This is a genomic window from Flavobacterium cyclinae (genome assembly GCF_021172145.1).
GTDB classification, from domain to species: Bacteria; Bacteroidota; Bacteroidia; order Flavobacteriales; family Flavobacteriaceae; genus Flavobacterium; species Flavobacterium cyclinae.
The window spans coordinates 1,958,580-2,016,250 of sequence record NZ_CP089095.1 but is presented as its reverse complement, the minus strand read 5'-3'; the positions used below and the strand labels follow the sequence as shown (position 1 = coordinate 2,016,250).

General features: G+C 31.8%; 45 protein-coding genes (2 of these 45 cut by a window edge). 26 read left to right on the top strand and 19 right to left on the bottom strand.

The window, feature by feature from the left end; translation table 11 throughout:
• A protein-coding gene (locus LOS86_RS09405) for a M28 family metallopeptidase (protein ID WP_231841852.1) crosses the window boundary here: on the top strand, window positions 1–223 show its 3' end. It extends 1,133 nt beyond the left edge of the window; only the last 223 of its 1,356 coding nucleotides appear in the window; its start codon lies beyond the left edge, outside the window; the stop codon is at window positions 221–223.
• Window positions 224–327: 104 nt separating this feature from the next.
• On the opposite strand, the gene clpB is transcribed toward LOS86_RS09405, so the two are convergent.
• Together clpB and fahA are read right to left on the bottom strand one after the other, a co-directional pair.
• The gene (gene clpB / locus LOS86_RS09400) at window positions 328–2,943 is read right to left on the bottom strand and encodes an ATP-dependent chaperone ClpB (protein ID WP_231841851.1); all 2,616 of its coding nucleotides are present in this window, start codon (window positions 2,941–2,943) and stop codon (window positions 328–330) included.
• Between the two features lie 277 nt (window positions 2,944–3,220).
• A complete protein-coding gene (fahA, locus tag LOS86_RS09395; RefSeq protein ID WP_231841850.1) occupies window positions 3,221–4,507 on the bottom strand; it encodes a fumarylacetoacetase in 1,287 nt (428 codons plus the stop codon).
• 112 nt (window positions 4,508–4,619) lie between these two features.
• On the opposite strand from fahA, the gene glyA reads away from it, so the two are divergent.
• On the top strand, window positions 4,620–5,894 hold the full coding sequence (gene glyA / locus LOS86_RS09390; RefSeq protein ID WP_231841849.1) for a serine hydroxymethyltransferase: 1,275 nt from the start codon (window positions 4,620–4,622) through the stop codon (window positions 5,892–5,894).
• An 87-nt stretch (window positions 5,895–5,981) separates the two neighbouring features.
• Here glyA and LOS86_RS09385 read toward each other — a convergent pair whose 3' ends face one another.
• The 12 genes from LOS86_RS09385 to LOS86_RS09330 form a co-directional block, all read right to left on the bottom strand.
• Window positions 5,982–7,007, bottom strand: coding sequence for a M28 family metallopeptidase (locus LOS86_RS09385; RefSeq protein ID WP_231841848.1), 1,026 nt, complete (start codon window positions 7,005–7,007; stop codon window positions 5,982–5,984).
• Between the two features lie 143 nt (window positions 7,008–7,150).
• Window positions 7,151–8,671 (bottom strand): flotillin family protein, encoded by a 1,521-nt coding sequence (locus LOS86_RS09380; protein ID WP_231841847.1) that lies wholly within the window; start codon window positions 8,669–8,671, stop codon window positions 7,151–7,153.
• A 12-nt stretch (window positions 8,672–8,683) separates the two neighbouring features.
• On the bottom strand, window positions 8,684–9,241 hold the full coding sequence (locus LOS86_RS09375) for a serine protease (RefSeq protein ID WP_231841846.1): 558 nt from the start codon (window positions 9,239–9,241) through the stop codon (window positions 8,684–8,686).
• Between the two features lie 84 nt (window positions 9,242–9,325).
• On the bottom strand, window positions 9,326–10,087 hold the full coding sequence (gene trpA / locus LOS86_RS09370) for a tryptophan synthase subunit alpha (protein ID WP_231841845.1): 762 nt from the start codon (window positions 10,085–10,087) through the stop codon (window positions 9,326–9,328).
• Between the two features lie 33 nt (window positions 10,088–10,120).
• Window positions 10,121–11,311, bottom strand: coding sequence for a tryptophan synthase subunit beta (gene trpB, locus LOS86_RS09365; protein ID WP_231841844.1), 1,191 nt, complete (start codon window positions 11,309–11,311; stop codon window positions 10,121–10,123).
• Window positions 11,301–11,936 carry a phosphoribosylanthranilate isomerase gene (locus tag LOS86_RS09360; RefSeq protein WP_231841843.1) on the bottom strand — a complete coding sequence of 212 codons (636 nt, stop codon included), beginning with the start codon at window positions 11,934–11,936 and terminating at the stop codon, window positions 11,301–11,303. Before LOS86_RS09360 ends, trpB begins: the two co-directional genes overlap by 11 nt.
• The gene (gene trpC, locus LOS86_RS09355; protein ID WP_231841842.1) at window positions 11,933–12,718 is read right to left on the bottom strand and encodes an indole-3-glycerol phosphate synthase TrpC; all 786 of its coding nucleotides are present in this window, start codon (window positions 12,716–12,718) and stop codon (window positions 11,933–11,935) included. Before trpC ends, LOS86_RS09360 begins: the two co-directional genes overlap by 4 nt.
• Before the next feature lie 74 nt (window positions 12,719–12,792).
• Window positions 12,793–13,785 (bottom strand): anthranilate phosphoribosyltransferase, encoded by a 993-nt coding sequence (trpD, locus tag LOS86_RS09350; protein ID WP_231841841.1) that lies wholly within the window; start codon window positions 13,783–13,785, stop codon window positions 12,793–12,795.
• Between the two features lie 92 nt (window positions 13,786–13,877).
• Window positions 13,878–14,441: an anthranilate synthase component II gene (locus LOS86_RS09345; protein ID WP_231841840.1), complete on the bottom strand. Its 564-nt coding sequence runs from the start codon at window positions 14,439–14,441 to the stop codon at window positions 13,878–13,880.
• A 171-nt stretch (window positions 14,442–14,612) separates the two neighbouring features.
• Window positions 14,613–16,013 (bottom strand): anthranilate synthase component I family protein, encoded by a 1,401-nt coding sequence (locus LOS86_RS09340; protein WP_231841839.1) that lies wholly within the window; start codon window positions 16,011–16,013, stop codon window positions 14,613–14,615.
• Between the two features lie 206 nt (window positions 16,014–16,219).
• Window positions 16,220–18,622 (bottom strand): alpha-ketoacid dehydrogenase subunit alpha/beta, encoded by a 2,403-nt coding sequence (locus tag LOS86_RS09335; RefSeq protein ID WP_231841838.1) that lies wholly within the window; start codon window positions 18,620–18,622, stop codon window positions 16,220–16,222.
• A 183-nt stretch (window positions 18,623–18,805) separates the two neighbouring features.
• Complete coding sequence (locus LOS86_RS09330; RefSeq protein WP_231841837.1) at window positions 18,806–21,556, bottom strand: gluzincin family metallopeptidase; 2,751 nt, start codon at window positions 21,554–21,556, stop codon at window positions 18,806–18,808.
• A 241-nt stretch (window positions 21,557–21,797) separates the two neighbouring features.
• Between LOS86_RS09330 and LOS86_RS09325 the strand changes: the two genes are divergently transcribed.
• Window positions 21,798–23,786 carry an endonuclease gene (locus LOS86_RS09325; RefSeq protein WP_231841836.1) on the top strand — a complete coding sequence of 663 codons (1,989 nt, stop codon included), beginning with the start codon at window positions 21,798–21,800 and terminating at the stop codon, window positions 23,784–23,786.
• Window positions 23,787–23,820: 34 nt separating this feature from the next.
• Here the strand turns inward: LOS86_RS09325 and glmM are convergent, their stop codons facing one another.
• Entirely contained in the window at window positions 23,821–25,209 is a 1,389-nt protein-coding gene (gene glmM / locus LOS86_RS09320; RefSeq protein ID WP_231841835.1) for a phosphoglucosamine mutase, read from the bottom strand.
• 170 nt (window positions 25,210–25,379) lie between these two features.
• Here glmM and LOS86_RS09315 point away from each other — a divergent pair, with 170 nt between their 5' ends.
• The 5 genes from LOS86_RS09315 to LOS86_RS09295 all read left to right on the top strand — a co-directional run bounded on the left by LOS86_RS09315 (window position 25,380) and on the right by LOS86_RS09295 (window position 32,241).
• Window positions 25,380–25,976: an acyl carrier protein phosphodiesterase gene (locus tag LOS86_RS09315; protein WP_231841834.1), complete on the top strand. Its 597-nt coding sequence runs from the start codon at window positions 25,380–25,382 to the stop codon at window positions 25,974–25,976.
• Window positions 25,963–26,628, top strand: coding sequence for a DNA alkylation repair protein (locus LOS86_RS09310; RefSeq protein WP_231841833.1), 666 nt, complete (start codon window positions 25,963–25,965; stop codon window positions 26,626–26,628). Before LOS86_RS09315 ends, LOS86_RS09310 begins: the two co-directional genes overlap by 14 nt.
• Window positions 26,629–26,681: 53 nt before the next feature.
• Window positions 26,682–28,499, top strand: coding sequence for a chloride channel protein (locus tag LOS86_RS09305; protein ID WP_231841832.1), 1,818 nt, complete (start codon window positions 26,682–26,684; stop codon window positions 28,497–28,499).
• Window positions 28,500–28,595: 96 nt separating this feature from the next.
• Window positions 28,596–31,427, top strand: coding sequence for an excinuclease ABC subunit UvrA (gene uvrA, locus LOS86_RS09300; protein ID WP_231841831.1), 2,832 nt, complete (start codon window positions 28,596–28,598; stop codon window positions 31,425–31,427).
• A gap of 88 nt (window positions 31,428–31,515) precedes the next feature.
• Window positions 31,516–32,241, top strand: coding sequence for an LOG family protein (locus tag LOS86_RS09295; protein WP_231834784.1), 726 nt, complete (start codon window positions 31,516–31,518; stop codon window positions 32,239–32,241).
• Window positions 32,242–32,295: 54 nt separating this feature from the next.
• Here LOS86_RS09295 and LOS86_RS09290 read toward each other — a convergent pair whose 3' ends face one another.
• Both LOS86_RS09290 and LOS86_RS09285 read right to left on the bottom strand, forming a co-directional pair.
• Window positions 32,296–33,141, bottom strand: coding sequence for a M23 family metallopeptidase (locus LOS86_RS09290; RefSeq protein WP_231841830.1), 846 nt, complete (start codon window positions 33,139–33,141; stop codon window positions 32,296–32,298).
• 50 nt (window positions 33,142–33,191) lie between these two features.
• Window positions 33,192–34,058: an alpha/beta hydrolase gene (locus LOS86_RS09285; protein WP_231841829.1), complete on the bottom strand. Its 867-nt coding sequence runs from the start codon at window positions 34,056–34,058 to the stop codon at window positions 33,192–33,194.
• Window positions 34,059–34,212: 154 nt separating this feature from the next.
• Here LOS86_RS09285 and LOS86_RS09280 point away from each other — a divergent pair, with 154 nt between their 5' ends.
• The 6 genes from LOS86_RS09280 to LOS86_RS09255 all read left to right on the top strand — a co-directional run bounded on the left by LOS86_RS09280 (window position 34,213) and on the right by LOS86_RS09255 (window position 40,371).
• Window positions 34,213–35,031: a M48 family metallopeptidase gene (locus tag LOS86_RS09280; RefSeq protein WP_231841828.1), complete on the top strand. Its 819-nt coding sequence runs from the start codon at window positions 34,213–34,215 to the stop codon at window positions 35,029–35,031.
• Between the two features lie 65 nt (window positions 35,032–35,096).
• Window positions 35,097–36,392: an MFS transporter gene (locus LOS86_RS09275; RefSeq protein WP_231841827.1), complete on the top strand. Its 1,296-nt coding sequence runs from the start codon at window positions 35,097–35,099 to the stop codon at window positions 36,390–36,392.
• A gap of 38 nt (window positions 36,393–36,430) precedes the next feature.
• Window positions 36,431–37,147, top strand: a complete 717-nt coding sequence (locus tag LOS86_RS09270; RefSeq protein ID WP_231841826.1) for a hypothetical protein — start codon at window positions 36,431–36,433, stop codon at window positions 37,145–37,147.
• A 65-nt stretch (window positions 37,148–37,212) separates the two neighbouring features.
• Window positions 37,213–37,686, top strand: coding sequence for a DUF6495 family protein (locus LOS86_RS09265; protein ID WP_231841825.1), 474 nt, complete (start codon window positions 37,213–37,215; stop codon window positions 37,684–37,686).
• A gap of 2 nt (window positions 37,687–37,688) precedes the next feature.
• Window positions 37,689–39,680: an NAD-dependent DNA ligase LigA gene (ligA, locus tag LOS86_RS09260; protein WP_231841824.1), complete on the top strand. Its 1,992-nt coding sequence runs from the start codon at window positions 37,689–37,691 to the stop codon at window positions 39,678–39,680.
• Complete coding sequence (locus LOS86_RS09255; protein ID WP_231841823.1) at window positions 39,673–40,371, top strand: hypothetical protein; 699 nt, start codon at window positions 39,673–39,675, stop codon at window positions 40,369–40,371. Before ligA ends, LOS86_RS09255 begins: the two co-directional genes overlap by 8 nt.
• On the opposite strand, the gene LOS86_RS09250 is transcribed toward LOS86_RS09255, so the two are convergent.
• Both LOS86_RS09250 and LOS86_RS09245 read right to left on the bottom strand, forming a co-directional pair.
• Window positions 40,368–41,282, bottom strand: coding sequence for a metallophosphatase (locus LOS86_RS09250; protein ID WP_231841822.1), 915 nt, complete (start codon window positions 41,280–41,282; stop codon window positions 40,368–40,370). The genes LOS86_RS09255 and LOS86_RS09250 overlap by 4 nt on opposite strands.
• Window positions 41,283–41,295: 13 nt before the next feature.
• Window positions 41,296–42,084: a 5'-nucleotidase C-terminal domain-containing protein gene (locus LOS86_RS09245; protein ID WP_231841821.1), complete on the bottom strand. Its 789-nt coding sequence runs from the start codon at window positions 42,082–42,084 to the stop codon at window positions 41,296–41,298.
• 45 nt (window positions 42,085–42,129) lie between these two features.
• Between LOS86_RS09245 and LOS86_RS09240 the strand changes: the two genes are divergently transcribed.
• The 12 genes from LOS86_RS09240 to LOS86_RS09185 form a co-directional block, all read left to right on the top strand.
• Window positions 42,130–42,648: a DUF6913 domain-containing protein gene (locus LOS86_RS09240; RefSeq protein WP_231841820.1), complete on the top strand. Its 519-nt coding sequence runs from the start codon at window positions 42,130–42,132 to the stop codon at window positions 42,646–42,648.
• A 2-nt stretch (window positions 42,649–42,650) separates the two neighbouring features.
• A complete protein-coding gene (dapA, locus tag LOS86_RS09235; protein WP_231841819.1) occupies window positions 42,651–43,529 on the top strand; it encodes a 4-hydroxy-tetrahydrodipicolinate synthase in 879 nt (292 codons plus the stop codon).
• 101 nt (window positions 43,530–43,630) lie between these two features.
• Window positions 43,631–44,425, top strand: coding sequence for an outer membrane protein assembly factor BamD (locus tag LOS86_RS09230; RefSeq protein WP_231841818.1), 795 nt, complete (start codon window positions 43,631–43,633; stop codon window positions 44,423–44,425).
• A 10-nt stretch (window positions 44,426–44,435) separates the two neighbouring features.
• Window positions 44,436–44,750 carry a DNA-directed RNA polymerase subunit omega gene (locus LOS86_RS09225; protein WP_111565628.1) on the top strand — a complete coding sequence of 105 codons (315 nt, stop codon included), beginning with the start codon at window positions 44,436–44,438 and terminating at the stop codon, window positions 44,748–44,750.
• Window positions 44,751–44,755: 5 nt separating this feature from the next.
• Window positions 44,756–45,967, top strand: coding sequence for a bifunctional phosphopantothenoylcysteine decarboxylase/phosphopantothenate--cysteine ligase CoaBC (gene coaBC / locus LOS86_RS09220; protein ID WP_231841817.1), 1,212 nt, complete (start codon window positions 44,756–44,758; stop codon window positions 45,965–45,967).
• On the top strand, window positions 45,960–46,850 hold the full coding sequence (gene porD / locus LOS86_RS09215; protein ID WP_231841816.1) for a type IX secretion system protein PorD: 891 nt from the start codon (window positions 45,960–45,962) through the stop codon (window positions 46,848–46,850). Before coaBC ends, porD begins: the two co-directional genes overlap by 8 nt.
• 10 nt (window positions 46,851–46,860) lie before the next feature.
• Window positions 46,861–48,513, top strand: coding sequence for a DNA repair protein RecN (gene recN / locus LOS86_RS09210; protein WP_231841815.1), 1,653 nt, complete (start codon window positions 46,861–46,863; stop codon window positions 48,511–48,513).
• Between the two features lie 59 nt (window positions 48,514–48,572).
• Window positions 48,573–49,763, top strand: coding sequence for an enoyl-ACP reductase FabV (gene fabV, locus LOS86_RS09205; protein ID WP_231841814.1), 1,191 nt, complete (start codon window positions 48,573–48,575; stop codon window positions 49,761–49,763).
• A 236-nt stretch (window positions 49,764–49,999) separates the two neighbouring features.
• Window positions 50,000–54,460, top strand: a complete 4,461-nt coding sequence (locus tag LOS86_RS09200; RefSeq protein WP_231841813.1) for a T9SS-dependent choice-of-anchor J family protein — start codon at window positions 50,000–50,002, stop codon at window positions 54,458–54,460.
• Window positions 54,461–54,594: 134 nt separating this feature from the next.
• On the top strand, window positions 54,595–55,593 hold the full coding sequence (locus LOS86_RS09195; protein ID WP_231841812.1) for a glycosyltransferase family 2 protein: 999 nt from the start codon (window positions 54,595–54,597) through the stop codon (window positions 55,591–55,593).
• Between the two features lie 2 nt (window positions 55,594–55,595).
• Entirely contained in the window at window positions 55,596–56,183 is a 588-nt protein-coding gene (gene coaE, locus LOS86_RS09190) for a dephospho-CoA kinase (RefSeq protein ID WP_231841811.1), read from the top strand.
• A gap of 71 nt (window positions 56,184–56,254) precedes the next feature.
• Window positions 56,255–57,671, top strand: the 5' portion of a protein-coding gene (locus tag LOS86_RS09185) for a sensor histidine kinase (RefSeq protein WP_231841810.1). The gene runs 167 nt beyond the window's last position; only the first 1,417 of its 1,584 coding nucleotides appear in the window; the start codon lies at window positions 56,255–56,257; the stop codon falls past the right edge of the window.

Below are 57,671 nucleotides of genomic sequence, written 5' to 3'. Positions count from 1 at the left end.
ACCAAATGATGAAAATATCGTTGGATATAAAATTTATTGGCGATTAACTACTTCACCACAATGGGAATTTAGCCGTTTTGTGGGCGATGTTGATAATTTTGAATTGAAAGGGATTGTGATTGATAATTATTATTTTGGAGTAGCTTCAGTTTCAAAATCAGGTCATGAAAGTGTGGTTGTTTTTCCAAATGATATTATCCGAACTACTTTCAAGAGAAAATAATTACTAAAAAGAAACACCAATTCAATTTCGAATTGGTGTTTCCCAAACTAAAACAAACGTAACCCATTTTAGACCCTGGATTATGGTGTTATGGAGAATTGGACTTATTGAACCAATTCATTTTGATTTCTAAACACTAATTGATTATCAAAACTATCTAGTAATATAATACTATCTGTAGTTACTTTTCCAGCTAATATTTCTTTTGAAAGTTGATTCAATACTTCACGTTGAATAACACGTTTTACAGGTCTTGCTCCAAATTGAGGATCATATCCTTTTTCTGCTAAATACGCTACCGCTTCTGGAGTTGCATCCATGGTAATGTGTTGTTGTGCTAACATTTTAATCACACTTTTCAATTGTAAGCCTACGATTTCATTGATATTTTTATCAGTCAAAGGAGTGAACATTACAATTTCATCGATACGGTTGATAAACTCAGGTCTAACGGTTTGTTTCAATAAGCCTAAAACTTCAGTTTTTGCTGCTTCGGTTGCTGCTTCAATTCCGCCTTTTAATCCCGAAACTTCGGGATCGAATTTCTCTTGAATGATATGGCTTCCCATATTAGAAGTCATGATGATAATCGTATTTTTAAAATCCGCTACACGTCCTTTGTTGTCGGTTAATCGACCTTCATCTAATACTTGTAATAAGATATTAAATGTATCAGGATGTGCCTTTTCAATTTCGTCTAACAATACTACTGAATATGGCTTTCTTCGAACGGCTTCCGTTAATTGTCCGCCTTCATCATAACCAACATATCCTGGAGGCGCTCCAACCAATCTGCTTACCGCATGACGTTCTTGATATTCACTCATATCAATTCTGGTCATCGCATTTTCATCATCGAATAGATATTCGGCTAATGCTTTTGCAAGTTCAGTTTTACCAACACCAGTTGTTCCTAAGAATAAAAACGAACCAATAGGTTTTTTTGTATCTTGTAAACCTGCGCGACTTCTTCTAAGAGCATCACTTATTGCTTCAATTGCTTCTTCTTGGCCAACTACTCTTCGATGTAATTCATCTTCTAATTTGAGTAGTTTTTCTCTCTCACTTTGAAGCATTTTAGTAACTGGAATTCCTGTCCATTTGGCTACCACTTCTGCAATATCATCATGCGTAACTTCTTCTTTGATTAAAGAATTACCAGCTTGATTTTCTGCTAATTGTGTTTGTAAAGCATCTAATCGTTCTTGCGCTTCTTTAATTTTTCCGTAACGAATTTCAGCTACTTTACCATAATCTCCATCGCGTTCTGCTCGTTCCGCTTCTAATTTGAAATCTTCAATCTCAAGTTTTACTGCTTGAATATTATCTACAACGTCTTTTTCTGATTTCCACTTGGTGAAAATTTCGTTGCGTTCTTCTTTTAAGTTCGCTAAATCTAATCCAAGAGATTTCAATTTGGTTTCGTCATTCTCACGTTTAATTGCCTCAATTTCAATTTCTAATTGCATTATTTTTCTATCCAAAACGTCTAATTCTTCTGGTTTTGAATTGATTTCCATACGCAATTTTGAAGCCGCTTCGTCCATCAAGTCGATAGCTTTATCTGGTAAGAAACGATTCGTAATGTAACGTTGCGAAAGTTCCACGGCAGCAATAATTGCATCGTCTTTGATACGCACTTTATGATGTGTTTCATATTTTTCCTTGATACCACGTAAAATTGAAATCGCACTTTCTGTGTCAGGTTCGTCTATCATTACCTTTTGGAAACGTCTTTCTAAAGCTTTGTCTTTTTCGAAATACTTTTGATATTCGTCTAAAGTGGTTGCACCAATCGCACGTAATTCGCCTCGTGCTAGGGCTGGTTTTAAAATATTGGCAGCATCCATTGCGCCTTCGCCACCACCAGCACCCACTAAAGTGTGAATCTCATCGATGAATAATACGATATCACCTTCAGCAGAAGTTACTTCTTTCACTATGGCTTTCAAACGTTCTTCAAATTCCCCTTTATATTTCGCACCCGCAATTAGTGCACCCATATCTAAGGAGTAAACAATTTTATCTTTAAGATTTTCGGGAACATCGCCATCTACAATTCGATGTGCTAGACCTTCAGCAATAGCTGTTTTACCAACGCCTGGTTCTCCAATTAACATTGGATTATTTTTGGTTCTACGAGTTAGGATTTGTAGCACTCTACGAATTTCCTCATCGCGACCAATAACTGGGTCTAATTTTCCATTTCTTGCTAAATCATTTAGATTTTTAGCGTATTTGTTTAGTGAATTATAGGTTTCCTCTGCAGAAGCTGAAGTTACTCGTTCTCCTTTTCTAATTTCCGCAATAGCTGTTTCTAAACCTTTTTCGGTTACACTTTGATCTTTTAATATTTGGGCTACCTTACTTTTAGATTTGAAAATGGCTAAAATCAAATGTTCGATAGAAACGTATTCATCGTTCATTTTTTTAGCAATGATTTCAGCTTCAGTAAGTGAAGAAACTGCATCACGAGAGAACATTAAATCGCTACCTGTAACTTTTGGAAAACTCTGAATGGTACTATCCAATACTTTTTTGAAAATATCTACATTGACATTCAATTTTTTCAAAATAAAAGGAGTTACGTTCTCATCGACTTCTAAAATTCCTTTGAATATATGTTCGTTTTCAAGCTGTTGGTGCCCAAAACTTTGTGCAATTTGCTGTGCTTGATGCAAAGCTTCTTGCGATTTAATAGTAAAATTTTTTAAGTTCATTTTTTTAGTTGTTATCGAGTTGGGGATTCGTTTTTATTTCAATTTAATGATTTTGAAAGGAGTATTGCAATTGGTATTCCAATGCTTAAATCAAGACAAAATGACTGATAAAGTTCCGAAAACCATATAAATTTACGACATAATGTCTTAAAATGTAACTAAATTCAATTTTTTTGATAAAATGTCGTGAATAATCGATGATTGAAAACAGGATAGTTTTGAGCAAAAAAACTCCGAAAATAACTTTCGGAGTTTCTATTATTTTAGGATTTAATTTTTAAAATTTCAAATCAACAGCTGGTAAAAGTTTACTAGAAACTTCACCAAATCCAATTCTTAATTTATCTTTTTGACAGAAACCTCTAATAATCACGGTGTCATTATCGTTAATGAATTTTCGCTCAGAGCCATCTTTCATTTGAATTGGTTTTTGACCACCCCAAGTCAATTCTAACATTGAACCGAAAGAATCTTCTGTTGGTCCAGAAATGGTTCCACTACCCATCATATCACCTGAGTTTACTCTACATCCATTTATTGTATGATGCGCTAATTGTTGCGCCATTGACCAATACATATATTTGAAGTTTGAACGAGAAACAACAGTTTCTTCCGAATTTTCAGGTTTGATTATAACTTCTAAATTAATATCAAATGCTTTTTCTCCTTTTTGTTGCAAATAAGGTAATGGTTTTGGTGATTGCTCAGGACCTTTAACTCTAAATGGTTCTAAGGCATCCATGGTTACAATCCATGGTGAAATTGATGAAGCGAAGTTTTTTGCTAAGAAAGGACCAAGAGGCACATATTCCCATTTTTGAATATCACGTGCGCTCCAGTCGTTGAATAAAACCATTCCAAAGATATGATCTTCTGCTTCTTCAACCGGAATAGGTTCTCCCATTAAATTAGCGTCAGTTGTAATAAAAGCAGTTTCTAATTCAAAATCCACTAATCTTGATGGTCCAAACACGGGTGTTGTTTCTCCGTTTGGCAACGTTTGTCCGTATGGTCTGTGCACTGGAATTCCAGATGGAACTATTGTAGAGCTTCTTCCGTGATAGCCTACTGGAATGTGTAACCAGTTTGGTAATAATGCGTTTTCTGGATCACGGAACATTTTTCCAACGTTAGTAGCATGTTCTTTAGAACTGTAAAAATCAGTATAATCACCAATTTGAACTGGCAAAAGCATTTCGATATCTTCTACATTAAAGATTACAACCTCTCTATGATCTTTATTATCTCTAAGTTTAGGGTTATTTTCGTCAAAAAGTTCGGCTAAACGATTTCTAACTAACCTCCATGTCTTTTTTCCATCAGAAATAAAATCATTTAGAGTATCTTGCATGAACATATCGTCAGTAAGTTCTATTCCATCAAAATACCCTAATTGTTGTAAAGCTCCCATGTCTATTGCACAATTTCCTATTCTTGTACCAATAGTAATAACATCTTCTTTTGTAATAAAAACACCAAAAGGAATGTTTTGGATAGGGAAATCACTATTTTCAGGAACATTTATCCATGATTTTCTATTTGGGTCGTTTGCTGTGTTAGGCATATTTATATTGTTAGTTTGTTGTTGAAAAATTATGAATCAAATATAAAATTATCTATTAATGTAACAAACCTTTTTTGTAATTTTGACCTAATTTTAACGAATATTTATTGCAATGCAACGCGACGAACAAATTTTTGACCTAATTCTTGATGAACAAGATAGACAAATTCACGGAATTGAATTAATTGCTTCTGAAAACTTTGTAAGCGACCAAGTAATGGAAGCTGCAGGTTCATGTTTAACTAACAAATATGCCGAAGGGTATCCTGGTAAAAGATATTACGGAGGATGTGAAGTGGTAGATATTGTAGAACAAATAGCAATTGACAGAGCCAAAGCTTTGTTTGGTGCTGAGTATGTAAACGTGCAACCTCACTCAGGTTCTCAAGCAAATACTGCGGTTTTTGCAGCTTGTTTGCAACCAGGTGATACCATTTTAGGATTTGATTTATCTCATGGTGGGCACTTAACTCATGGTTCTCCAGTTAATTTCTCAGGAAAATTATATCGTCCTGTATTTTATGGAGTAGAAGAAGAGACAGGAGTATTGAATTATGATAAAATTCAAGAAATTGCTTTAAGAGAAAAACCAAAAATGATTATTGCTGGAGCTTCAGCTTATTCTCGTGACATGGATTTTAAACGATTTAGAGAGATTGCAGATAGCGTTGGTGCTTTATTATTAGCCGATATTTCACATCCATCTGGGTTAATTGCAAAAGGTTTATTAAATGATCCAATTCCACATTGTCATATTGTAACTACAACGACTCATAAAACATTAAGAGGTCCAAGAGGAGGAATGATTATGATGGGGAAAGATTTTGAAAATCCATGGGGATTAACCACTCCAAAAGGAGAAATCAGAATGATGTCTCACGTTTTAGATATGTCGGTTTTTCCTGGAAATCAAGGTGGACCTTTAATGCATATTATTGCTGCTAAAGCAGTTGCTTTTGGTGAAGCATTAACAGATGAGTTTTTCCGTTATGCAATGCAAGTGAAGAAAAATGCACAAGCAATGGCAGAAGCTTTCAATAAAAGAGGTTATAAATTAATTTCGGGTGGTACAGATAACCACATGATGTTGATTGATTTAAGAAACAAAGGAATTTCTGGTAAAGATGCTGAAAATGCATTAGTAAAAGCAGAAATTACAGTAAATAAAAACATGGTGCCATTTGATGATAAATCACCATTTGTAACTTCTGGTATTCGTGTGGGAACTCCTGCAATTACAACTCGTGGTTTAGTTGAAGAAGATATGGAAACAGTGGTAGCTTTAATCGATAAAGTATTAATGAATCATACCGATGAAGCAGTTTTAGAACAAGTTGCTGAAGAAGTTAATGAATTAATGAGCGAAAGAGCAATGTTTGTTTTTTAATTGAAAGATTAAATATTAAATAAAAAATCCGAGCATTGCTCGGATTTTTTATTTTGACTTCTAAATTCGTAATTTTCTTATTCGTAATTATTTTCCGTCTCTATCTACTTTAATTCGTTCAGGACGATTGGCTAATTCCCACGCTAAAGCAAAAGCTAATTGAGCTCGTTTTGCTAAGGCATCGTATTCAATTTTGTCTGGAGTATCACTTGGTAAGTGATAATCTGCATGTATTCCGTTAAAGAAAAAAATTGAAGGAATTCCTTTTTTTGCAAAGTTATAGTGGTCTGAACGGAAATATATTCTTTCCGGATCTTTTCTATCATTGTATTTGTAATCCAATTCTAATTGGGTATATTTAGTGTTTACAGCTTCATTAATATCATGTAATTCACTACTTAATCTGTCTGAACCAATAACATAAATGTAATTATTTGTGTTTGGATGGAGTGTATCTCTTCTTCCAATCATATCAATATTAATATCAGCAATTGTGTTTGCCAATGGGAATAAAGGATTCTCAGAATAATATCTTGAACCATGTAATCCATGTTCTTCACCTGTTACGTGTAAAAACAAGATAGAGCGTTTAGGTCCATGTCCTTTTTTCTGAGCTTCTTTAAATGCTTGAGCAATTTCTAGCAAAGCAACAGTTCCAGAACCATCATCATCAGCACCATTATAGATTTCACCATTTTTCATTCCCACATGGTCATAGTGAGCAGAAATCACTAAAATTTCATCTGGTTTTTCCGAACCTTTGATAAAAGCCCAAATGTTTTCTGAATCATTCAATTTAGGAGCAAAACCTCTTTTCATAAATTCAGAAGGTACTTTTTGATAGAAATCTGTAGCGCCAGGAGGAAAGCTAATTCCCATTTTTTTGTATTCATTAATCAAATACTCACCTGCCTTTTTTTGTCCAGGTTCTCCAGTGTTTCTACCTTGCATTTCATCACCAGCTACAATATATAAGTGCTTGCTTAGTTCGGGAGCAGTAATTGTAGTAATATAAGTTCCTGCTTCAGCTTCCTTTTTTTTGGCGGTTTGAGTAGAAGAACAACTCGCTAATAGAAGGGTTAGGATAGCACCTGAAAAAAATATTTTCTTCATAGTTTAGTTCGTTTAAATTAATAGTTTTAACAAATATAATAGTTAGTAGCTAAAAATGATTTTTTATTACCGATTTTTAACAATAAAAAATCCCAAATCCATTAAACTGGAATTTGGGATTTCTAAATTATAATTTTAAACGATTATTTTACTTCTTCTGTTGGAGTAATATCGTTAGAATTAGAAACATCTTTAGGAACATCTTCTCCTTTTAAATACGTTGGTAAATTTAAACCAGCCATATTAAATAGATCGTTTAAAGGAGGAACAGTTTTCATCATTCCTGACACAAAATTTGCTGTAGAACCATTACCATCTGTATTATTTCCTGAATCCCAAACCGTGATTTTATCAATCTTGATATTCTTAACAGCTTCAACTTGTGTTTTAACCAATTCAGGTAATTTTTCAATCAACAATAATTGGAATGCTTTTGTTGGATCACCACCAGCTGCGCCTACAACTTCACGATAACCTTCTGCTTGTTTTGTTAAGATTTCATACAAACCTTTTGCTTCCGCTTCCATTTTTGCAAAAATCGCATCAGCTTCTCCTTTTGCTTGCACTCTAATTCTCTCTGCTTCTGCTTGTGCGTCAATAACTGCTTTTTGTTTTGCAATTTCAGCTGGAATTACAATGTTAGCATTTTGAGTAGAACGTTCTCTTTCAGCACGAGCAGCTTCCGCTTTTTGTTCCGCTTGATATGCTTCTTCTAATGCTTTTGCTTGTTGTACTTTTTCAGAAGCTAACGCAATACGTAATGCTTCTGCTTCTTTTTCACGTCTTGCTGCTTCTGATTGAGCAATGGCAATTTTCGCCTCATTTTCTCCCTTAATCGCAATCGCGTTTGCTTCAGAAGTTGCTACACGAGTATCTCTTTGCGCTTCTGCTTTACCAATACTTTCATCTCTAAAAGCTGCAGCAATACTTACTTCTCTGTCTTTGTTTGTTACTGCGATTTTAACATCACGATCTCTGTGCGTTTCTGCAATTTGAACGTCTTTTTCACGATCAGCAACTGCTTTTCCAGTTTCCCCGATTTTCTCTTGCTCAGCAACTGAAATTTTAGCTTCGTTAATTGCTTTTGCAGCCGCTTCTTTTCCTAAAGCTTCAATATAACCCGATTCATCTTTGATATCGGTAACGTTAACGTTGATTAATTTTAATCCGATTTTCTTTAATTCAGAATCTACGTTTTTAGAAATGTTATCTAAAAATTTATCTCTATCCGAGTTAATTTCTTCAATCGTCATCGTTGCGATTACCAAACGTAATTGACCAAATAAGATATCTTTTGCCAACTCTTGAATTTGTTCCGGATGTAAACCTAACAAACGCTCAGCTGCTGTATTCATGCTGTCTGTTTCAGTAGAAATTGCAATTGTAAAACGACAAGGAACGTCAACACGAATGTTTTGTCTTGAAAGCGCATTGGTTAAATTCGCTTCAATAGAAATGGGTTTTAAATCTAAATATTGAAAATCCTGAATTACAGGCCAAATAAAGGCACCACCACCATGAACACATTTTGCAGATGTGCCACCAGTTTTTCCATAAATTACTAAAATTTTGTCTGAAGGACATCTTTTGTAACGCGAGATTAAAGTTACGATAGTAACAAATACTACGAAAGCTAGTACAATAATAATAGGTAAAATGTTCATATAAATAAAGGATTAGATTTTTTCTACGATAACTAAGTTGTACTCTACTGCAACTACTTTTACAGCAATTCCAGAAGAAAGTTTTTCAGATGAATTAGTAATAGCATCCAATTCATGAAATGAACCATTTACACTTATTTGGATTTTACCTTTACCAGATTTAGATTCAGGAATGGTCAAATATACTTCACCCGTTTTATTGATAGTATTTTCAATTTTGAAACTATTATCTTCTGAAAGTTTTACTATTTGTTTGATAATTAAAAAGAAAACACCAACAAATAGAATTCCAACTAGTAATGAAATACCAATTAAAATCGTTTTGTTTTCAATAGAATCATAAAGTGAAATTCCAGTCCAGCTAAAACCTAATAAAAAGTTGATTAAGTTTCTAAGAGTAAATATTTCGAAAGGCATATCACCATCACCGCCATCTGTATCGGCATCGGTTTCAGAACCACTAAATCCAATAAAAGTTGAAATAGTTTGTAATAGAAAAAAAATACTTACCGGTAAAGCAATGTACCAAAAAGCCTTGAGTAAAGGCTCATAATGTTCTAAAAAATTCATAGTTATCAGTTTGTTTTCTAATTATACGATTAGTTTTACAAAAAGTTACAATTTTAAAAAAAATACTGCTAACTAACTTTAAAATTACCATATTTTATTGATAAATTCTTGGATGTTGGAAATTGGATTATATTTTAAAAACGATATAAAAGCACTGCCAATGATTGCGCCTTTTTGAAATTCAGTTGCTTGATTGAAGGTGGTTTTGTCTTTAATTCCAAATCCAACTATTTGCTGATTTTTTAGTTTTAATTCGGAAATTCTTTTGAAATAATCCATTTGCTCTGAACCAAAACCAGATTGGCTTCCAGTAACCGCAGCCGAGCTAACCATATAAATAAAACTATCCGAAATTGTATCAATTTGTTTTATACGTTCGTTTGATGTTTGTGGCGAAATTAAAAAGATGTTTTTCAAATGGTATTTTTCGAAAATCGACTTGTATTCGGTTTCGTAAACGAATAGTGGTAAATCAGGAATAATTAAGCCATCAATCCCAACTTCAGCGCATTTTTGACAGAACTTTTCCATTCCAAATTGCATCATCGGATTGAAATAACCCATTATAATTAAAGGAATTTGAACCGATTTTCTAATGTTTTTTAATTGCTCAAATAGAAGCGAAGTCGTCATTCCATTTTCAATTGCAATTGTCGAACTTTCTTGAATGGTTGGTCCATCGGCTAACGGATCTGAAAATGGTAACCCAATTTCAATCATATCAACACCGTTTTTCTCCAATTCTTGGATAATGGTAACCGTATCGTTTAATTTTGGAAATCCTGCTGTAAAATAGATAGAAAGCAGTTTTTTATCTTCTTGTAATTTTTGGTTGATTCTGTTCATGTTTTTTGTTTTTAGCTAATCACTATTCACTAATTACTTATCACTTAAATTAAAATAATCAATATAAGTATTTAAATCTTTGTCGCCTCTTCCTGATAAGTTGATTACAACAATATCATTAGGTTGGAATTGTTTTTTATCCAAAACTGAAAAAGCATGTGCCGTTTCAATGGCTGGAATAATGCCTTCTGTTTTTGATACTTCTAATCCAGCTTGCATGGCTTCGGAATCTGTTATTGCAATGAATTCTGCTCTTTTAGTATCGTGTAAATGAGCATGAAGTGGTCCAACTCCAGGATAATCTAAACCTGCTGAAATTGAATAAGGTTCGGTAATTTGTCCGTCTTCTGTTTGCATTAATAAGGTTTTACTTCCGTGAATAATTCCAATTTTTCCTAAAACAGATGTCGCAGCACTTTCACCTGAATCAACGCCATGTCCTGCAGCTTCCACAGCAATTAATTTAACTGATTCTTCATCTAAAAATTCGTAAAAAGCACCAGCAGCATTACTTCCGCCACCCACACAAGCAATTACGTAATCTGGATTTTCTCTGCCTTCTTGTTTTAAAAGTTGGGATTTAATTTCTTTGGAAATAACACTTTGAAAGCGTGCCACCATATCAGGATAAGGATGAGGTCCAACCACAGAACCTATAATATAAAACGTATCAATTGGGTTATTAATCCAATCGCGAATGGCTTCGTTTGTAGCATCTTTTAAAGTTTTTGACCCCGAAGTTGCAGCACGAACTTCTGCGCCTAACATTTTCATGCGAGCTACATTTGGAGCCTGACGTTTAATATCAACTTCACCCATATACACAATACATTCTAATCCCATTAGAGCACAAACCGTTGCCGTTGCCACGCCGTGTTGTCCTGCGCCAGTTTCTGCAATAATTCTGGTTTTTCCTAAACGCTTGGCAACTAAAATTTGACCGATGGTGTTGTTGATTTTGTGTGCTCCAGTGTGACATAAATCTTCTCGCTTCAAGTAGATTTTGGTATTGTATTTTTCGGATAAGCGTTTGGCAAAATACAGAGGCGTTGGGCGACCTACAAATTGTTGTAATAAGTCGTTAAACTCTTCTTGGAAAGAAGGTTCAGTCATTATTTTAAGATAGTTTACTTTTAATTCTTCAACATTGGGATACAACATTTCTGGAATAAAAGCACCTCCAAATTTTCCGTAAAATCCGTTTTCATCAACATTATATTTCATATAGCAATTTTTTAAATTTTTGTAATTTGATTTTATTTTTGATTCCAGGTTTTTTCTCAAAACGACTGTTAACATCAATTGCGTAGCATTTTTTTGCACCGGGTGATTTTAGAAATTCTTTTAATCCGTCAATTTCTGTTGTTCCAATTCCACCACTTAAAAAATACGGAACATTAAAGTGATAGTTTTCCAAGACATTCCAATCGAAAGTAATGCCATTTCCTCCCGGTAATTTTCCTTTGGTATCAAAAAGAAAATAATCGACAGCTAATACATAATCTTTAACCACAGAAAAATTGAAATTCGAATCCATAGAAAAAACTTTGATGACTTCAACACCGAGTTTTTTTACGTTTTTACAAAAAATAACCGACTCATTTCCATGTAATTGAATGATGTCTAATTGGTATTGATTAATTTTCGAAGCAATTTCTTGTATGGACGCATTCACAAAAACCCCAACTCTTTTTGTAGTTTCAAGAAGTTCAGGAATAACATCTAAAGTCATATTTCGTTTTGATTTTTCCCAAAAGATAAAACCAAGATAATCAGGTTGTAAAGCAGAAATTTCCATGATGTTTTCTGAATCTTTCATGCCACAAATTTTTAGTTTTATATTTTTCATGACATTAGTTTTTGAATGAATCGTTTAGCTTCCAAACCAGGATTTTCGGTTTTCATGAAATGTTCTCCCGTTAAAAAGCCTTGATAGCCAAATTGTTGCAATTCATTTACAGCCTCAATTGAACTAATGCCACTTTCAGATACTTTTACAAATTCGTCTGGAATTTTAGTAGCTAATTCTTTGCTGTAATCTAAACTCACTTCAAAAGTTTTTAAATTGCGATTGTTCACGCCAATCATATCCAAACTTGGCATAATCGATTTTTCCAATTCTTCCAAATTGTGAACTTCTAACAATACTTCTAAACCTAAACTTTGTGCAAATTCTGAAAGTTGCTTTATTTTTTCTCGAGTTAAAACCGCTGCAATTAGTAAGATTACATCGGCTCCGTGGGCTTTGGCTTCTAAAATTTGGTATTCGTCAACAATGAATTCTTTTCGTAACAACGGAACATTTACCGAAGATTTCGCTAATAATAAATCATCTAAACTTCCACCAAAATATTTAGCATCCGTCAAAACGGAAATTCCGCATACTCCAGCATTTTGATAACCTAAAACCACATCTTCAACGGAATGATTATTATTGATAACCGATTTCGATGGTGAACGACGTTTATGCTCCGCAATAATTCCTGAAAAGCTGTTTTTTAATAACTTACTCATTGAATAGGTTCGAGAATTGAATAAAACAGAAGTTTCTAATTGCGAAACGGGAATGATGCTTTTCTTTAGTTCGACTTCACGTTTTTTGTCGGTGATGATTTTATCTAAAATATTCATAGTTATTATTTTGTGTCACATCGAGCGCAGTCGAGATGTTCATAAGTTCTCGATTGCGCTCGAACTGACAAATTTTAGTTACTTATTGCGATTAATTTTTTCAATTTCTCCAATGCTTTTCCGCTGGTTAAACTTTCTTGCGCTTTGGCTAAAGCTTCATCATAATTTAATTTTTCAACCGTTTGAATGGCGATGGCTGCATTAGCGCAAACAACATTGTTTTGAGCCGTTGTTCCTTTTCCAGAAATGACATCGTAGAAAATTTTAGCTGATTCATCAACAGTTGTTCCGCCTTTGATAGTTTCTAATTTACATTCGGGAAGTTTAAAATCTGTTGGTTTTAAGATTTGTTCGGATGTATTAGAAATTAATTTTACTTCATCGGTTAAGGAAACTTCGTCAAAACCACTTAATCCGTGTAAAATGGAGTAGTTGGTAGTAGTGTTTTGATATAAATAGGCATACATTCGCGCTAATTCCAAACTAAAAACTCCCACCATTTGATTTTTTGGAAAGGAAGGATTTACCATTGGTCCCAACATATTAAAAAACGTTTTTACACCAAGTTCTTTTCGAATTGGTCCAACATTTTTCATAGCAGGGTGGAAGAGTGGAGCATGAAGAATGGCAATATTGGTTTCTTCGATAGACTTGGTCAAAAAACTAATATCATTTGTGAATTTTACGCCCATTTTTTCCATTACATTGCTCGATCCTGAAATCGAAGAAACACCGTAATTTCCATGTTTCGCGACTTTAATTCCTGCTCCAGCTACGATGAAAGAAGCTAAAGTGGAAATATTGAACGTGTCTTTACCATCTCCACCCGTTCCACACAAATCGATGGTATTGTAGGCGGAAAAATCAACAGGAATACACAATTCCAACAAAGCTTCACGTAAACCAGCTAGTTCTTCAATGGTAATGCTTCGCATCATGTAAACCGTCATAAATGCTGCAATTTGACTCGGATTGTAACTTCCTGAAGAAATATTGACCAAAACATCTTTAGCTTCCTCTTTAGTTAAGATTTCGTGTTGAATTAAACGATTTAATATATTTTTCATTTTTTTAATTTTAAAATTAGACATAAGTTGGGCTGTACTTCACTAATTTTGTTTTAGTGAAGCAAGAAATTTAGCCTGTATGTTGTTGCTAATTAATGGCTAAGCCAATTCTCTAGGATTTTTTTTCCGTAAGGCGTTAAAACGCTTTCTGGATGATATTGAACACCTCGAATATCAAAATGAGCGTGTTTCATCGACATGATTTGACCGTTTTCATCAGTAGAAGTTACGATTAAATCTTCTGGAAGGTTTTCATTTGAAACGACCCAAGAATGGTAACGCCCAACTTCGAATTCGTTAGGTAAATCATTAAAAATAAAATCATCTTCATTTTTAGTAACTTTTGTAGCTACACCATGATAGACTTTTTCTAAGTTGGTTAATTTTCCTCCGAAAACTTCACCAATTGCTTGCAAACCAAGGCATACACCAAAAATACTTTTTGAAGAAGCGTATTTTTTTATCACATCTTTTAGTAAACCCGCTTCATCAGGTATTCCTGGTCCTGGAGAAAGTAGAATTTTATCAAATTTTTCCAATTCATTTAATTCAAACTCGTCGTTTCTGAAAACGGTTACTTCAGCGTTCAAATCTTCTAAATAGTGAACCAAATTATATGTAAAACTATCGTAATTGTCTATAACTGCTATTTTCATTTCTTTAATTTTTTTTCAATTTCAAGGGCAAATTCAATTTCAAAATTCAAGTTCTTTTTTTTAAAACACAGATTTTAGAAATTTGATAAATTTAAAAAGTCTCGACTTCGCTCGACTTGACAATTTGTACTTGATTTTTGTTTTTGTTCTTGAACTTGTTCTTGCACTTGTTTATATGTTTTCTGCTAAATCTAATGCTTTTTGTAATGCTCCTAATTTATTATAAACTTCTTGCATTTCGTTTTCTTCTGAGGAACTTTCTACAATTCCGGCTCCCGCCCGAAAATGTAAAGTATGATTTTTACTCAAAAAAGAACGAATCATAATAGCGTGATTGAAATTCCCTTCAAAATCCAAAACTCCGATGGCGCCACCATAAAAACTTCTGTTGGTTTTTTCAATGTTTTCAATCAATTCCATAGCTTTTATTTTTGGAGCACCAGTTAGTGTTCCGGCTGGAAAAGTTTTAGCAACTAACTCCATAAAAGTATGATTTTCTTTTAATTTTCCTGATACTTTTGAAACCAAATGAATTACGTGAGAGAAAAATTGGACTTCCTTGTATTTTTCTACTTTCACTTCGTTACAGCTTCTGCTTAAATCATTTCTAGCTAAATCGACTAACATAACGTGTTCGCTGTTTTCTTTGGTGTCTTCGCCTAATTTTTTAGCTAATTCGGCATCTTGTTCGTCGTTTCCTGTGCGTTTGAATGTACCAGCGATAGGATGAATTTCAGCAAGATTGTTTTTGATAACCAATTGTGCTTCAGGCGATGAACCAAATATTTTGAAATTTCCGTAATCGAAATAAAACAAATAAGGTGAAGGATTGATACTTCGTAAAGCACGATACACATTGAATTCATCACCTTTGAAATCTTGAGAAAATCTTCTAGATAAAACCAATTGAAAAACTTCACCACGTAAACAATGTTTTTTGGCTAATGTAACATAATTTTTGAATTCGTCATCAGTTAAGTTAGAAGTTCCGTTTCCTGATTTTTGGAAGGAGAATGAAGCAAAGTTTTTCGCTTGAAATAATTGTTCGATTTCAGCTATATTGTTGCTTCCGTCAACACTATGACAGAATATATACGCTTCGTTTTTAAAATGATTGATTGCGATTATATTCTGATAAACAGCGTAAAAGATTTCAGGAATTTCGTTTTCTGTTGATTTTTTTGCAATTGATACTTTTTCAAAATATTGAATCGAATCATAAGCTAAATAACCAAATAATCCTTGTGTTATGAATTTAAAATCTGACTTTTCTGTTTCAAATTGATTTGAAAAGTTTTCGATTTCTTTAGCAACATTAACATCAGCATCAATTGGGATAATTTCTGAAAAACCATCTGGTAATTGTGTTTCAATCTTTCTGTTTTCTACTTTTATTGATGCAATTGGATTAAAACAGATATACGAAAAACTGTTGTCATTCGCATGATAATCAGAACTCTCCAAAAGAATACTGTTTGGAAATTTATCGCGAATCTTCAAGTAAATACTCACTGGTGTAATGGTGTCGGCTAGAATTTGTTTGTAGTGGGTATGTAATTTATATTTTTTCATATTTGATTTAATTTTTGACAATAAAAAAAGGCTTGTCGTGATTGACAAGCCTTTTCTATGTATTTGGTTTTAAATTATACTATAGCAGGTTTCGCTCACGACGTTTGACGTAAGTTAGACCACCACCAAGTATTGTTTAAAATTGAAATCATTTTCTTAATTGTATATGCAAATATTTGTAATTAATTTTTGAATAACCAAATTTTTTAATATAAACTTGGATATTTTGTTGGATTTGCCTCGTTCATAATAGCGTAAACTTTTTCAAAAATGTCTTCTGCAGAAGGTTTTGAGAAGTAATCGCCGTCTGTTCCGTAAGCTGGTCGGTGTGCTTTTGAAGCTAATGTTTGAGGAGCGCTATCTAAATGTTTATAAGCGTTTTGATTTTCTACAATTTCTTGTAAAATATAAGCGCTTGCTCCACCAGGAACGTCTTCATCAATTACTAACAAACGATTTGTTTTTGCTACCGATTTTACGATGTCATGATTAATATCGAAAGGAAGTAACGATTGAATGTCAATGATTTCAGCGCTAATTCCAACAGATTCTAATTCATTTGCCGCTTGTTCTACTAAGCGCAATGTAGAACCGTAAGAAACTAAGGTAATATCCATTCCTTGTTTTATAGTTTCAACAACTCCGATAGGTGTTTTGAATTCGCCTAAGTTGGTTGGCATTTTTTCTTTTAAACGATAACCATTCAAACATTCTACAACTAATGCAGGTTCGTCAGTTTCTAATAAAGTGTTGTAAAAACCTGCAGCTTTGGTCATGTTTCTTGGAACCAAAACGTGAATCCCTCTAATTGCATTGATAATCATTCCCATAGGAGAACCCGAATGCCAAACACCTTCTAAACGGTGACCACGAGTTCTGATGATTAAAGGTGCTTTTTGACGACCAGCGGTTCTATATTGTAATGTAGCTAAATCATCACTCATGATTTGAATAGCATACAACAAATAATCTAAATATTGAATCTCAGCAATTGGACGTAATCCTCTCATTGCCATTCCAATTCCTTGACCTAAAATTGTAGCTTCACGAATTCCGACATCGGCAACACGTAATTCTCCGTATTTTTCTTGCATGCCTTCCAAACCTTGGTTTACGTCACCAATATTTCCAGAATCCTCACCAAAAATTAACGTTTCTGGATATTTAGAAAAGATAGCATCAAAGTTATCTCTTAAAACCAAACGAGCATCTACATCTTCAGCTGTTGCATCGTATGTTGGAGCTACTTCTTTGGTTTTTAATACGTTTTTATCTGATTGAGAAAATAAATGCGAACTGAATTTAGGTTGAATTTTTTCTGTATAATTTTCAATCCAAGACGCCAAATTAGTTCGAGAATTTTCTTTTATAATCATTCGTAACACTTTACGTGCCGCTACTAAAATATCTTTACGAATAGGTTCTTTTATTGAAGCAATATCATTAGCAATTTTTTCAATAAACACTTTGTTTTCACTTTGTGAAGCGATGGTGTTTAATAGAGCAACTAAATCTTGTTGTTCTGCTTTAATTGGAGTAGTAAAGTTGGTCCAAGCCGCTTTTTTACCTTCTAAAACATCTTTTTTAGCTTGGTTATCAATTTCATCTAGTTCTTCTGAAGTAGCGATATTGTTTTCAATTAACCAAGTTTTCATCTTTGCGATACAATCAAATTCTGCTTCCCAAGCCAAACGTTCAGCATTTTTATAACGTTCGTGACTTCCAGAAGTAGAGTGACCTTGTGGTTGCGTTAATTCTTGAACGTGAACTAAAACTGGTACATGTTCTTCACGTGCAATTTGAGAAGCTTTTTGATACGTTTCTACTAAGCTTGGGTAATCCCAACCTTTAACACGTAAAATTTCATACCCTTTTGTATTTTCATCACGTTGGAAACCTTTTAAGATTTCAGAGATGTTTTCTTTTGTAGTTTGATGGCGAGCATGAACTGAAATCCCATATTCGTCGTCCCAAACACTCATTACCATTGGTACTTGTAAAACACCGGCAGCGTTGATGGTTTCGAAGAATAATCCTTCAGAAGTTGAAGCATTTCCGATAGTTCCCCAAGCTACTTCGTTTCCGTTTTCGGAGAAGTTGGTTTGGTTGATACCTGATACATTTCTATATATTTTTGAAGCCTGAGCCAATCCTAACAAACGAGGCATTTGCCCAGCGGTAGGAGAGATATCAGAACTCGAATTCTTTTGTTGAGTTAAGTTGTTCCAATTTCCGTTTTCGTCTAAAGAATGCGTAGCAAAGTGACCACCCATTTGACGTCCAGCACTCATTGGGTCAAAATTAATATCTGTATGGCCATATAACCCAGCGAAAAATTGCTCAATATTTAAAGCGCCAATTGCCATCATAAAGGTTTGGTCACGGTAATATCCTGAACGAAAATCACCGTTTTGAAATGCTTTTGCCATGGCTAATTGCGGTACTTCTTTACCATCACCAAAAATTCCGAACTTTGCTTTACCAGTAAGTACTTCTTTTCTTCCAAGAAGGCTACATTCTCTACTGATTCGGGCGATTTTATAATCGTTAATGACTTCTTTTTTAAAATCTTCAAAAGAAACTACTTCCGATGTTGTTGCTGTTTTCATAAGCTGGATATACGAAATTGATAATTCAACAAATTTAAATAAAACGAGTTACAAAACAATATGATGTTTAATATTTTTTTAATTATTATTAAATTATCAATGGTTTTGATTTGAAAAACGCAATGAATTCATTTTAAAATCACTTTTTATTGTTAAATTGTTAAACAAATAGATAAAAATCTATTAAAACCATTTTCTAGTAAATAGTGAAATTAATGTTTTTGGACTTAATGTAACAACGAAACGAATTTGTTGTCCATAATTAGCATCATCTAAAGCGAATCCGTTTGATGAATAGACAGGTAAGAAAAGTTCAAAATAATCGGGTACCAAATTGAAATGTAATCCTGAATCGTAAACAAATTTAGCACTTGTATGTTTGTTTTTTAGCATACCAGCATCTCCATAGACTTGTATCCAATTCCAAATATTGAATGTTCCATTAAGAGTTGTCATCCATTGATTTGCAAATCTAGTATCCAATTTAGATTTAAATCCACCTTCAGCATAAACATATTGTTGGCTGTAAATTCCGGTAGTTTCGCTTCTACCTAAAAGACTATAATCAAACATATAATCATTTAGTCTATCTAATCCAAAACTAAAGAAATCTGAATTGGTACTTCTGTACATAAAAGCACCTGCAAAAAGACGTAAACTAATTTGACGATTGTTTTCGAAAAGTTTACGATAATGTATTTCAGTAGCTACTTTACCAAAAGAACCAGATAATTGAAAATCATTTAAGAGCGAGAAATGTTTGGTTCCTTCAGATTGATAATTTCCGTATTTAATATTGAAAATATTATAATTTTCTGTATTTGTATCAATTGTAAATTCAGATTTATCTCGGTTAATGTACACTTGTCTAAGTTGGATAAACTCGTTTTTATTGGTTCTTAAGTTTTCATCTCTGAATCTAAATTGAACTATTGGAACAAAGTTAGAATAAAAGGCGTCTTTGGCATAATGAAATCGGCTTCCAGTTACCAAATAGCGAATACTGTACAATTTGCCTTTCTCTCTTATGTTGTCTTCAACCACTGCTGAGAATTTCCCAACAAATTTTCCTGTGTTACTAGAGTACATAGGTGTTGCACTAAATGTAAAAGGTTTGTTTAAAATGGATTTGTTGTTAATTCTCATTCCTAAAGCTACTCCATCATAAATATTAAATTCGGCTTCGGGAACATAAAATATTTGATTGTAGTACGGGTTTTCTAAATCTCTAAAAAATAAGAATTTAAATGGTCTGTTATTGAAGAAAAATCCTTTTAAAGATTTCCAATTATTTCTCAAATTATATTCAGGGACTTCGTTGTTGTAATTCAGAGTTAATTTATCGGCATCAAATCTAGGAATTACGATGGTAGAATCGCTTGTGATATTTGTAATCCAGCTTTTGTGAATAACCTCATTGTTCTTAATATGATATAATGATATGGGAACATTAGTTCCTGTTTTATTAATGATGTTTACTGATAATGAATCTTTAGTTTTCGTTACCTTACCAAATTTATAATCAATTAAGTCGCGAGTTTCAACAACAGTTCTAAAAAACCAATTGATATCTTTAGGGCTATTTTTTAATAATATAGTTTCAAATTGACGTGAGTTTGTACCAAAAAATTGATTCTCTTGAATGTATTCTTTTATTGAATTGTGAACAATGTCGTTTCCAAGATAACTATCTAGATATTTAAAACTTAAACCTGCTCTATATTTACTGGCAATTTGTTCGTTAAATTTTATGAGTTTATTTTTTGGTTCATTTAATGGTTGGTCTAAATTTTTTCTGGCCATAAGCATGTACAAATAATTGTGCTGTAGGTTAAAATCAAGATTTATAAAATGATAAGGTTTTAATAATTTTAAACTTGAAATATTTCCCGTCATTTTTAAATCTGGATAAAATTCATCAATATATTGCATCATTAAAAATACTTGAATACCATCATGAATCCAATAATCTTTTCTGTGATTTAAATCAATGTTTTCTTTTAAATAGTTATTTAAGTAAGATTTAATAAATTTTAATTCATACAAAAGGTCATTAGGAAAAGGACTTAAAAAACTTGGTAATTGATTTAGGCCATAAAAAGGTTGTCTGGCATAATCTTCATTACTAATTACTATTTTTTTTGTTAAAGGCATTCCTAATTTTGATGCTGTAAATCTTGTGATTTTATCAAATATTATTGCCTTTTGAATTTCATTTACATGATTGTCTTCAATACCGCAACTAACTTCAATAATTTCATTTTTATAGGTTTGGTAAGTGTTAGTGGGTTGTATGATTATTGAAATATCATTTTTATTTTCTGAACTTAAGATTACTTTTTTGGTAGTGTTTTGTTCAATAGTGTTAATTTCGTTTAAGTTGCTAGATAAAAAATAATTTGAAGGTAATTCAAATTCTATTTCAAAATCAGATGCTGCGTTTGGAATGTCATCTAAATTTTCATTGCTTTGTTGGACAAATTGTTTGTATTCATACTTAGATGGATTTAAAAACCAATCTTTTAATGTAATTCTTCCATTGCTATCAAATCCATATTTTGTGAATTTTGAATCAGGAATTTTAATTACATAGACTAATGTAAATGTTTTTTTTGAACAAGGTAAAAGAGGTTGGTTCAGATTTAATTTAACTAAGTCGACTTTATCATTTGGTCTTTCCCAATAAATATTTTGGTAATTTTCATCTACAATTGAAGTAATATTGGTATATCCTCTTTCTTTGTCAGTAGCTAAATGGAAAGCTCTGATGAATTCATCCGAAAAGCGTTTAGCTAATGCAGATGATTTTGAAGAAAAAGCATTATTCCAGTCGTTTAAAATGATATGTTGTAAAGTATCGTTACTAGTGTTGTTATAAGTTAAAGTTTGATTGATTAGTAGTGTATGATCTTCAATATTTACTCTCACAATCATCTTTGTAGAATGTTGTGAATAAATTAGAAAAGGGAAAATAAGGAGGATTATTTTTAAAACTAATTTCAAAATCGTAATGGCTTTTTTATTTAGATGACAAATTAAGTAAAAAGTTGCTTAATGCAATGCAAAATATAAAAATACTCGTACAATCGAATTAAAATTAGCTTAAAATTAATTATATTAAGTATAAAAAACATTAGGTTCAATTAATATTCGTATTTTTGATAAAATTGTATTTATGAGAAAAAAATTACTTGCATTAGTTTTATTTTTTTTTAGCCTTCATATCAATTCTCAAGTTGTTATAAATGAAGTAGATGCTGATAATCCTGGAAGTGATACTAAAGAATTTATTGAATTAAAATCAGACACACCAAATTTCTCATTAGATGGATATGTGATAGTCTTTTATAATGAAGGTACTATTGCAAGTTATTTAGCTATTGATTTAGATGGTTATTCTACAGATGCGAATGGAATAATTCACTTTGGAAATTCGGGTGTTACTCCTTCACCTAGTTTAATTTTAAGTGCAAATTTTTTTCAAAACGGTCCTGATGTAGCTGCATTATATCTAGCAAATGCTACTGACTTTCCATCTGGAACTTCACCTACAACTTTAAATTTAATTGATGCATTGGCTTACTCTAATAGTAATTCTACAACGGCTTCAAATTTAATGACTGCGTTGAATATTACTGTAAGTACCCCTGATATTGAAAATTCAACTTCCATTTCTAAATCAATTCAAAGAAAAAATGATGGAACTTACGAAGTAAAAACACCTACACCGGGTATGCCAAATGATGGTTCTGGAATTGTATTTAATTACATAACAGTATCTACTTCTCAAACAACTTTTTCTGAAGGTGATAGTTTTAATTTTATTTTTACTACTAGTCAACCTGTTCAAAATGAAACTTTAATTATCAATTTTACTTTAAATAATGGTAATTTCAATATGTCTGATTTTTCAGGAGGATTAACAGTTTCTATACCTGTTGGTCAATCTTCTGGTCAAACTGGTATCATATTACTTGATGATGGATTAGATGAGGGCGATGAAGAAATGAAATTTGTTTTTCAGCCATTACCTGCTGATTATTTAGCAAATAATGACAACATAATTTACAGAGTTTTAGATGCTAATTTTGCTACAGATCCATGGGGAACACCATTAAATCCTACCTACAATGTAGTAACTCCAACTATTCCACCAGGGTATTATAATTCTTTAGAAGGTTTATCAGGAGATGCTCTAAAACAAGAATTGCAAAATATTATTGCTAATCCAGCTGTTGTTAGGCTTCATAGTTATGCTGATATATGGGAAATTTTAAGATCTTCCGATAGAAATCCATTGAATAATAATCAAGTTTGGTGTATGTATGTTGAAGCTCCAATGGCAAAATTGGATCAGCAAAACACCAGTAGTATTGTAGGAAAGTGGAATAGAGAGCATATTTTTTGTCAGTCAAGAGGTGGTTTTGAAGTAGCACAAGGAGATACCGCTGATGGAATAAATATTTGGAGTTCAACTGGTCCTACAACAACTGTTGATGGTGTTTCAGATGCGCATCATATCAGAGCCGAAAATGGCCAAGAAAATTCCTCTAGAAATAATAAAAATTATGGCGAAGTAAATTCGGCAACTGTATATGCCGGTCCTACTGGTAATCAAGGTTCTTGGAAAGGTGATGTGGCAAGAGCTTTATTTTATATGGCTGTTCGTTTTGATGGATTGAATGTAGTTAATGGAGATCCAAGCGAATATTTGCCAAGTACTACAATTGCTTCAGGAAATATAGGTGATTTAGCAACATTATTAAATTGGCATATAACTGATCCTAGTGATGATTTTGAAATGAATCGAAACAATTACATTTACACTTGGCAAATGAATCGCAATCCTTTTATTGATCATCCTAGTTTAGTTGATTATATTTTTGGTGCTAATTATGGACAGCCATGGTCGGCTGCTCTATCTAATCAAATTCCAATTGAAAATAAAGTGGCAGTATATCCAAATCCCGCTACAGAATATATCATAATTTCGGGTTTAGAAGGAGCTTCAAAAGTTGAAGTTTATACTATTTCAGGACAATTAGTTTTGGAAAATGAATTCAATAATGATATTCGAATAAATTTAGATTTAAAATCAGGAATGTATTTGGTAAAAGTATCTAATGGAGTTCAATCGACTACAAAAAAGATTATTGTAAAATAAAAGGTCAGATTTTAATCTGACCTTTTTTCTTATTTTAAATTCCTGCTATTTCTTTTAATTCTTTAACAAATCTCTCTGCTAATACATCCGCTTCATTTTGAGTTGGAGCTTCTGTGTAAATTCTAATAATTGGTTCAGTATTAGATTTTCTTAAATGCACCCATTCTGTTGGGAAATCTATTTTTACACCGTCTATAGTTGAAATATTTTCCGATTTATATTTTTCCGTTAAGGTTGCTAAAACATTGTCTACATCAATTTGAGGTGTTAACTCAATTTTGTTTTTGCTCATATAATATTGAGGAAAACTTGCTCTAATTTCAGCCACAGTTTTATCTTGATTGGCCAAATAGGTTAAAAATAATGCAGCACCTACTATACTATCTCTTCCATAATGCGATGATGGATAAATAATTCCACCATTACCTTCACCACCAATAATTGCATTAGTTTTTTTCATTAATTCAACTACATTAACTTCTCCTACAGCACTTGCTTGGTAAGTTCCGCCATGTTTTTCGGTAATATCTCGTAAAGCTCGAGATGAAGACATATTTGAAACCGTGTTTCCTGGAGTTTTTGATAAAACATAATCAGCAACTGCTACCAAAGTGTATTCTTCGCCAAACATTTCACCATCGTTTGAAATGAAAGCTAATCTGTCCACATCAGGGTCTACAACAATTCCAAAATCCGCTTTTTCTTCAACAACTAATTTGCAAATGTCTCCCAAATGCTCTTTCAAAGGTTCTGGGTTATGAGGAAAGTGTCCGTTAGGTTCGCAATACAATTTTACCACTTCAACTCCCATTTGTTCTAGCAAATTAGGGATAATTATTCCTCCTGAAGAATTAACAGCATCAACAACTACCTTGAATTTCTTAGTTTTTACCAATTCAGCATCTACTAGCGGTAATTCTAATACTTCATCAATGTGAATGTCCATGTAAGCATTATTCTCCGTTATTTCACCTAGTGAATCTACATCGGCAAAATCAAAAGCTTCCGCTTCCGCAATTTCTAGAATTTTAGCCCCATCGGCACCACTTAAAAATTCTCCTTTTGCATTTAATAATTTTAGAGCATTCCATTGTTTTGGATTGTGCGATGCAGTCAAAATAATTCCACCATCTGCTTTTTCCATTGGAACTGCAATTTCAACAGTTGGAGTAGTAGATAAGCCTAAATCAATAACATCAATTCCTAATCCAACTAATGTATTTACTACTAAATTATGAATCATTGGTCCAGAAATTCTGGCATCTCTACCAATGACTACTTTCAGTTTTTCTTTAGTAATATTTTGTTTTAAAAAAGTCCCATAAGCCGATGCAAATTTTACAGCATCCACAGGAGTTAAGTTATCTCCAACTTTTCCACCAATGGTTCCTCGTATTCCAGATATAGATTTAATTAAAGTCATTTTATTTTTTTAAAAGGTTATAGGTTTAAAATGTTTAGGTGTAAACCAAATTCTAACACAAATATAAAAAGTTACAAATTGGAATTGGATAAACTTGTAAAGATTTTTATATATTTACGATAAGTTGAACATTTAAGTGTTTTTCATTATAACTTTTAACCCTTATAAATTTGAATTTTCTAGCTCATATCTATTTGTCTGGTGAAGATGAACTTGTAAAAATTGGCAATTTTATGGCTGATAGCATTCGAGGTTCTCAATATTTAGAATATCCTAATGTTATTCAAAAAGGAATATTATTACACCGCCATATTGATAGTTTTACAGATTCACATCCTATTTATAGAAAAAGTAAGCGTCGATTACATCAAAAATATGGTCATTATTCAGGTGTGATAATGGATATTGCTTATGATCATTTTTTGGCTAAAAATTGGGAAAAATATTCAGATGAAAAATTAGAAGAATATGCATCAAAATTTTATGAATTAGCGCTTAGTAATTATGATATTTTGACTGAGCGTATTAAGAAAATGATGCCTTATATGATTGCTAGAAATTGGTTTGTAAGTTATGCAACTATTTCGGGTTTAGAAATGATATTGTTTCAAATGGATTATAAAACGAAACATATTGCCCATATGCAAGAAGCAATTGTTGAAATTCAAGATTTTTATTCCGAATTTGAATCTGAATTTTTTTTATTTTTTGAAGAATTACAACGTTCTTGCGAACAAAAATTAAAAGAACTCAATGAAATTTTGTAGCGAATTAGAAGCGGCTTTCAAACAAGAATCCAACAGAGAGGTTGCTGTTCCAATGGAGAATTATATGAAAAATAATTTTCCTTTTTTAGGAATAAAAACAGAAAAAAGACGGGCTATTTTTAAATCAATTTATGAACGAAATAAAGTAGAAATACAATCGGATTTTAGATCAATAGCTTGGAACCTATTTCAAATGAAGGAGCGCGAATATCATCAAGTAGCCATTGATTTATTGATTAAAAAATTCAAGAAAAATTATGTCTTAAAGGATATTCAACTCATTGAGAAATTCTTAGTTACGAATTCTTGGTGGGATTCCGTTGATACTATTGCAAAATATCTACTTGGAGGTTATTTATTGCAGTTTCCTGAGGAAACATTAAATGTAATAGAGCAATTTTCAAATTCTAACAACATGTGGTTGAATCGAAGTGCAATTTTGTTTCAATTGAGCTATAAAGAGAAAACGAATTTCGAAATTTTAAAATCGGAATGTGAAAAGCACAAATATTCCAATGAATTTTTTATTCAAAAAGCAATTGGATGGGCATTACGCGATTACAGTAGATTTAATCCAAATGGAGTAGAAGCATATGTTAAAAATACAGATTTAAAACCTTTGAGTAAAAGAGAAGCATTACGTTTACTATAAATTTGTTTTATTTTTCATATTAAAGATTTAACTTCGCAAAATACTTTATTACAATGCCTAGAAAGAAATCTTTTTCAATAAAAACGTTTTTATTCAAAACATTCAGACGTTTAGAGCGATTAGTTTTTCTTTTAAAATCATTACTAACTCCTCGTCAATTTATTTATTTTTCATGTGTTTTAGTTGGAATGTCTTCTGCATTAGCAGTAATTATTCTGAAAACTTTTGCACATTGGGTATTTAAATCATCTCAAAAATTAGATGATATTCTTCACCTACCTTACAGTAATAGTATGTTACCAATTATTGGTATTATTATTACGGTGATTATTGTAAAAAAAGTCTTAGACGGTTCAATTGAAAAAGGAACTTCTCAAATTATGTATGCCGTTGCTAAGAAACGAGGAATCATGCCGCGAAAACAAATGTTTGCCCAAATTATCACAAGTTCGTTTACTGTAGGTATGGGTGGAAGTGCCGGTTTAGAATCACCCATTACTATTACCGGTGCTGCTTTTGGAAGTAATTATGCGCAAAATTATCGTCTAAGTTATAAAGATCGTACTCTTTTATTAGCTTGTGGTGTGGCTGCTGGTATTGCTGCCGCATTTAATGCACCTATTGCAGGGGTTTTATTTGCTATTGAAGTAGTTTTAGCCGAAATTAGTATTACAGCATTCATCCCTATTATGATTAGTGCTGCTACTGGTGCTTTGGTATCAACGGTTATGCTTAATGAGGATATTTTATTCTCATTTAAAAAAGTGCAGTTTTTTGATTATCATAATTTACCATATTATATTCTATTAGGTGTTTTAAGTGGATTGGTTTCAATAAATTATGCTAGAACATTTAGAAAAATAGAACATTATTTTAGCGGTTTAAAATATAATATTATAAACAAAGCTTTATTAGGAGCGGGTATACTTGGAGTTTTAATTTTTTTATTTCCTTCTCTTTTTGGGGAAGGATATGAGAGTATCAAATTTCTTGCGGATAGTAATCCAGAGCGTTTATTGCAAAATACCGTTTTTGAAAGTTTTCAGGATTCAAAATGGATTTTATTGTTATTTGTGGGAGCTACTATGTTGATTAAAGTATATGCCACAAGTTTAACTCTTGGAGCTGGAGGTAATGGAGGTAATTTTGCACCATCACTCTTCGTAGGTTCTTATTTAGGATTCTGTGTCGCTTATTTGGTTAATTTAACAGGGATTTCAAAACTTACGGTGGGTAATTTTACACTGGTTGGTATGGCAGGAATTTTAAGTGGATTGTTTCATGCTCCTTTAACGGCAATATTCCTGATTGCTGAAATTACGGGAGGTTATAATTTGATGGTACCTTTAATGATAGTTTCTTCGGTTAGTTTTGCAATTTCTAAACGTTTTGAACCCTATTCATTTGATATTAAAAATTTAGCTGACAAAGGCGAAGTATTTACCGATAATCGAGATGCTAATATTTTGAATTCTATTGATGTTGCTAAATTAATTCAAACTGATTTTAAATCTGTTTCAGTAAGTGATAATTTAAACGAATTAGTTGAAAAAATACAACAATCGGATTGTGATATTTTTCCTGTTTTAGATGAAAAAAACACCTTATTAGGATTGATTTTATTAGATGAAATCCGACCAATTGTTTTCTCTCAATTCAAAGTAAAATACACTTCCACAAATGAAGTAATGCAACCACCAAAAGAAATTATATTCTATGATGAAACCTTAGAAACCATTATGGAGAAATTTGATACATCAGGTTGTAAAGTCTTACCAGTTTTAAAAGATGGCATCTTCCTTGGATTCATCCACAAACAACTCATTCTTGAAAAATACAGAATGCGATTGAAATCGATGATTATTGAGTAATTTCGTTTTTAAAATTGTATTTAACAGAATTCTTCACAGTTGTCAACTGTAAATATTGATTAGAATTCAATATCTTTGCGTTTTGCCAAAAAAATCATGCAACACACAGAAGAAACTATCGAAATTATTGGAGCAAGAGCTCATAATCTTAAGAACATAGATGTTACGATTCCACGCGAAAAACTGGTAGTAATTACAGGTTTATCGGGATCTGGGAAATCGTCATTGGCTTTTGATACGATTTATGCCGAAGGACAACGAAGATACATCGAAACTTTTTCAGCTTATGCTCGTCAATTTCTTGGAGGATTAGAGCGTCCTGATGTAGATAAAATCGACGGACTTTCTCCTGTGATTGCTATTGAGCAAAAAACCACGAGTAAATCGCCTCGCTCTACTGTAGGAACGATTACCGAAATTTATGATTTCTTACGTTTGTTATACGCTCGTGGCGCCGATGCTTACAGTTACAATACGGGTGAAAAAATGGTTTCTTATTCTGATGAGCAAATTAAGCAATTGATTCTGGAGGATTTTAATGGCAAACGCATCAATATTTTAGCACCAGTGGTTCGTTCACGTAAAGGACATTATCGCGAATTATTTGAGCAAATTGCCAAACAAGGTTTCTTAAAAGTTCGTGTGAATGGAGAAATTCGCGATTTAGAATACGGAATGAAAGTCGATCGTTACAAAACGCATGACATCGAAATTGTAATTGATAGAATGGCAATTGATTCAGAAGAAGATACTGATAAGCGCCTTTCAGAAAGTATCAAAACCGCTATGTATCATGGAGAAGATGTAATGATGGTAATCGAACAAGAAAGTCAAGAAGTACGTTTTTACAGTCGTAATTTAATGTGTCCGTCTTCTGGAATTTCGTATCCAAATCCGGAACCGAATAACTTTTCATTCAATTCCCCAAAAGGAGCTTGTCCGTGTTGTAACGGATTAGGAACAGTGAATGAAATCAATCTTCAAAAAATTATCCCAAATCCAAAAGCATCAATTAAAAATGGTGGTTTTGCTCCTTTAGGTGAATATAAAAGTTCTTGGATTTTCAAGCAATTGGAAATTATTGCACAAAAATATGATTTCAAAATAACCGATGCTATTGAGGAAATTCCGCAAGAAGCGATGGATATGATTTTGTACGGTGGAAACGAAAAATTCTCTGTCGTATCTAAGGTTATGGGAATTACGAAAGATTATAAAATTGATTTTGAAGGGATTTCTAACTTCATCAAAAATCAATATGATAATTCCGATTCAGCAAGTATTAAACGTTGGGCAAAAGAATTTATGGATGAAAATGTTTGTCCAGAATGTGAAGGAACTCGTTTGAGAAAAGAATCATTATATTTCAAATTAAACGGAAAAAATATTGGCGAATTAGTCCAAATGGACGTTGCCGAATTATCCGAATGGTTTGCCGATTTACCAAATCACCTTTCTGAAAAACAGCAAGTTATTTCAACTGAAATTTTAAAAGAAATTACAGCTCGATTACAGTTTTTGTTGGATGTTGGTTTGAACTATTTATCCTTAAACCGAAGTTCAAAATCGCTATCTGGTGGAGAGGCCCAACGTATTCGATTGGCAACGCAAATTGGGTCACAATTGGTTGGGGTATTGTATATTTTGGATGAACCAAGTATCGGTTTGCACCAAAGAGACAATGAACGTTTGATTAAATCATTAGAAAGTTTACGCGATATTGGAAACTCAGTAATCGTTGTGGAACATGATAAAGACATGATTGAACGTGCCGATTATGTGATTGATATTGGTCCAAAAGCAGGTCGTTTTGGTGGACAAATCATCAGTAAAGGGACACCGAAAGAATTACTGAAGGAAAATACCATTACAGCTCAGTACATGAGTGGTAAAATGCAGATTGAAGTTCCAAAATCTCGCAGAGAAGGCAATGGAAAATCCATCAAATTATCAGGTGCAACAGGAAATAACTTAAAAAATGTTTCGGTTGAAATTCCGTTAGGAAAATTGGTTTGTGTTACTGGAGTTTCAGGAAGTGGAAAATCGACATTGATTAACGAAACCTTGTATCCAATATTAAATGCGCATTTTTTTAATGCAGTTAAGAAACCACAACCGTACAAAAAAATCGAAGGTTTAGAACATATCGACAAAGTAATTGACATTGACCAAAGTCCGATTGGAAGAACACCGCGCTCTAATCCTGCAACATATACTGATGTTTTTTCGGAAATAAGAAGTCTGTTTACCCAAGTTCCAGAAGCGATGATTCGTGGTTATAAGCCAGGAAGATTTAGTTTTAATGTAAAAGGCGGTCGCTGTGAAACTTGTGAAGGTTCTGGAGTTCGAACCATTGAAATGAGCTTTTTACCAGACGTTTATGTGGAATGCGAAACTTGTCAAGGCAAGCGATTCAACCGAGAAACATTAGAAATTCGATATAAAGGAAAATCGATTTCTGATGTGTTGAATATGACAGTAGATGAAGCTGTTGAGTTTTTTGAAAATATTCCAAAAATCTATAGAAAAGTAAAAACAATACAAGATGTTGGATTAGGTTATATTACATTAGGCCAACAAAGTACTACACTTTCTGGAGGTGAAGCGCAACGTATTAAATTAGCAACAGAACTCTCTAAAAAAGATACGGGTAATACGTTTTATATTCTTGATGAACCAACAACGGGATTACATTTTGAAGACATTCGTGTATTAATGGATGTAATTAATAAGTTAGTGGATAAAGGAAACACCGTGTTGATTATCGAGCATAATTTAGACGTAGTAAAATTATCAGATTACATTATCGACATTGGTTATGAAGGTGGAAAAGGCGGCGGAGAAGTTGTAGCTAAAGGAACTCCAGAGGAAATCGTGAAAAATAAAAAAAGTTATACAGCGCAGTTTTTGAAAAAAGAATTATCTTAGCAACCTAATTACTACACACAACAACACTGCTACAACTTTATTATTTAATCGTAATAGTTTGTTTACAAACAAATTAACTAAAATTATTATGGCAGCAGATCAGTACGAAAACGAAGACCACAGAATTCAAGAGAAATTCAAGCAAAAGACTTGGAATGAAATAAGAACTAATGATTCATGGGCAATTTTTAAAATCATGTCAGAATTCGTAAATGGTTACGAATCAATGGGAAGAATTGGTCCTTGTGTATCTATTTTTGGTTCAGCAAGAACAAAACCAGAAGACAAATACTATTTATTAGCTGAAAAAATTGCTTTCAAAATCAGTAAAGCAGGATATGGCGTTATTACAGGTGGTGGTCCTGGTATCATGGAAGCCGGAAACAAAGGAGCACATTATGGAGGTGGAACATCGGTAGGTTTAAACATTGAATTGCCTTTTGAGCAACACTTTAATCCGTACATTGATAAGGATAAAAACTTAAATTTTGATTACTTTTTCGTGAGAAAAGTAATGTTTGTAAAATATTCACAAGGTTTTGTGGTAATGCCAGGAGGTTTTGGAACTTTAGACGAATTATTCGAAGCGATAACATTAATTCAGACTAAGAAAATTGGAAAATTCCCAATTATTTTAGTAGGAACAGAATTCTGGTCAGGTTTATTAGATTGGATTAAAAATGTAATGATTGACAAAATGAAAAATGCCAGTCCAGATGATATGAACTTAATCAAAGTGGTTGATACAGAAGATGAGGTGTTAGAAGCATTAGATAACTTCTATAAAAAATACAATTTATCACCCAATTTCTAAAAAAGCAAAAGTCCTTCAAATCGAAGGACTTTTATGTTTTTATAAAAAAAACAGTTAATAATTTTTGCTATATACTTTTGATTCAATTAAATATTCATTTTTGTCTCCATTTTCAATTTTAAACCTTGTTTTTAAGGTAACTCTATTTTCTAATTCCTGTTTAAATATAACCAAATGTAAATGAGCAACCGAACTCCAGCCTACATTTCCACTATATCCTATAAGTTGACCTTTAGTTATTTGGTCTCCAACTTTGACAATTGCACCTTTTTGTTTTAGATGTGCGTATTCTGCAAAAGTTCCATCAGAGTGATAAATAATTATTGTATTGTTATACTTGGCACAATCTTTTGTAGCGCAATTTCTATTGTTATGATCTATGACTTTAATTACTATACCATCTCTTATCGCAAATAATTCTGTTCCAATTGGCATAGAAAAATCTAGTGAGTTTTCATTTTGGTGTGAAAACGATCCATTATAACCTTGCAAAACGCTAAATTTTTCTGACTTTTTAAATGGAAGATCGTAAATAAAATTTTCATCATATGCTGTATTGTAGTAATCACCATAATTGAAATTCGTTTGATATGAAAATTTGTATGGCATACCTTGTTTTAATACGCTAAGAGATGTTAAAAGTTGTTTTTTTGTTTGAGAATTAACGACATAAACTTTATTATTACCTCCATTTATATTAAGATTTGTTGTAGTAAAATTTATTTTAACACTAACGGGACAAAACTCTTGATTATCAGCATAAATATTATAACCATTTTCAAATTGCTCATAATAAATTTTGATATTAATTTCCGCTTTAGAAATTGTTGTTGACAATAATATCAGTAAAATGCAATTTTTTAAAATATTCATAGAAGTAAATAATTTTGTTAATTTCAAAAATATATTTTTTAACTACATAAAAGCAGATATAAAATGAAAATCTAATTTTATTTTTCAGAGATAAATTTGACTATCATTTTAATTACAGTTTCATCCCCTAAAATTTTACGATGCCCTAAACCTTCTGTAATAACCAATTCTGAACCTTGTAAATGTTCGTGAATATGATAAGCCGCTTTAACTGATACATCATCATCTTCTTTATCATGCATAATTAAAACAGGAATATTGATTGTTTTTGCTGCTTTATAAGCTGAATAATCATCCATTTTTCCGGCAAATCGTTTTTCGAAATGATCTCTTAATTTAATACCGTATTCTGGCTTTAATTCTAACTTCTTTATAAAATCATCAATGATGTCTTGAATGATATCGCCAGCTCCAATGGTAACTGCTTTTTTAACTTTCAGATTTTGTTTAATCGCATTCAAAACCGACATACCACCAAGCGAATGTCCAATAGCAAATTCAAACGAACCATAATGTTTTTCCAATTCTAAAATGGAAGCAATAAATTCGGTCATTATCGAATAATTTCCTTTTGATTTCCCATGAGCAGGCGCATCAAAACTTATGGTCATGTAGCCCATTTTCAATAACTCATCTGCAATTTTAACCAATTGTGTTCCTCTTCCAGACCAACCATGAACTAAAAGTACTTTTTTATCGCTTTTGCCATATTCATAGACTACAATTTCTTTGTTTATCGCAGGAACCATAATACTTTTTTGAACACTTTCGCGTTCCATATGTAATTCACGCTTTGGTAATTTATGACGAATAGGAGTGGTAAAAAGTTTGGCCGCAAATTTAGTTGTTAGGCTAGAAGAAACAGCTTGAAAAAATTTAGCCGTATATAAAATAGGTTTAGGTATTTCAATAACTTGCGATTGTTTTTGTTTCTTTTTTGGCATTTTAAATTTTTTTGCGAAGTTACAAATAATGAAGTCTCAGGATTAAAATTTCCTTATAAAATAAAGTTAAATTCAATATGAATAGGTTATAATTTTGATGTCGGATTTTAAAATTTAAAAGTATATATCGTATTTTTGTTAAAAAATTAATCTTATGAATAATAGAACTAAAATTATCGCCCTAGGACTTTTAGTGATGGTACTTTCATGTGCTAAAAATCCTTTTACAGGAAAAAGTACTTTAGCACTTGTACCAAATAGTGAAATATTACCTTCTGCATTTCAGCAATACAATCAGTTTTTATCTGAAAATAAAGTTATTACCGGTACAAGCGATGCAAAAAGAGTAGAAACTGTAGGAAGCAAAATTAAAGTAGCAGCCGAACGTTGGTTAAACGCTAATGGATATGCTAATTATTTAGATGGCTATGCTTGGGAATATAAATTAGTAGATAGTAAAGAAGTGAATGCATGGTGTATGCCAGGAGGAAAAATTGTTTTTTATACAGGAATTATGCCTATTTGTAAAGACGATGCCGGTATGGCAACAGTAATGGGACATGAAGTGGCACATGCTTTAGCCAATCACGGCCAGCAACGAATGAGTGCAGGAGTTTTTCAACAAGTAGGTGCTGCAGGTGTAGCGGTTGCCACCGGAAATAAATCGCAACAAACCCAACAAATTGCCATGACAGCTTATGGAGCTACTACACAATTAGGTGGAATGTTACCTTTTAGTAGAGCACATGAAAGTGAAGCCGATATGATTGGACTAACTTTAATGGCAATTGCAGGTTATAATCCTGATACTGCGGTTGCGTTTTGGGAAAGGATGGCGGCACAATCAGGAGGGCAATCACCTCCAGAGTTTATGAGTACACACCCTAGTAATGCTACTCGTATTGCTAAGATAAAAGAGTTAATTCCGCAAGCTAAAGCCGAAGCAGCTAAGTTTGGTGTTACTTTTAAATAATTAAAAAATTACTAGTATATTTGAATCCCGACATTGTCGGGATTTTTTATTTAAAATCAATTGCTATGCAACAACTTCAAAAAGGAGATTCAAAACTTTTAAATGCTTGGGCTTTCTATGATTGGGCCAATTCAGTTTATGCTTTAGTAATATCATCGACTATTTTCCCATTGTATTATGGTGCATTATTTCGTCAAAAAAATATTGAAGAAATTATTTTGTTTAATTTTTCAATTCGAAGTGAAGCTTTAATCAGTTATGTAACAGCTTTAGGATTTTTAATCATTGCTTTTATCTCACCATTATTATCTGGAATTGCCGATTATATGGGAAATAAGAAATTTTTCTTGAAACTTTTCTGTTATATAGGAGCTATTTCTTGTATGTCATTGTACTTTTTTTCAATAGATGATGAAAAGGTCGTTTTAAGTTTAATTTCTTATTTGTTGGCTCTTATTGGTTTTTGGGGAAGTTTGGTTTTTTATAATTCGTATTTACCCGATATCGCTCATAAAGAACAACAAGATGCCATAAGTGCAAAAGGATTTAGTTTAGGGTATGTAGGAAGTGTTTTGTTACTACTTATTTGTTTAGGAATGGTAATGTGGGTTGCAGATGATTATAAGTTGCAAATGATGCGTTATTCTTTTCTTCTAGTTGGAATTTGGTGGATAGGATTTAGTCAATACAGCTACTATTATTTACCTAACAACAAAAACGACAATAAGTTACACCGAAATGTAATTTTCAATGGTTTTAAAGAATTACTAAAAGTGTGGCATCAATTAAAAGAGTTAAAACCTTTACAACGTTATTTAGCAGCTTTTTTTGTTTACAGTATGGCAGTGCAAACCATTATGATAATTGCTGCCTATTTTGGAGAAAAAGAAGTGCAATGGGGAAGTGATAGTAAAAGAACAATTGGGTTGATAGTAAGTGTATTGTTAATTCAGTTAATTGCAGTTATAGGAGCTTGGTTAACATCAAAAGCTTCTGCTAAATATGGTAACATAAAAGTGCTTATTTTTATAAATTTCTCATGGATTTTAATTTGTACGTATGCCTATTTCGTAGTGACTCCTAATGATTTTTACATTGCGGCAGGTTTTGTAGGATTAGTAATGGGAGGAATTCAATCCTTATCTCGTTCAACCTATTCTAAATTTATACCAGATGGAACAAACGATACAACATCTTTCTTTAGTTTTTACGATGTTGCTGAGAAAATCGGAATTGTAATCGGGATGTTTACTTATGGTTATATTGCTGATGTAACGGGTAAAATACAAAATGCCATCTTATTTTTAATTTTATTTTTTGTTGTAGGACTACTTTTATTATTTCGAGTACCTAAAAAATAAATTATCTTTTTATATTTGGAAACATTTAAAATTAAATTATGAAATCAATAAAATCAATTGTAACACTTTTTGTTTTAACAGTAGCTTTCACAACAGTTTCTTGTGATAATGAACCCGTAGATCCAGCATTAGATCTTTCATCAGGAGGAGGTTCTTCTTCAGGAGATTATTGGCCTACAGCAATTAACAATGAATGGATAATGGAACGCGATGGTGTTGCATTGGATCCTATAAAAATAATTGGAACTGGTAATTTTGGTGGGCAAACGTATTATAAATTTGCTCCTCAATCTGGTTCAGGTTCTACAACATCAGGATCTGTTACAAATTGGTTAAATAAAAACAATGGTGTTTATAAATTAAAAACGGATGATATTGTTATAAATGCTGGTGGATTAACAGGAACTCAATCAGGTTACGAATTTATTATTTTAAAAGATAATATTGCAGTAGGGCAAACATGGACAGGTTCTTACACACAAACAACTACTTATTCAGGAATTCCACCAATTACACTAACAATTAACTATACCGGAACAATTTTAGCTAAAAATGTTTCTGCTACAGTTGATGGCGAAACTTATAGTGATGTGATTAAAGTGAGTTTTGTTCAAAATACTTCAATGGCTGGAGTACCTCCAACTACTATAAATTCTGAATATTGGTTTGCAAAAAATGTAGGTGTTATTAAATCGATATCTAATGATTCTGGAAATATTTATGAATCAATTTTAGTAGATTACACTCTTTTTTAATAAAATAATTACTTTTTAAACTAAATCCCGAAGTAGACCTTGGGGATTTTTTTTATCTTTACTTTATGAAATACGCAAGATTAACAAAAGAGCAATTAGAAGAATTACATCCTGAATTTATTAATTTTTTAGCAACTCAATCTATCGATAAAATCGAGTGGGATGATATTAAAAAGAATCGTCCACATGTTGCTGAACAAGAAATTGATGTGTTTTCTGATATGATTTGGGAAAAGGCATTGACTAATGTTACTCATATTGATCATTTTTCAAAGAATTATATTTTTCTTTTTAAATGTATGTCAGAAGTTGTTTATTCTTTTGTAATAAAATCTAATAATCCTGAAATTGATTTTGTTTCTGCAGATGGTATTCATTGGCTTTCAGAAAATCTTTTTTCTGATGATGTTGAGATTACTAGGGGGAAAAAGGATTTAACTCAAAACAGAAACGAATCGTTGTTTGAAATTATCAAACAAGGCGGAATTATTAGTAAAGGCGAATTGTTCACAAAATTAGATAGCTTAATCAATCAGTAAATATGAGCGTTTTAGATACTATTAAGAATTTAAGAGACGAATTAAATCAGCATAATTATAATTATTATGTTTTAGACAATCCAACAATTTCTGATTTTGAATTTGACCAAAAACTAAAACATTTACAAGATTTAGAAACACAACATCCTGAATTTTTTGATGAGAATTCACCAACTCAAAGAGTAGGAGGATCCATTACAAAGAATTTTGAAACCGTTCAGCATGAATTTCGAATGTATTCTTTGGATAATTCTTATTCAATTGAAGATTTACAAGATTGGGAAACCCGAATTCAAAAGGTGTTAGGCGATGTTACGTTAGAATATACTTGCGAATTAAAATACGATGGAGCGTCAATTAGCATTTCGTATGAAAAAGGTCGTTTAGTTCGAGCAGTTACTCGTGGCGATGGTTTTCAAGGTGATGATGTTACCAATAATATCAAAACGATAAAAGCAGTTCCTATTCATTTGAAAGGAGATTTTCCAGACAAATTTGACATTCGTGGTGAAATTATTCTTCCGTTTGCCGGATTTGAAAAAATGAACCAAGAACTAATTGAAATTGGTGAAACTCCCTATTCAAATCCAAGAAATACTGCATCTGGAAGTTTAAAATTACAAGATAGTGCCGAAGTGGCCAAGCGACCATTAGATTGTTTACTTTACTTTGTAATTGGAAATAATTTACCTTTTAAAACCCAATTTGAAGGCTTACAAAAAGCAAGAGATTGGGGATTTAAAGTACCAACACAATCCAAATTAGCTAAAAATTTAGAGGAGGTTTTTGAGTATATAAATTATTGGGATAAACATCGACACGATTTGCCTTATGAAACTGATGGTGTTGTGATAAAAGTTAATAATTTACAACATCAAGATGAATTAGGGTATACGGCAAAATCACCGCGTTGGGCAATGGCTTATAAATTTAAAGCCGAGCAAGTAACTACCACATTAAATTCGATTTCATATCAAGTAGGAAGAACTGGTGCGATAACGCCTGTTGCAAATTTAGAACCAGTGCAATTGGCAGGAACAATCGTAAAACGAGCTTCGTTACATAATGCCGACCAAATTGAAAAATTAGATATCCGAATAGGTGATGAAGTCTTCGTAGAAAAAGGGGGTGAAATTATTCCAAAAATTATAGCAGTTGCTAAAAGAGGAAATCAAGAAACGCCTACAAAATATATTACGCATTGTCCTGAATGTCAAACAGAATTAGTTAGAAGTGAAGGAGAAGCCAATCATTTTTGTCCCAATTTTTATGGATGTCCACCACAGATTATTGGAAGAATACAGCATTTTATTACCCGAAAAGCTATGGATATTGATGGTTTGGGTGGTGAAACAGTTGCTTTGTTATACAATGCAGGTTTGGTTACTAATTATGCCGATTTGTATGAACTAAAAAAAGAACAAATCATTCCGTTAGAGCGTATGGCTGAAAAATCAGCAGAAAACTTAATTAATGGTATTGAAAAATCGAAAGCTATACCTTTTGAACGTGTTTTATATGCATTGGGTATTCGATATGTGGGTGAAACGGTTGCTAAAAAATTAGCCAAACATTATAAATCTATTGATGCTATAGCTAATGCTAGTATAATGGATTTGATTTTAGTGGATGAAATTGGAGATAAAATTGCACAAAGTGTAGTGCAATTCTTTGAAAATCAAGAAAATATTCGTATCATTGAAAGACTAAAACAACAAGGTGTTCAATTACAATCTGGTGAAGAGACAGCTTTACTTTCTGAAAAATTAAAAGGTAAAACTTTTGTTGTATCGGGTGTTTTTGAAATTTATTCAAGAGATGAACTAAAAAAAGCAATTGAAGATAATGGCGGAAAAGTAGGAAGTTCAATTTCTTCAAAAACAGATTATGTTATTGCTGGTGATAATATGGGACCTTCCAAATTAGAAAAAGCGAATCAATTAAAAATCCCTATAATTTCTGAAAATGATTTCAAAACAATGTTAGATGATTAAAGTAAATTCGGCTATAGTTTTATTTATTATTGCTTTAGTTCTTTATTTATTATCCATTATTATTAATAATGATAATTTAGAACTTTTTAGCAAGCCTATAATAATTCCATCTATTTACTATTACTATTACACTAAAGTAAAGGGAAAAATTAATTTTTTATTTACCCTTTCCATATTGTTTTTTTTTATTGCAGAAATTTTAAAAATATTGAATGAAGAAGATTTTTTAATTTCTAGTTTAGTGTTTTTTGGGTTGCCTTATGTTATTGTAACCTTTTTTTTAGCACAAGATTTTTTATATTATTCCAAAGTAAAGAATTATGAGATAAATAGTATTTCCTTTTATATCATTTTGTTCCTTCTATTTTATCTTTTATATAATATTTTATCTTTCATCAACGAATCATCACAATTAGAATTTAGTATTTATATTATTTATGGAATATTATTACTTGTAATGAGTATTATGGGATTCTTAATTCATTTCAATTTTGATAATAAAGCGTCAACTTACATGGTATATATGGTCGCTTTTTTTATTGTATCTGATTTGTTTTTTATTTTTACAAAAAGTACAAAAGATGTTTGGGTTATTAAAATAGTTTATGTTTTATCCCAGCAATTGTCATACTACATGTATATTAATTATTTTGTGAGTAGATCCAAATTATTTCCTCATTTAAAGAGCTAAACAACAATGTTTTTAGTTTGATTGTTATAAGCAACAGTATCAGATAAATAAAAATCAATTCGTCCTAAATTAATACCAAAACATCCCACTTGATTAATTAATACTTCTTTTCCTTCACTATTTTTTTCAATAACTGGTTTATCTAAAAAAGTATGCGAATGTCCTCCAATAATTAAATCGATATTTTTTGTTTTTCTTGCTAATACAATATCACTAGGTTTTTCAGGCTCATCTTTATATTTAAACCCTAAATGCGATAAGCAAATTACTAAATCACACTTTTTCTCTTCACTTAAAATTCTAGACATGTCTTGAGCTACTTCAATAGGGTCGTTATAAACTGTTTCTTTGTAAAGTTTTTTATCAACTAGTCCGTCTAATTGAACTCCTAATCCAAAAATTCCAATTTTGATTCCGTCTTTAATTATGATTTTATAAGGTTTAACAATATCATTTAAAATGGTGTTTTTAAAATCGTAATTAGCAGAAACAAAATCAAATTTTGCATGAGGCAATTGAGCGTAAAAACCATCAATACCATTATCAAAATCATGATTTCCCATTGTTGCTAAATCATATTGCATCATGCTCATAATTTTGAATTCCAGTTCGCCCCCATAATAATTAAAATAGGGAGTACCTTGAAAAATGTCTCCTGCATCTAATAGCAATACATTTTTTTCCTCTTTTCTAATACTGTCAATAATAGCGGCTCTTCTGGCAGCGCCACCCATATTTGGATTTCTTGGATGATCAGCAGGAAATGGATCTATATGACTATGAGTATCATTTGTATGTAAAATGGTAATTTTTTTAGTTTCAATAGTAGTAAAACTACTTAGACTCACTCCTGATAAGCCAAGTAAAGCTGTACTAGCAGCTGTTTTTTGGATAAAATCTCTTCTCTTCATTGCTTTCTAAGTATTATTCTAAAATTATTTTTTCGGTTGTAATGTTTGGAATAGTATCTACTTTTTTAAAGTAATCAATTAACATGTTTCTTAATTTATAATCCATGTCATATTTTATAGAACTTTCTTTGAAAAATGTCATGTTATCGCCACCATTTGCTAAATAATCAGAAGTTCCTACATAATAAATTCGATTATCATCTAAAGGTTGATTGTTTATTTCAATCCTGTTTATTTTTGAAGTTTCTTTATCTATGAAAATTTTTATTCCATATAAAGGATGAGGTTTTTTCTCTTTTAGGATATATTCCGCTAATGTTCTAATTTCTTTTCCAGATAAACCTACAATAATCAAACTGTTTTCAAAAGGCATTACTTCAAATGCTGTTCTAGTGGTAACATCACCTTTAGGAATCATAGCTCTTATTCCACCGTGATTGAGTAAACAAATGTCTAAATTTTTATTTTCTCTTTTTTGAAAAACCGGATTTCCAAGTTCAAATGTTATCTCAGCTAATAAATTCCCAATATTGGTTTGCCATTTTCCTTTACTTTTATCTTGCGTTTCAGGACAATATGCCAAAACACTTGATAAATCTTTATCAATAGCATCTTTATAAGGTTTTACATAACTTGAGATAGTTTCATCTTCTCCCTTTTCATTAGTAATTCCAATTTTTTTTCCTTCAATTTTTGTAATTTGATAGGAGGATGTTGATTTACAAGAAGTAAAGAAATTAAATGTTAATAATATAACAAAAAAACCAAAAGATATCGTATTCTTTTTTACATTTACAAACATAACAAAAGTTTAAATTTTTAATTTTGTCGAATAGGTAAAAATACTATGTTTTATAATATAATAAAGAATTTTTTTCTTAAAAAAAATGTTACTAAAAAATTAGCAACTCAAAAATCTATTGGTTCAAATGATAAGGTTTTGACAGTAGGTGTTTTGGTAGATGAAACCTATTTCAATTCAACCAATTTATTAATTGAAAGAATTGTTTCGCAAGGCATTCAAAATAATAATATTTCAGTTTTAGTTTACAAAGATAAAATCAAGAAAAAGGAAGAAATCATTGAGCCGTTTTTATCGATAAAAAACATTTCTATTTCAGGTGAAATTGATAAAAAAGAGGTGAATGACTTTATAGAAACTCCATTTGATTTGTTAATTAATTATTATGATGTAAACAAAAGCGCTCTTTTGTTGTTGTCAACTAAATCTAAAGCAAAATTTAAAGTTGGATTTGATACAGTTGATAAAAGAGTGAATCATTTTATCATTAAGACTTTGGTAGAAAACTATAACGAATTTGTTTTGGAATTGTTTAAATATTTGAAAATTTTAAATAAAATATAAAAATGCAATCATTTATTGGTACAGGTGTTGCTTTAGTTACACCATTTAAAAAAGATTTTTCTGTTGATATAGAAGCTTTAACTAGGATTGTTAATCATGTAATTGAAGGAGGCGTTGAGTACTTAGTGGTTTTAGGAACAACGGCTGAATCTGCAACTTTATCTCAAGAAGAAAAGGAACTAGTAATCAATACTATTGTTACTGCAAATGCAGGAAGATTGCCTTTAGTTTTAGGTGTTGGAGGGAATAATACACAAAAAGTAGTTGAAGAATTAAAAACAAGAGATTTTTCTCATTTTTCAGCTATATTATCAGTTTCACCATATTATAACAAACCTACACAAGAAGGTATTTACCAACATTTCAAAGCAGTTGCAGAAGCATCGCCTATTCCAGTAATTTTATACAATGTGCCAGGAAGAACTGCTAGCAATATGTTGCCATCAACTGTTGTTAGAATTGCCAATGATTTTAAAAATGTAATCGGAATTAAAGAAGCAGCTGGAGATATTGTTCAAGCCATGAAATTAATTCAAACTAAACCTGAAGGGTTTTTAGTGATTTCTGGTGATGATATGATTACTTTGCCTATGGTTCTGGCAGGTGGAGCAGGAGTGATTTCGGTAATTGGAGAAGGTTTTCCTAAAGAATTTTCTGAAATGGTTCGTTTAGGACTTCAAAGAAAAGTAGATGAAGCATACAAACTTCATTATTTACTTGCAGATAGTATTGATATGATTTTTGAACAAGGAAATCCTGGCGGAATCAAAGAAGTCTTTAAATCATTAGGTTTGTCTGAAAATACAGTGAGATTACCATTGGTAAATGTAAACGAAGATTTGGCAAAACGATTAAATAATTTTACCCAAAGTTTGAAATAAAAAAAGATTTTTGTGGTTAATAAATTATGTCTAAATTTGCAGTTGCTTTTTTAGACGTCAAAAAATAAGTTGATTTTATAAAAAAGATTAAATATAAATAAATGAGTAAAGTAATTAGTTTCCTTTTTGTTGCATTATTTTTGGTTTCATGTAGTGAATATCAGAAAGCTTTAAAATCTGATGATGTCGCTGTTAAAAATGAAACAGCAGGCAAATTGTATGAAGCAGGAAAATACACAAAAGCCATAAGATTATATGAACAAATTGCTCCTGCTTATAAAGGAAAGCCTAGTGCTGAGCGAATGTTTTATTTTTATTCAATGTCTTTGTATAAATCGAATCAATTTTATTTAGCAGGTTATCAGTTGGAAAATTTCGTTGCAACTTATCCTAAAAGTGAAAAACGAGAAGAATGTGCTTTTTATGCAGCAGAATGTTTTTATAAACTTTCTCCAGAATACAGTTTAGATCAAACCGATACAAATAAAGCATTAGACAAAATGCAACATTTTATTGATGTTTATCCAGATTCTCAATATTTGCCTCAAGCTAATGCATATGTAAAAGAGTTACGTGAAAAATTAGAGAAAAAAGCATTTGAAATTGCTAAACAATACAATACAATTTCTGATTTTAAAGGAGCATTAAAAGCACTTGAAAATTTTATAGCAGATTATCCGGGTACTCCTTACAAAGAACAAGCTTTGTTTTACAGATTTGACTCTGCATACAAATTAGCTATTAACAGTGTTGAAGCAAAAAAACAAGAACGTTTGGCTTATGCTAAAACAGCTTACACTAATTTAATTAAGTTTAATACGGAAACAGAGTATAAAGAGAAAGCTGATAAAATGTTAGCTGAAGTAGAAAAAGAATTACAAAATTACATTAAATAAAAAGTAAATCATGGATTTAAAGAAAACAAATGCTCCAGTAAATACTATTACTTATAACAAAAGTAAATTAGAAGAACCTACAGGAAACATTTATGAAGCGATTACTATTATGGCAAAACGCGCTAATCAAATCAATACTGAAATTAAAAAAGAATTGATTGAAAAATTAGAAGAGTTTGCTACTTATAATGATAGTTTAGAGGAAATTTTTGAAAACAAAGAGCAAATTGAAGTTTCAAAATTCTATGAAAAATTACCTAAACCACACGCTTTAGCAGTACAAGAATGGGAAGAAGGTAAAATCTATTACAGAGACGCAAAATAATCATTATGTCTGTTTTAAGCGGTAAAAAAATCTTGCTAGGTATATCTGGTGGTATAGCTGCTTATAAAACAGCCAACTTGGTTAGATTACTTATAAAAGCAGGTGCACAAGTACAAGTTGTAATGTCACCTGCTTCTTTGCATTTTGTTACGCCACTTACCTTAGCAACACTATCAAAAAATCCTGTGTATTCTACTTTTTTTAATGAAGAGGAAGGAAATGGGGAATGGAACAATCATGTGGAATTAGGTTTGTGGGCTGATTTTATGCTAATTGCTCCAGCTACAGCTAACACGCTTTCTAAAATGGCAAATGGCAATTGCGACAATTTATTAATTGCAACGTATCTTTCTGCAAAATGTCCAGTTTACTTTGCACCTGCAATGGATTTGGATATGTATAAACATCCATCAACTCTTGACAGTTTTGAGAAATTGAAATCATTTGGTAATACCATGATTCCGGCAGAAAGTGGAGAGTTAGCAAGTGGTCTAGTTGGCGAAGGTCGAATGGCTGAACCAGAAAATATTGTTGCCTTTTTAGAAAAAGATATTGCTTCTAGATTACCACTTAAAGGAAAAAAAATTCTTATTACTGCAGGTCCAACTTACGAAGCTATTGATCCCGTTCGTTTTATAGGAAATCATTCTTCTGGTAAAATGGGATTTGATATTGCAAATGAAGCTGCAAATAATGGGGCAGAGGTGATATTAATTACTGGACCTACGCACTTGAATGTAAAAAACGCCTCTATTCAACTTATTCGAGTTACATCTGCACAAGATATGTATGACGCTTGTCATCAATACTATAAGGATGTAGATGTTGCTATTGCTGCAGCTGCTGTTGCAGATTATCGACCAAAAAATGTAGCCCAACAGAAAATAAAAAAGAATGATTCTTCGTTTACTATAGAGCTAGAAAAAACAAAAGATATTTTAGCTTCGCTTGGTGAACAAAAGAAAAATCAATTTCTGATTGGTTTTGCTTTAGAAACTGAAAATGAAATTGAACACGCAAAGCAAAAAATTCAGAAAAAAAACTTAGATTTGATTGTTTTAAATTCTTTGAATGACAAAGGGGCAGGTTTTGGGCAACCTACAAATAAAGTAACTTTTATTTCTAAAGATTTTCAAATTGAGCCAAAAGAGTTGAAATCTAAAGAAGAAGTTGCTCAAGATATTATTAATAAGGTAATTCAATTGTATAATGCGTAAATTAGGACTGGTAATATTTTTTTTGTTTTCAATTGCAAACGTTGTTTCGCAAGAGTTAAATGCTACAGTTTCTGTTAATTTTCAACAAGTTGCTAATGGAAATCCGCAGCTTTTTAAAAATTTAGAAACCCAAGTAAAAGAATTCTTGAATACTACAAAATGGACAACAAAAGAATTTACTGATGTTGAAAAAATAGAATGTAATTTCTTTATTAATGTAAATTCGTATGGGTCTAATACATTTGAAGCCACTTTACAAGTACAATCTTCTAGACCTGTTTTTAATTCTACATTATCTAGTCCAATATTAAATATTAACGATAAAAATTTTACTTTTCGTTTCATCGAATTTGAAAATTTAATTTACGATCAAAATAGCTTTAATTCTAATTTAGTATCCGTTTTAGCTTTTTATGCAAATGTGATTATTGGAATGGATCAGGATTCCTTTTCAGAATTAGGAGGAACTGAATATTATCAAATTGCTTCTAATATTGTAAATGTAGCGCAAACAAGTGGCTACAAAGGATGGAATCAATCTGAAGGGAATAATAACAATAGAAATTTCTTAATTTCAGATATTTTGTCCAATACTTTTTCACCTTTTAGATTATCGCTTTATCAATACCATAGATTAGGATTAGATACAATGGCAGAAGATGTAAAAAAAGGTAAAGAAGGTGTTGTAAAAGCAATTAATGTATTGGCTGAAGTTCAAAAGGTGCGTCCAAACGCTTTACTAACACGAACTTTTTTTGATGCCAAAACAGATGAAATTGTTTCCATTTTTAGTGGTGGACCAAGAATTGATGTGGTGCCATTATTGGAAACTTTAAATAGAATTTCTCCATTAAATTCTCAAAAGTGGAGTAATATTAAATAATATTTTATTTATGCTGCTTTCGCTGTCTATAAAAAATTACGCCCTCATTGAATCTCTTGAAACCGATTTTTCCAATCAGTTCTCTGTAATTACAGGTGAAACAGGAGCAGGAAAGTCAATTCTTTTAGGGGCTTTGGGTTTAGTTTTAGGAAAAAGAGCCGATTTATCTTCATTAAAAAATAAAGAGCAAAAGTGCATTATTGAAGCCCAATTTGCTATTTCAAATTATAAATTGCAAGCTTTCTTCAATGAAAATGACATGGATTATGAAGATAATACCATCATTAGAAGAGAAATTTTACCTTCAGGTAAATCTAGAGCTTTTGTAAACGATAGTCCTGTAAACCTACAGGAATTGCAAGAATTAGGCGAATTATTAATTGATATTCATTCCCAACATCAAACTAGGGAATTAACTGAGGAAAATTATCAAATAGATATTTTAGATGCTGTTGCCAATAACACTGATTTAGTTGTTTCTTATAAAAATTCGCTTGCTGAATTCAAATCTGCAAAAAAAGAATTGAAACTATTATTTTCAGAAAAAGAAACTTTGGTAAAAGAATATGAGTACAATTCGTTTTTGCTAAACGAACTTTTAGCAGCTAATTTAACTGATGGCGAACAAGAAGCTTTGGAACAAGAACTGGAACAATTAAGCAATGTTGAATTCATAAAAGAAAATTTCGAACGAATTTTAGCCATTGCTAATGAAGAGCAGGTGGGGGCATTAGTTAATTTAAAAGAAATTAAAATAGCACTTCAACGATTAGCCGGTTTTTCAAAACATAATGAAATGTTGTTAGAAAGGTTAACAAGTAGTTTGCTTGAAATCGAAGATATTATTTCGGAATGTGAACAAAATAATGATAAGATTGTAGCTAATCCAGAACGTTTAGACTTGGTAAACAATAAATTACAAACCATTTATTCATTACAGAAAAAGCATCAAGTACTAACTATTTCGGAGTTATTAGCTATACAAAATGAACTAGAAACAAAAGTAATTCGTGTAGATGATTTAGATGGTACAATATCCAAATTGCAACTAGAAGTAGACTCAAAACAAGCTAAAGTAGATGAAATTGCCCAATTGATTTCGGATAATAGAAAAAAAGCGGTTCCAATTTTAATTGATAAAATAAAAGTCATTTTAGCTCAATTAGGAATGATAGAAGCTGATTTTCAAATCGAAATCAATCATACAGATTCTTACTCTCCAAAAGGAAAAGATGAAGTGGTTTTACTATTTTCGGCTAACAAAGGAACTAGTTTTGGATTATTAAAGAAAGTAGCTTCTGGAGGTGAAATGTCACGTATTATGTTAGCTATCAAAGCAATTTTAGCTAATTATTCTAAGTTGCCTACCATAATATTTGATGAGATTGATACAGGAGTTTCGGGCGAAATTGCTATAAAAATGGGTGAAATCATGAAAGAGATGAGTAAAACAATGCAAGTTTTTGCCATTACTCATTTACCACAAATTGCAGCCAAAGGAAACATGCACTATAAGGTTTCAAAAAGCAGCTTTGGAGATACTACAATTTCAGAATTAACATTGCTAACTTCAGAAGAAAGAGTAATTCAAATTGCCGAAATGTTATCAGGAAAAGCAATCTCAGATTCTGCTATACAACATGCAAAAGCTTTGTTGAATTAATTTTTTAAAGTACTTTTGCTACATACAAATAAACAACAAAACATATAAAATAAAATAAGATGATTATAGAACCAAGAATGCGAGGATTTATTTGTTTGACAGCTCATCCTAAAGGTTGCGAACAAAATGTAAAAAATCAAATTGAATATGTAAAATCGAAAGGAAAAATCAATGGTCCAAAAAGAGTGCTAGTTATTGGTGCATCTACTGGTTTTGGTTTGGCTTCAAGAATTACAAGTGCTTTTGGTTCTGATGCAGCTACAATTGGTGTGTTTTTTGAAAAAGCACCTTCTGAAGGGAAAACGGCTTCTCCAGGTTGGTACAATTCTGCTGCTTTTGAAATGGAAGCTCAAAAGGCAGGTTTATACGCAAAAAGTATTAATGGTGATGCTTTTTCTAATGAAGTGAAGCAACAAACCATTGATATGATTAAAGCTGATTTAGGACAAGTAGATTTGGTTATCTATAGTTTGGCTTCTCCTGTACGTCAACATCCAGTAACAGGAGTATTACATCGCTCAACTTTAAAACCAATTGGAAATACTTTTACGAATAAAACGGTAGATTTTCATACTGGAAATGTAACAACTGTTTCTATTGAGCCAGCCAATGAAGAAGATATTGCAAATACGGTAGTTGTTATGGGTGGAGAAGATTGGTCAATGTGGATGAATGCCATGAAAGAAGCAGGAGTATTAGCAGATGGTGCTACTACAATTGCTTATTCTTATATTGGACCTGAAGTAACGGAAGCCGTTTACAGAAAAGGTACTATAGGAAGAGCCAAAGATCATTTAGAAGCAACTGCTTTTGAAATAACAGATGCTTTAGCCACTATTAATGGAAAAGCATATGTTTCAGTTAATAAAGCATTAGTTACTCAAGCAAGTTCTGCTATTCCTGTAATTCCTTTATATATATCATTATTATATAAAATTATGAAAGCTGAAGGAATTCATGAAGGTTGTATAGAGCAAATCCAACGTTTATACGCCGATAGATTATATTCAGGTGAAGCTGTTCCAACAGATGACAAAGGAAGAATTCGTATAGATGATTGGGAAATGAGAGCGGATGTTCAGGAAAGAATAGCTAAATTATGGGGCGAATCAACAACAGAAACATTAGTGGAGTTAGGAGATTTAGCCGGTTATAAGCAAGATTTCTTAAATTTATTTGGTTTTGGTTTTGATGGAGTTGACTATCAAGCTGATACAAATGAAATGGTGATGATACCAAGTATTAAGTAATTATTTTTAGAAAATAATAATATATTTTAAGCCCTGATTTATCAGGGTTTTTTTATAACATAAAATTTAAAAATTGTTATAAAAAATTACAGTTTGTGATTATTGCGTATTTAAACGATAATATTTATCATTTCATCGATATTAATAAAACATTACTAAAACGTTTAATAATTACGCATTAAATGTCTCTGTTTATTATTTATATTTGTTTTGGAATAACTATAAATTATTAATAAATGAAAAAAATTACTTTACTTTTATTTGCGCTCTTTACGTGCTGGCAAATAAATGCTCAGGTAAGTTCCTATTCTTTTACGGAATCAACTGAGACTTATGCCCAGATTACGGGTACCACGTCTACCGCTACAGGAGATGATGGAACTCAAACAAACATTCCTATTGGATTTACTTTTAATTTTGGAGGAGTTAACTACACTGCCTTTGGTATTTCTACTAATGGAATCATTAGATTAGGTTCAAATGCTACTGATACTGCAATTGCATCTGGTTGGACAAATGCTTTAAGTAATACAGCTGGTAACAGACCTTTAATAGCTCCTTTTTGGGATGATAATAATATGACTGGTGGTGAAATTAGATATTCACTTACTGGAACAGCTCCTAACCAAGTTTTGACTGTTAATTGGCACAATTCAAAAATTGGAGGAGGAGGTTCTACTGCTGGAGCTACTTTATCTTATTTAATCAGATTACATGAGACTACAAATGTTGTTGAAATTGTGTATGGTAGTCCTTTTACAACCACTAATACAGTTACTGCTTCAGTTGGTTTAAATGGTTCTACTTCATTTTTAAGTGTTACACCAGCAGCTACTTCGACAGTTTCATCTGCAACTGCAAATAATGCAATTAATGCCACAGTAATGGCAAATTTAGCAGGTAAATTATTAACATTTACTCCACCTTCTTGTTCTGCACCATCTGGATTTGTCGCTTCAAACTTAACTACAACTTCAGCTACAATTTCTTGGAATGCTGCTACTCCAGTTCCTTCAACTGGATACGAGTATTATTATTCAAACGTTAATACAGCTCCTGCGGGTGCTGGAACACCAACAGCTTCTTTAACTGATAATTTATCAGGATTAACTCCAAACACTACTTATTATGTTTGGTTACGTTCTGATTGTGGTGGAGGTAATTTTAGCGCATGGGTTGGTCCATTTACGTTTTTTACTGGATATTGTATTCCTTCAAGTACTTCAAGTTCATCTTTTGTAGATAATTTTAGTACAACTGGAGGTTCTTTAAATATTTCTAATTTAACATCAGGTTTTACAACTGGTGGTTACTTAGATGCAACATCTCAAGTAGTTGAAAGTTATGAAAATGGTTCTTTTGATTTCAATGCCACTATTCAAGGGGCTACAGTAGGTTTTGCTATTTGGATTGACTGGAATAACAATTTAGTTTTTGAAGCTAGTGAAAAAGTTTATAACACTACTGCTTATGGTAGCGGTCCTTTTAGTGGTACAATAACTGTACCTGGTGGTACTGCATTAGGTAATTATAGAATGCGTATAACAACAGATTGGAATGCTTCAAATCCAAGTAATCCTTGTGCTGCTGCTGCTCGTGCTGAGTTTGAAGATTACACAGTTACTGTGTCTAATCCTCCTTCTTGTTTAGTTCCTAATACAATTATTGCTTCTAATATTACTTCTTCAACTGTTGATTTGTCTTGGACCGATGGTTCTGGAGGATTACAATTTGATTATGAATATGTAATTCAAGCTCCAGGAACTGGAGAACCAACAGGTGCAGGTGCTCAAATTGGAGATGTAACCGTTGTAGGTGAAGGTTTTGATATTAATGGAAACCCTCTTACTCCTAATACTCTTTATGAAGTATATGTAAGATCAGATTGTGGGGGTAGTTTCAGTTCTTGGGCTGGTCCAATAACTTTCAGAACATTATGTGAAGCTTTTACTGTTCCTTTTTCTGAAGGATTCAACTCAACTTCTACAACAGAAGCTTGTTGGACAAAATTAAATGTGAATGCTGATGGTGATGCTTGGGATACAAATTATACTATAAATCCATTTGAAGGTGATCAAGTAGCAGTTATGTATACTGATTTTAATGCAGGAGCTAATGATGATTGGTTAATTTCACCAACTATTACTTTAACTGGAAATCAAAGATTGAAATTCCACTATAGAGTTCAAAGTGCTGGAGAGCCAAATGATTTCGAATTGTTGTTATCTACTACTGGAACAGCTCCGGCTAGTTTTACAAATACGTTAATTGCTAATACGAGTTATTCAAATATCACTTACATAGAGCAAGTTGTTGATTTATCTGCTTACTCTGGTGATGTAAATATTGCTTGGCATGTACCTAATGGTGGTTTAGATGGATGGAGATTATATATTGATAATGTAATTGTTGAAGATATCCCGTCTTGTGTGGAACCTAATACTATTATTGCTTCAAATGTTACTTCTTCTACTGTAGATTTATCTTGGACTGATGGTTCAGGTGGTGCACAATTTGATTACGAATATGCTATTCAAGCTCCAGGTACAGGTATTCCTGCAACTGCTGGTGCTCAAGTAGGTGACGTAACTGTTGTAGGTGAAGGTTTTGATATTAATGGAAACCCTTTAGCAGCTAATACAACTTATGAGGTATATGTAAGAGCTGATTGTGGTGGTGGAGATTTTAGTCCTTGGATTGGACCAATTACTTTTACTACATTATGTAACACTTATGTAGCTCCTTATACTGAAGATTTTGAAAATGCAGGAACTATTCCTTCTTGTTGGAATATGAGTGGTTCAGAAAACTGGAGATTTTCTAATACAGGTGCAGGAAATCATATTGGGAATAATGGTGTAATTACTGGTACAACAACTTCTGGTGGTTATTTTGCTTGGATTGATGATTCATCTCCAAATACTACAAATGCTACATTAACATCTCCTTTAATTGATGTTTCAGGATTAACTGTTCCAAGATTAACATTCTTTGAATTAAGTAATAATGAAGGTGCAAATCCAAACTCTACTTTAAATGTTGAAGTATGGGACGGAGCTGCATGGAATGCTATGGCAACTTATAATACTAACACTAACGGTTGGGAAAAAAGAGTTATTGATTTAAGTACATTAACTATCACAGGTGATATTCAAGTTAGATTTATCATTGTTGAATCTTCAAGTTTCTATGATGATATTGCAATTGATGATGTTACTATTGAAGAAACACCTTCTTGTTTAGAACCAACAATGTTTACTGTTGATACAGTTGGTACTGATACTGTAACTGTTTCTTGGACTGCAGGTGCAGGAGAAACAGAATGGGAATATGTAGTTCAAGCTCAAGGAACTGGAGTTCCTGCTGGTACTGGAGTTTCTACAACTTCAAATCCTTTAGTGATTTCTGGTTTAACTCCAAATACTCCTTATGAAATTTATTTAAGAGCAGTTTGTAGTGTAACTGAGCAAAGTATCTGGGTAGGACCATACAATGTTGAAACAAATATTGAAGTGGTTTGTGGTACGCCAGTAAATACAACTTACTGTTATACAGATAATGATTCAACTTCTTGGACATTTACTTCTAGTGATGGAAGTCCTTTGAGAGTAGTATTCAATGCTGGTCAAGTGGAAAACACTTGGGATGAATTAATTGTTATTGATTCTGATGGTGTTACACAATTGTATAATGGTTATGGTGCCGCTGGTAACTTAGCTGGATTAACATTTGATGCTACTGGTGATACAATTACGGTAATGATATCTTCTGATGGGTCTGCAAATTGTGGTGATTCTGCTTACACTTCTTGGGATTTTGATGTAGTTTGTGCTACTTGTGTAAACCCAACTGTATCTTTCAATGTTGTTCCTGATTGTGCTAATAGCCAATATTCAATTGAAGTTGATGTTACTAATATTGGTTCTGCTACTTCATTAACAATCTCTGACGGTACTACAGATTTAACTGGTATTTCTGCAACTGGTGTTCAAACTTTCGGACCTTATGCTGATGGATCTAGCAATACTGTTGTAGTTACTAATGAACAAGATGGAGCATGTTTTGTAACTTCAGGTGCTTTATCATATTCTTGTCCACCATCTAATGATGATTGTGTTAATGCAATTGCTGTTGATTGTGGTGATGTGGTAACAGGTACTACAACTACTGCAACAAATTCAAGTGGTGGTACATCTGCAGATGTTTGGTATTCTTATAGTGGTGCTGCTGGTGATATTACAGTAAGTTTATGTAATAATACAAACTATGATAGTTATTTAAGAGTATATGATGCTTGTGGTGGAACTGAAATTGCGTTTAATGACGATTTCTGTAATGCTCAATCATCTGTTACATTTACTGCTGATGGAACTACTACATATTACATCTTGGTAGAAGGTTTTGGATCAAATGTAGGAAATTTTGAAATGGCTGTAACTTGTGTATTAAGCAATGGAGATTTTAATTCAAATTCTTTCTCTGCTTATCCTAACCCAGTTAAAGATGTTTTAAATATCTCTTATGCTACTGAAATTTCTTCTGTAAAAGTTATCAATATGATAGGTCAAGAAGTTCTTTCTAAAAATGTTAATGCAACCTCTTCTCAAGTAGATATGTCTCAATTAAGTGCAGGTACTTATATTGTTAATGTTACACTTGGTGATACAATTAAAACTTTAAAAGTTGTAAAACAATAATAATTTTAGTTATTAAATTAAAGTCCCGATTTTATCGGGACTTTTTTATTTTTAGGTATTTTATTTTCATTAATGAACTAATTTGATAGTTCTATTCCACATAAAATTTATGTAATTTTGTAAAAAAATTACGGATGTATTTTTCATTTATAGTTCCCGTTTATAATAGACCCGATGAAATTGACGAATTGTTAGAAAGTTTAACTAAGTTCAATTCATCAATTCCTTTTGAAGTTGTAATTGTGGAAGATGGCTCATCAATTCCCTGTAATGATGTTGTTGAAAAATATTCAAATCAATTGCATATTTCCTATTATAATAAACCAAATTCTGGTCCTGGTGATTCTCGAAATTACGGGATGAAAGTGGCTAAAGGAGATTATTTTATTATTTTAGATTCAGATTGTATTATTCCACCAGATTATTTAAATCAGGTTCAAAATAGTCTTAATGAAGAATACGTAGATTGTTTTGGTGGTCCTGATGCAGCACTTGATTCCTTTTCAGATATTCAAAAGGCAATAAACTTTACCATGACTTCTTTTATTACTACTGGTGGAATTAGAGGAGGAAGTGAAAAAGTAGATAAATTTCAACCCCGAAGTTTTAATATGGGGTTGTCTAAAAAAGCATTCGAAGCTTCAAATGGTTTTGGAAATATTCATCCTGGAGAAGACCCCGATTTGTCAATCCGATTATGGAATTTAGGTTTTAAAACCAAGCTTATAAAAAATGCATTTGTTTATCATAAAAGAAGAATTAGTTGGGAAAAATTTCAAATACAAGTAAATAAATTTGGAAAAGCGCGCCCAATATTAAATTCATGGTATCCTGAACACACTAAAATAACATTTTGGTTTCCAACTTTATTTTGTTTTGGTTTTATTGTGGCTCTTCTGTCTGTACTTATTAATGTTCCTTATTTCATGTATTTATACGGATTATATTTTGCACTTTTATTCTTAATTTCTTTATTGTCCAATAAAAGTATAAAAATTGCGTTTTATTCTATATGGGCTTCTATAATTCAGTTTTTTGGATACGGAAAAGGATTTTTATTATCGTATTTTAAAGTTTTCATTTTGAAACAAAAGCCACAAGAAGCGTTTCCTGAGTTGTTTTTTAAAAAATAGAGATGACAAAAATTATTGGTTTAACAGGAGGAATTGGCAGTGGTAAATCTACTGTTGCAGCTTATATGGCGTCAAAAGGAATTCCTGTTTATATAGCAGATGAAGAAGCAAAAAACATTATGGAATGCGAGAATATAAAACAAAAAATTCAAAATTTGTTTTCAGAGAGTATTCTCAATTCAGATGCAACGTTAAATCGAAAAAAAATTGCCCAACTTGTATTCAATAATCCCGAAAAATTAAAAGAATTAAATGCCATCGTTCATCCAGAAGTGCGACTTCATTTCAGCAATTGGTTAAAAGAACATAAGAATTATCCTTTTGTAATTAAAGAAGTTGCCATTTTATTTGAAACTGGAGGAAATAAAGAATGTGATAAGGTTATTTTAATTACAGCTCCTGTATCACTTCGTGTTGAAAGAGCAATGAAACGTGATAATTTAACAAAAGACGAAATATTAGTTAGAATTAACAATCAATTTTCTGATGAAGAAAAGATAAAAATGAGCGATTTTGTTGTGGAAAATATTAATTTAAAAGAGACTTTCCTAAATATTGACAAAATTCTTAAAATTTTAGCAAAATCCTAAAAAATAGTTTATATGTTAATCTTTGGTTAATGTATTTTAACTATAAATGTTAAAATGTTAAATTTGTTTCGATGAATAAGTCAAGGTTTAGATTATTAGTCTTTTTAATGAGTTTATCATTAATTGGTATAATTTTAGTTCAATTGTATTGGATATCTATTTCTTTGGACAAAAATGAAGAAGAATTTAAATATCACGTTCAACAAGTTTTAGGTAATGTTTCTAATACAATCAATGAAAAAGAGTTAGTTTCCTTTTATAATTATTATAATAAGTTAATTGATAGTACTGGTAAAATTCCTAAACAAGAAGAGTTAAAAGAAATATATTTCTACGAACGCGATAAAAAAACTAATGAAACTATCATTTACACCAATACACTAGTTGCTGAAAATTATGGTATAAATGGTTCGTTCTTTGATAAAAATGCAGGTTCAGTAAATTTTGGAAAATTACTATCAAAAAGAAAAACAGAATATTTTAGTGGAAATTCTATAGATGATGGAAATTTGCAAGTTCGTACATTACCAGACTTATCTATTAATAAATCAGGAAGTGTAACAAGTTTAGACAAAGCAAATTTTGAAGTAACTTTTAAAGATGTTGTTTCATTAAAACCTATTCAAGAAAGGGTTTCAGTAGAACAACTTGGAAAATATTTAAAAGATGAACTTCATAAATACGGAGTCAAAACACCTTTTGAATTTGGTATCTATAGCAATGGCTTAGCAACTAAAATTCGTTCTGAAAATTTTAAATACAATAGTAATACAACTTACGGAATTCCTATACTTCAAGATAATGAAGGAATGTCGATGTATCAACTTTTAGTGAGTTTTCCACAAAAAAGCAAATTCGTTTTTTCATCTTTAATTGGAATTTCAACTTTGTCATTATTGTTTACTTTGGTTATTGTGTTAACGTATTCAAGCGCCTTAAATCAATTAATCAAACAAAAACAAATTTCTGAAATCAAAACAGATTTCATTAATAATATGACACATGAATTCAAGACACCTATAGCTACTATCAACTTAGCTTTAGATGCAATTAAAAATCCAAAAATCATTGAAGATAAAGAAAAGGTACAACGTTATCTCCAAATGATTAAAGAGGAAAACAAGAGAATGCATGCTCAGGTAGAAAATGTTTTACGAATCTCTAAATTAGAGAAAAACGAATTGGATATTTCTAAAGAACCAAGAGATGTAACCGAAATTATTGAAGATGCAATCGAACACGTTAGTTTAATTGTTGAAGACAGACAAGGAATAATTCATCAGCATTTTAATGCACAAAGAAGTACAATTTTACTTAACGAAGTACATTTTACAAATGTATTAGTAAACGTGTTAGACAATGCTATTAAATATTCACCAGACGCCCCAATAATTGATGTTTTTACCGAGAATATAAAAGATTTTATTCTTATAAAAATTCAGGATCAAGGTGCTGGTATGAGTAAAGTAGCACAAAAAAGAGTATTTG

Excerpts from the sequence above, each read along its gene's own strand:
- clpB (WP_231841851.1), bottom strand. The coding sequence starts at position 2,943 with ATGAACTTAAAAAATTTTACTATTAAATCGCAAGAAGCTTTGCATCAA.
- fahA (WP_231841850.1), bottom strand. The coding sequence starts at position 4,507 with ATGCCTAACACAGCAAACGACCCAAATAGAAAATCATGGATAAATGTT.
- glyA (WP_231841849.1), top strand. The coding sequence starts at position 4,620 with ATGCAACGCGACGAACAAATTTTTGACCTAATTCTTGATGAACAAGAT.
- LOS86_RS09385 (WP_231841848.1), bottom strand. The coding sequence starts at position 7,007 with ATGAAGAAAATATTTTTTTCAGGTGCTATCCTAACCCTTCTATTAGCG.
- LOS86_RS09380 (WP_231841847.1), bottom strand. The coding sequence starts at position 8,671 with ATGAACATTTTACCTATTATTATTGTACTAGCTTTCGTAGTATTTGTT.
- LOS86_RS09375 (WP_231841846.1), bottom strand. The coding sequence starts at position 9,241 with ATGAATTTTTTAGAACATTATGAGCCTTTACTCAAGGCTTTTTGGTAC.
- trpA (WP_231841845.1), bottom strand. The coding sequence starts at position 10,087 with ATGAACAGAATCAACCAAAAATTACAAGAAGATAAAAAACTGCTTTCT.
- trpB (WP_231841844.1), bottom strand. The coding sequence starts at position 11,311 with ATGAAATATAATGTTGATGAAAACGGATTTTACGGAAAATTTGGAGGT.
- LOS86_RS09360 (WP_231841843.1), bottom strand. The coding sequence starts at position 11,936 with ATGAAAAATATAAAACTAAAAATTTGTGGCATGAAAGATTCAGAAAAC.
- trpC (WP_231841842.1), bottom strand. The coding sequence starts at position 12,718 with ATGAATATTTTAGATAAAATCATCACCGACAAAAAACGTGAAGTCGAA.
- trpD (WP_231841841.1), bottom strand. The coding sequence starts at position 13,785 with ATGAAAAATATATTAAATCGTTTAATTCAACACGAAATCTTAACTAAA.
- LOS86_RS09345 (WP_231841840.1), bottom strand. The coding sequence starts at position 14,441 with ATGAAAATAGCAGTTATAGACAATTACGATAGTTTTACATATAATTTG.
- LOS86_RS09340 (WP_231841839.1), bottom strand. The coding sequence starts at position 16,013 with ATGAAAAAATATAAATTACATACCCACTACAAACAAATTCTAGCCGAC.
- LOS86_RS09335 (WP_231841838.1), bottom strand. The coding sequence starts at position 18,622 with ATGAAAACAGCAACAACATCGGAAGTAGTTTCTTTTGAAGATTTTAAA.
- LOS86_RS09330 (WP_231841837.1), bottom strand. The coding sequence starts at position 21,556 with ATGATTGTGAGAGTAAATATTGAAGATCATACACTACTAATCAATCAA.
- LOS86_RS09325 (WP_231841836.1), top strand. The coding sequence starts at position 21,798 with ATGAGAAAAAAATTACTTGCATTAGTTTTATTTTTTTTTAGCCTTCAT.
- glmM (WP_231841835.1), bottom strand. The coding sequence starts at position 25,209 with ATGACTTTAATTAAATCTATATCTGGAATACGAGGAACCATTGGTGGA.
- LOS86_RS09310 (WP_231841833.1), top strand. The coding sequence starts at position 25,963 with ATGAAATTTTGTAGCGAATTAGAAGCGGCTTTCAAACAAGAATCCAAC.
- LOS86_RS09305 (WP_231841832.1), top strand. The coding sequence starts at position 26,682 with ATGCCTAGAAAGAAATCTTTTTCAATAAAAACGTTTTTATTCAAAACA.
- uvrA (WP_231841831.1), top strand. The coding sequence starts at position 28,596 with ATGCAACACACAGAAGAAACTATCGAAATTATTGGAGCAAGAGCTCAT.
- LOS86_RS09295 (WP_231834784.1), top strand. The coding sequence starts at position 31,516 with ATGGCAGCAGATCAGTACGAAAACGAAGACCACAGAATTCAAGAGAAA.
- LOS86_RS09285 (WP_231841829.1), bottom strand. The coding sequence starts at position 34,058 with ATGCCAAAAAAGAAACAAAAACAATCGCAAGTTATTGAAATACCTAAA.
- LOS86_RS09280 (WP_231841828.1), top strand. The coding sequence starts at position 34,213 with ATGAATAATAGAACTAAAATTATCGCCCTAGGACTTTTAGTGATGGTA.
- LOS86_RS09275 (WP_231841827.1), top strand. The coding sequence starts at position 35,097 with ATGCAACAACTTCAAAAAGGAGATTCAAAACTTTTAAATGCTTGGGCT.
- LOS86_RS09270 (WP_231841826.1), top strand. The coding sequence starts at position 36,431 with ATGAAATCAATAAAATCAATTGTAACACTTTTTGTTTTAACAGTAGCT.
- LOS86_RS09265 (WP_231841825.1), top strand. The coding sequence starts at position 37,213 with ATGAAATACGCAAGATTAACAAAAGAGCAATTAGAAGAATTACATCCT.
- ligA (WP_231841824.1), top strand. The coding sequence starts at position 37,689 with ATGAGCGTTTTAGATACTATTAAGAATTTAAGAGACGAATTAAATCAG.
- LOS86_RS09255 (WP_231841823.1), top strand. The coding sequence starts at position 39,673 with ATGATTAAAGTAAATTCGGCTATAGTTTTATTTATTATTGCTTTAGTT.
- LOS86_RS09250 (WP_231841822.1), bottom strand. The coding sequence starts at position 41,282 with ATGAAGAGAAGAGATTTTATCCAAAAAACAGCTGCTAGTACAGCTTTA.
- LOS86_RS09245 (WP_231841821.1), bottom strand. The coding sequence starts at position 42,084 with ATGTTTGTAAATGTAAAAAAGAATACGATATCTTTTGGTTTTTTTGTT.
- LOS86_RS09240 (WP_231841820.1), top strand. The coding sequence starts at position 42,130 with ATGTTTTATAATATAATAAAGAATTTTTTTCTTAAAAAAAATGTTACT.
- dapA (WP_231841819.1), top strand. The coding sequence starts at position 42,651 with ATGCAATCATTTATTGGTACAGGTGTTGCTTTAGTTACACCATTTAAA.
- LOS86_RS09230 (WP_231841818.1), top strand. The coding sequence starts at position 43,631 with ATGAGTAAAGTAATTAGTTTCCTTTTTGTTGCATTATTTTTGGTTTCA.
- LOS86_RS09225 (WP_111565628.1), top strand. The coding sequence starts at position 44,436 with ATGGATTTAAAGAAAACAAATGCTCCAGTAAATACTATTACTTATAAC.
- coaBC (WP_231841817.1), top strand. The coding sequence starts at position 44,756 with ATGTCTGTTTTAAGCGGTAAAAAAATCTTGCTAGGTATATCTGGTGGT.
- porD (WP_231841816.1), top strand. The coding sequence starts at position 45,960 with ATGCGTAAATTAGGACTGGTAATATTTTTTTTGTTTTCAATTGCAAAC.
- recN (WP_231841815.1), top strand. The coding sequence starts at position 46,861 with ATGCTGCTTTCGCTGTCTATAAAAAATTACGCCCTCATTGAATCTCTT.
- fabV (WP_231841814.1), top strand. The coding sequence starts at position 48,573 with ATGATTATAGAACCAAGAATGCGAGGATTTATTTGTTTGACAGCTCAT.
- LOS86_RS09200 (WP_231841813.1), top strand. The coding sequence starts at position 50,000 with ATGAAAAAAATTACTTTACTTTTATTTGCGCTCTTTACGTGCTGGCAA.
- LOS86_RS09195 (WP_231841812.1), top strand. The coding sequence starts at position 54,595 with ATGTATTTTTCATTTATAGTTCCCGTTTATAATAGACCCGATGAAATT.
- coaE (WP_231841811.1), top strand. The coding sequence starts at position 55,596 with ATGACAAAAATTATTGGTTTAACAGGAGGAATTGGCAGTGGTAAATCT.